Annotated in this window: 46 protein-coding genes, 1 pseudogene and 1 riboswitch (2 of these 48 running past the window's edge); of the genes and pseudogenes, 22 read left to right on the top strand and 25 right to left on the bottom strand. The window is 52.9% G+C overall.

The genetic code is table 11. The annotated features are described in order from the left end of the window. Nucleotides 1–373, bottom strand: partial view of a D-glycero-beta-D-manno-heptose 1,7-bisphosphate 7-phosphatase gene (gene gmhB, locus DQM29_RS13240; protein ID WP_111741123.1) — the 5' portion only. The gene continues 194 nt to the left of window position 1, outside the view; the window shows 373 of its 567 coding nt (coding positions 1–373); the start codon lies at nt 371–373; its stop codon lies beyond the left edge, outside the window. A 202-nt stretch (nt 374–575) separates the two neighbouring features. Here gmhB and metN point away from each other — a divergent pair, with 202 nt between their 5' ends. The 7 genes from metN to DQM29_RS18125 all read left to right on the top strand — a co-directional run bounded on the left by metN (nt 576) and on the right by DQM29_RS18125 (nt 6,698). Further along, complete coding sequence (metN, locus tag DQM29_RS13245) at nt 576–1,607, top strand: methionine ABC transporter ATP-binding protein MetN (RefSeq protein ID WP_111741124.1); 1,032 nt, start codon at nt 576–578, stop codon at nt 1,605–1,607. Next, nucleotides 1,600–2,253 carry a methionine ABC transporter permease MetI gene (locus DQM29_RS13250; protein WP_111741125.1) on the top strand — a complete coding sequence of 218 codons (654 nt, stop codon included), beginning with the start codon at nt 1,600–1,602 and terminating at the stop codon, nt 2,251–2,253. Before metN ends, DQM29_RS13250 begins: the two co-directional genes overlap by 8 nt. 61 nt (nt 2,254–2,314) lie before the next feature. After that, nucleotides 2,315–3,130 (top strand): MetQ/NlpA family lipoprotein, encoded by an 816-nt coding sequence (locus DQM29_RS13255; protein WP_111741126.1) that lies wholly within the window; start codon nt 2,315–2,317, stop codon nt 3,128–3,130. A 130-nt stretch (nt 3,131–3,260) separates the two neighbouring features. Continuing rightward, nucleotides 3,261–3,599 carry an Rcs stress response system protein RcsF gene (rcsF, locus tag DQM29_RS13260; protein WP_111741127.1) on the top strand — a complete coding sequence of 113 codons (339 nt, stop codon included), beginning with the start codon at nt 3,261–3,263 and terminating at the stop codon, nt 3,597–3,599. Then, on the top strand, nt 3,599–4,306 hold the full coding sequence (gene tsaA, locus DQM29_RS13265; protein WP_111741128.1) for a tRNA (N6-threonylcarbamoyladenosine(37)-N6)-methyltransferase TrmO: 708 nt from the start codon (nt 3,599–3,601) through the stop codon (nt 4,304–4,306). The genes rcsF and tsaA overlap by 1 nt, the downstream gene beginning before the upstream one ends. Nucleotides 4,307–4,453: 147 nt before the next feature. Continuing rightward, nucleotides 4,454–6,175 carry a proline--tRNA ligase gene (gene proS / locus DQM29_RS13270; protein WP_111741129.1) on the top strand — a complete coding sequence of 574 codons (1,722 nt, stop codon included), beginning with the start codon at nt 4,454–4,456 and terminating at the stop codon, nt 6,173–6,175. A 271-nt stretch (nt 6,176–6,446) separates the two neighbouring features. Then, a complete protein-coding gene (locus DQM29_RS18125) occupies nt 6,447–6,698 on the top strand; it encodes a hypothetical protein (protein WP_145960373.1) in 252 nt (83 codons plus the stop codon). Between the two features lie 87 nt (nt 6,699–6,785). Here DQM29_RS18125 and DQM29_RS18465 read toward each other — a convergent pair whose 3' ends face one another. From DQM29_RS18465 to DQM29_RS13300, 6 genes are all read right to left on the bottom strand, one after another. Beyond that, nucleotides 6,786–7,181: a C40 family peptidase gene (locus DQM29_RS18465; RefSeq protein WP_232054919.1), complete on the bottom strand. Its 396-nt coding sequence runs from the start codon at nt 7,179–7,181 to the stop codon at nt 6,786–6,788. Between the two features lie 594 nt (nt 7,182–7,775). Next, complete coding sequence (locus DQM29_RS13280; protein ID WP_111741131.1) at nt 7,776–9,131, bottom strand: MFS transporter; 1,356 nt, start codon at nt 9,129–9,131, stop codon at nt 7,776–7,778. 527 nt (nt 9,132–9,658) lie between these two features. Then, nucleotides 9,659–12,229, bottom strand: a complete 2,571-nt coding sequence (locus tag DQM29_RS13285) for an autotransporter outer membrane beta-barrel domain-containing protein (RefSeq protein ID WP_111741132.1) — start codon at nt 12,227–12,229, stop codon at nt 9,659–9,661. A 478-nt stretch (nt 12,230–12,707) separates the two neighbouring features. Continuing rightward, nucleotides 12,708–13,865, bottom strand: coding sequence for a glycerate kinase (locus tag DQM29_RS13290; protein ID WP_111741133.1), 1,158 nt, complete (start codon nt 13,863–13,865; stop codon nt 12,708–12,710). Between the two features lie 5 nt (nt 13,866–13,870). Continuing rightward, complete coding sequence (locus DQM29_RS13295) at nt 13,871–15,139, bottom strand: GntP family permease (RefSeq protein WP_111741134.1); 1,269 nt, start codon at nt 15,137–15,139, stop codon at nt 13,871–13,873. A gap of 121 nt (nt 15,140–15,260) precedes the next feature. Continuing rightward, nucleotides 15,261–16,397: a sugar diacid recognition domain-containing protein gene (locus DQM29_RS13300; RefSeq protein WP_111741135.1), complete on the bottom strand. Its 1,137-nt coding sequence runs from the start codon at nt 16,395–16,397 to the stop codon at nt 15,261–15,263. A gap of 422 nt (nt 16,398–16,819) precedes the next feature. On the opposite strand from DQM29_RS13300, the gene DQM29_RS13305 reads away from it, so the two are divergent. From DQM29_RS13305 to DQM29_RS13315, 3 genes are read left to right on the top strand one after another with little or no spacing between them, the layout of a single operon-like run. Beyond that, the gene (locus DQM29_RS13305) at nt 16,820–18,232 is read left to right on the top strand and encodes an MBOAT family O-acyltransferase (RefSeq protein ID WP_111741136.1); all 1,413 of its coding nucleotides are present in this window, start codon (nt 16,820–16,822) and stop codon (nt 18,230–18,232) included. Then, nucleotides 18,219–19,295 carry an SGNH/GDSL hydrolase family protein gene (locus tag DQM29_RS13310; RefSeq protein WP_111741137.1) on the top strand — a complete coding sequence of 359 codons (1,077 nt, stop codon included), beginning with the start codon at nt 18,219–18,221 and terminating at the stop codon, nt 19,293–19,295. The genes DQM29_RS13305 and DQM29_RS13310 overlap by 14 nt, the downstream gene beginning before the upstream one ends. A 13-nt stretch (nt 19,296–19,308) precedes the next feature. Continuing rightward, nucleotides 19,309–20,511 carry an SGNH/GDSL hydrolase family protein gene (locus tag DQM29_RS13315; RefSeq protein WP_111741138.1) on the top strand — a complete coding sequence of 401 codons (1,203 nt, stop codon included), beginning with the start codon at nt 19,309–19,311 and terminating at the stop codon, nt 20,509–20,511. Nucleotides 20,512–20,566: 55 nt separating this feature from the next. Here DQM29_RS13315 and DQM29_RS13320 read toward each other — a convergent pair whose 3' ends face one another. Further along, nucleotides 20,567–21,364: a protein bax gene (locus DQM29_RS13320; RefSeq protein ID WP_111741139.1), complete on the bottom strand. Its 798-nt coding sequence runs from the start codon at nt 21,362–21,364 to the stop codon at nt 20,567–20,569. Nucleotides 21,365–21,842: 478 nt separating this feature from the next. On the opposite strand from DQM29_RS13320, the pseudogene acnA reads away from it, so the two are divergent. Continuing rightward, nucleotides 21,843–24,514 (top strand): annotated as a pseudogene (acnA, locus tag DQM29_RS13325) (aconitate hydratase AcnA). Nucleotides 24,515–24,681: 167 nt separating this feature from the next. On the opposite strand, the gene DQM29_RS13330 reads toward acnA, so the two are convergent. Then, nucleotides 24,682–25,377 carry a helix-turn-helix transcriptional regulator gene (locus DQM29_RS13330; RefSeq protein ID WP_170126533.1) on the bottom strand — a complete coding sequence of 232 codons (696 nt, stop codon included), beginning with the start codon at nt 25,375–25,377 and terminating at the stop codon, nt 24,682–24,684. A 513-nt stretch (nt 25,378–25,890) separates the two neighbouring features. On the opposite strand from DQM29_RS13330, the gene DQM29_RS13335 reads away from it, so the two are divergent. From DQM29_RS13335 to DQM29_RS13355, 5 genes are all read left to right on the top strand, one after another. Beyond that, a complete protein-coding gene (locus DQM29_RS13335; protein WP_111741141.1) occupies nt 25,891–26,325 on the top strand; it encodes a DoxX family protein in 435 nt (144 codons plus the stop codon). Between the two features lie 171 nt (nt 26,326–26,496). Continuing rightward, on the top strand, nt 26,497–27,483 hold the full coding sequence (hlyD, locus tag DQM29_RS13340) for a secretion protein HlyD (RefSeq protein ID WP_111741142.1): 987 nt from the start codon (nt 26,497–26,499) through the stop codon (nt 27,481–27,483). A gap of 78 nt (nt 27,484–27,561) precedes the next feature. Beyond that, nucleotides 27,562–29,250, top strand: a complete 1,689-nt coding sequence (locus DQM29_RS13345) for an ATP-binding cassette domain-containing protein (RefSeq protein WP_111742097.1) — start codon at nt 27,562–27,564, stop codon at nt 29,248–29,250. A gap of 10 nt (nt 29,251–29,260) precedes the next feature. After that, nucleotides 29,261–30,388 carry an ABC transporter permease gene (locus DQM29_RS13350; RefSeq protein WP_415270888.1) on the top strand — a complete coding sequence of 376 codons (1,128 nt, stop codon included), beginning with the start codon at nt 29,261–29,263 and terminating at the stop codon, nt 30,386–30,388. A gap of 3 nt (nt 30,389–30,391) precedes the next feature. Next, complete coding sequence (locus tag DQM29_RS13355) at nt 30,392–31,525, top strand: ABC transporter permease (RefSeq protein WP_111741144.1); 1,134 nt, start codon at nt 30,392–30,394, stop codon at nt 31,523–31,525. Between the two features lie 19 nt (nt 31,526–31,544). On the opposite strand, the gene ftsP is transcribed toward DQM29_RS13355, so the two are convergent. From ftsP to nudF, 9 genes are all read right to left on the bottom strand, one after another. Continuing rightward, nucleotides 31,545–32,963: a cell division protein FtsP gene (ftsP, locus tag DQM29_RS13360; protein WP_111742098.1), complete on the bottom strand. Its 1,419-nt coding sequence runs from the start codon at nt 32,961–32,963 to the stop codon at nt 31,545–31,547. Between the two features lie 75 nt (nt 32,964–33,038). Next, the gene (locus DQM29_RS13365) at nt 33,039–33,785 is read right to left on the bottom strand and encodes a 1-acylglycerol-3-phosphate O-acyltransferase (RefSeq protein WP_111741145.1); all 747 of its coding nucleotides are present in this window, start codon (nt 33,783–33,785) and stop codon (nt 33,039–33,041) included. Nucleotides 33,786–33,994: 209 nt separating this feature from the next. Next, a complete protein-coding gene (parC, locus tag DQM29_RS13370) occupies nt 33,995–36,271 on the bottom strand; it encodes a DNA topoisomerase IV subunit A (RefSeq protein ID WP_111741146.1) in 2,277 nt (758 codons plus the stop codon). Between the two features lie 57 nt (nt 36,272–36,328). After that, nucleotides 36,329–38,218, bottom strand: coding sequence for a DNA topoisomerase IV subunit B (gene parE / locus DQM29_RS13375; protein ID WP_111741147.1), 1,890 nt, complete (start codon nt 38,216–38,218; stop codon nt 36,329–36,331). A 188-nt stretch (nt 38,219–38,406) separates the two neighbouring features. Beyond that, nucleotides 38,407–38,988, bottom strand: a complete 582-nt coding sequence (yqiA, locus tag DQM29_RS13380) for an esterase YqiA (RefSeq protein WP_111741148.1) — start codon at nt 38,986–38,988, stop codon at nt 38,407–38,409. Further along, the gene (gene cpdA / locus DQM29_RS13385; protein ID WP_111741149.1) at nt 38,988–39,815 is read right to left on the bottom strand and encodes a 3',5'-cyclic-AMP phosphodiesterase; all 828 of its coding nucleotides are present in this window, start codon (nt 39,813–39,815) and stop codon (nt 38,988–38,990) included. Before cpdA ends, yqiA begins: the two co-directional genes overlap by 1 nt. 82 nt (nt 39,816–39,897) lie before the next feature. Next, nucleotides 39,898–40,323, bottom strand: coding sequence for a DUF1249 family protein (locus tag DQM29_RS13390; RefSeq protein WP_111741150.1), 426 nt, complete (start codon nt 40,321–40,323; stop codon nt 39,898–39,900). A 230-nt stretch (nt 40,324–40,553) separates the two neighbouring features. Further along, nucleotides 40,554–40,892, bottom strand: a complete 339-nt coding sequence (locus DQM29_RS13395) for a hypothetical protein (RefSeq protein ID WP_111741151.1) — start codon at nt 40,890–40,892, stop codon at nt 40,554–40,556. Nucleotides 40,893–40,989: 97 nt separating this feature from the next. Further along, the gene (nudF, locus tag DQM29_RS13400) at nt 40,990–41,625 is read right to left on the bottom strand and encodes an ADP-ribose diphosphatase (RefSeq protein WP_111741152.1); all 636 of its coding nucleotides are present in this window, start codon (nt 41,623–41,625) and stop codon (nt 40,990–40,992) included. A 225-nt stretch (nt 41,626–41,850) separates the two neighbouring features. On the opposite strand from nudF, the gene tolC reads away from it, so the two are divergent. From tolC to DQM29_RS13415, 3 genes are all read left to right on the top strand, one after another. Beyond that, nucleotides 41,851–43,203, top strand: a complete 1,353-nt coding sequence (tolC, locus tag DQM29_RS13405) for an outer membrane channel protein TolC (protein ID WP_111741153.1) — start codon at nt 41,851–41,853, stop codon at nt 43,201–43,203. 329 nt (nt 43,204–43,532) lie between these two features. Continuing rightward, the gene (locus tag DQM29_RS13410; protein ID WP_111741154.1) at nt 43,533–44,195 is read left to right on the top strand and encodes a DUF1190 family protein; all 663 of its coding nucleotides are present in this window, start codon (nt 43,533–43,535) and stop codon (nt 44,193–44,195) included. Nucleotides 44,196–44,203: 8 nt separating this feature from the next. After that, on the top strand, nt 44,204–45,364 hold the full coding sequence (locus DQM29_RS13415; RefSeq protein ID WP_111741155.1) for a glutathionylspermidine synthase family protein: 1,161 nt from the start codon (nt 44,204–44,206) through the stop codon (nt 45,362–45,364). A gap of 51 nt (nt 45,365–45,415) precedes the next feature. Here the strand turns inward: DQM29_RS13415 and ygiD are convergent, their stop codons facing one another. Beyond that, the gene (ygiD, locus tag DQM29_RS13420; RefSeq protein ID WP_111741156.1) at nt 45,416–46,204 is read right to left on the bottom strand and encodes a 4,5-DOPA-extradiol-dioxygenase; all 789 of its coding nucleotides are present in this window, start codon (nt 46,202–46,204) and stop codon (nt 45,416–45,418) included. A gap of 323 nt (nt 46,205–46,527) precedes the next feature. Between ygiD and zupT the strand changes: the two genes are divergently transcribed. Continuing rightward, nucleotides 46,528–47,292 carry a zinc transporter ZupT gene (zupT, locus tag DQM29_RS13425; protein ID WP_111741157.1) on the top strand — a complete coding sequence of 255 codons (765 nt, stop codon included), beginning with the start codon at nt 46,528–46,530 and terminating at the stop codon, nt 47,290–47,292. Between the two features lie 87 nt (nt 47,293–47,379). On the opposite strand, the gene ribB is transcribed toward zupT, so the two are convergent. Continuing rightward, on the bottom strand, nt 47,380–48,033 hold the full coding sequence (ribB, locus tag DQM29_RS13430) for a 3,4-dihydroxy-2-butanone-4-phosphate synthase (protein ID WP_111741158.1): 654 nt from the start codon (nt 48,031–48,033) through the stop codon (nt 47,380–47,382). Between the two features lie 107 nt (nt 48,034–48,140). Next, a riboswitch (FMN riboswitch) is annotated at nt 48,141–48,304 on the bottom strand. Between the two features lie 191 nt (nt 48,305–48,495). Here ribB and ubiK point away from each other — a divergent pair. Beyond that, nucleotides 48,496–48,747 (top strand): ubiquinone biosynthesis accessory factor UbiK, encoded by a 252-nt coding sequence (gene ubiK / locus DQM29_RS13435; RefSeq protein ID WP_111741159.1) that lies wholly within the window; start codon nt 48,496–48,498, stop codon nt 48,745–48,747. A gap of 43 nt (nt 48,748–48,790) precedes the next feature. On the opposite strand, the gene yjeH is transcribed toward ubiK, so the two are convergent. Both yjeH and hldE read right to left on the bottom strand, forming a co-directional pair. Beyond that, the gene (gene yjeH / locus DQM29_RS13440; RefSeq protein ID WP_111741160.1) at nt 48,791–50,032 is read right to left on the bottom strand and encodes an L-methionine/branched-chain amino acid transporter; all 1,242 of its coding nucleotides are present in this window, start codon (nt 50,030–50,032) and stop codon (nt 48,791–48,793) included. 14 nt (nt 50,033–50,046) lie between these two features. Next, nucleotides 50,047–51,474 carry a bifunctional D-glycero-beta-D-manno-heptose-7-phosphate kinase/D-glycero-beta-D-manno-heptose 1-phosphate adenylyltransferase HldE gene (hldE, locus tag DQM29_RS13445; RefSeq protein WP_111741161.1) on the bottom strand — a complete coding sequence of 476 codons (1,428 nt, stop codon included), beginning with the start codon at nt 51,472–51,474 and terminating at the stop codon, nt 50,047–50,049. A gap of 219 nt (nt 51,475–51,693) precedes the next feature. Between hldE and DQM29_RS13450 the strand changes: the two genes are divergently transcribed. Further along, nucleotides 51,694–52,632 carry a Kdo(2)-lipid IV(A) acyltransferase gene (locus tag DQM29_RS13450; RefSeq protein WP_111741162.1) on the top strand — a complete coding sequence of 313 codons (939 nt, stop codon included), beginning with the start codon at nt 51,694–51,696 and terminating at the stop codon, nt 52,630–52,632. A 26-nt stretch (nt 52,633–52,658) separates the two neighbouring features. On the opposite strand, the gene DQM29_RS13455 is transcribed toward DQM29_RS13450, so the two are convergent. The 3 genes in view from DQM29_RS13455 to DQM29_RS13465 are tightly spaced (each overlapping or abutting the next) and all read right to left on the bottom strand, a layout consistent with a single transcriptional unit that may run on beyond the window. Then, nucleotides 52,659–55,862, bottom strand: a complete 3,204-nt coding sequence (locus DQM29_RS13455) for an autotransporter family protein (protein WP_111741163.1) — start codon at nt 55,860–55,862, stop codon at nt 52,659–52,661. Continuing rightward, nucleotides 55,853–56,386: an autotransporter-associated beta strand repeat-containing protein gene (locus DQM29_RS13460; protein ID WP_111741164.1), complete on the bottom strand. Its 534-nt coding sequence runs from the start codon at nt 56,384–56,386 to the stop codon at nt 55,853–55,855. Before DQM29_RS13460 ends, DQM29_RS13455 begins: the two co-directional genes overlap by 10 nt. After that, on the bottom strand, nt 56,362–57,671 hold the 3' portion of the coding sequence (locus DQM29_RS13465; RefSeq protein ID WP_111741165.1) for an autotransporter-associated beta strand repeat-containing protein. Its footprint extends 760 nt past the window's final position; the window shows 1,310 of its 2,070 coding nt (coding positions 761–2,070); the start codon falls outside the window, past its right edge; it ends in the stop codon at nt 56,362–56,364. The genes DQM29_RS13460 and DQM29_RS13465 overlap by 25 nt, the downstream gene beginning before the upstream one ends.

Raw genomic sequence — 57,671 nt, forward strand, 5'->3', positions numbered from 1 at the left:
TAAGCGCTTCTTTTGCCGACAGCAGCATTCCGGGTTCGGGCTTACGGCAGTCGCACTGCTGACGATATTCTTCAACGCTTCCCTCTGGGTGATGGGGGCAGTAATAAATACCGTCCAGCTCTACACCCCTGTCAGCCAAAGACCAGTCCATCCATTCCGTCAGGGACAAGAACTGATCTTCTGTATATAAGCCTCTGGCAATACCCGACTGGTTTGTGACAACCACCAGCGCAAATCCCATCTTTTTCAATTCAAGGCAGGCTTCAATAACGCCGTCGATAAACTGAAACCGGTCCACTTCATAGATATATCCATGATCGACATTGATGGTTCCATCCCGGTCAAGAAAGATTGCAGGAATACTATTTGCCACGGGACCCCCTCTAATGGCCTATAACTGACTGTGATAGGGCTGATTTTACCCCCAGTGTGCACTTTTCGATAGTTCTAAAATGATTTGACTTAGACGTCTAGACGCCTTAGCATCCATTTAATCACTCGGCCTAGGCCGGGTTTTCTTTATATTGTCGATCGCTTGAATCTACGGCGTTCGTAATAACAGCAGCAAACAGAAAATGATTAAACTTCATAACATTACAAAGGTTTTTCACTTAAAGGGTCGGACGATAGACGCCCTTTCCGGCGTGAGTCTACACGTTCCTGCGGGGCAAATATACGGCGTTATCGGGGAATCCGGCGCGGGTAAAAGCACGCTCATTCGCTGCGTTAACCTGCTCGAGCGACCAACCTCGGGTCAGGTCTTAGTGGATAATCAGGATTTAACCAATTTGCCTCCCAGCGAGCTAACCAAAGCGCGCCGGCAGATGGGAATGATCTTTCAGCACTTTAACCTGCTCTCTTCACGCACCGTCTTTGGTAACGTCGCCCTGCCTCTTGAGCTGGACAGCACGCCCACAGACGTTAGGAATAAGCGAGTAGAAGAGCTTCTGGCTCTGGTTGGACTTTCAGACAAGCGCGATGCCTATCCTGCAAACCTGTCAGGGGGCCAGAAGCAGCGCGTTGCTATTGCCCGCGCGCTGGCAAGCAACCCTAAAGTGCTGCTGTGTGATGAAGCCACCAGCGCGCTGGATCCGGCAACCACGCGCTCCATTCTTGAATTGCTTAAGGATATTAACCGCCGTCTGGGATTAACCATCCTGCTTATTACCCACGAAATGGATGTCGTTAAGCGCATCTGCGATCAGGTCGCAGTTATCAGCGGCGGCAAGCTTATTGAGCAGGATACGGTCAGCGCCATGTTCTCTCACCCGAAAACGCCGCTAGCACAGCAGTTTATTCAGTCAACGCTGCATTTGGACATTCCAGACGACTACTCAGAGCGCCTGAAGCCAGAGCAGCAGGAAAATACTCATCCTCTGCTTCGCCTAGAGTTCACCGGCCAGTCAGTCGATGCTCCGCTGCTGTCAGAAGTGGCTCGCCGCTATAACATTAATAACAACATTATCAGCGCCCAGATGGATTACGCCGGTGGCGTAAAGTTTGGCATTATGCTGACCGAGATCCACGGCACCAAAGAAGATACCGCTGCCGCCGTTACGTTTTTACAAGAGCACCACGTGAAAGTTGAGGTACTAGGCTATGTCTGAAGCCATGATGAAATTAATGCTGCAGGCGACCGGTGAAACGATCGTAATGACCTTTGCCTCTGGCTTTTTCGGATTTTTACTTGGCCTTCCTGCTGGCGTGCTGCTTTACGTCACTCGCCCAGGACAGATCCTTGAAAACGCCGTGCTTTACCGCAGCCTTTCCGCCGTTATCAACGTGCTGCGCTCAATTCCGTTTATTATCCTGATTGTTTGGATTATTCCTTTTACGACGCTTATCGTCGGTACTTTTATCGGCCTAAAGGCCGCTCTAGTACCGCTCAGCATCGGAGCTGCGCCGTTTATTGCCCGTATGGTAGAAAACTCGCTGTTGGAAATTCCCACTGGCCTGATTGAAGCCGCGCGCGCCATGGGCGCCACGCCGATGCAAATAATCAATAAAGTGCTGCTGCCAGAAGCCCTGCCGGGCCTAATCAACAGTGCGACAATTACGCTGATAACGCTACTCGGCTATTCCGCTATGGCGGGTGCAGTTGGCGCAGGCGGTCTGGGTCAGCTAGGCTATCAGTACGGCTACGTTCGGTATGACGGCACGGTCATGAATACCGTTTTGATCTTGCTGGTTATTTTAGTGTATATCATTCAGTTTAGTGGCGATCGTATCGTTAAAGCCGTTACCCACAAGTAGCGGTTTTAACAAGAATAAATCAGGCTGCTTGCAGCACACTGTTAACAGAGAGAGAGAAAGTATGACATTCAAATTTAAAACGTTTGCCGCTGTCGGCGCCCTTATTGGTTCTCTCGCCCTAGCGGGATGTGGTCAAGAAGATAAAAACCCCAACCACATAAAAGTCGGCGTTATCGTTGGCTCCGAGCTGAAAGTGGCTGAAGTCGCTAAGCAAGTCGCTAAAGACAAATACGGCCTAGACGTTGAGCTGGTTACCTTCAACGACTACGTACTGCCGAACGAAGCGCTGAGCAAAGGCAACATCGACGTTAACGCCTTCCAGCACAAGCCTTATCTGGATCAGCAGATGAAAGAACGCGGCTATAAGCTGACCGTTGTTGGCAATACGTTCGTTTATCCGATCGCGGCCTACTCCAAAAAAATCAAAACGATGGATGAGCTACAGGACGGCGCACAAATCGCTATTCCTAACGACCCTACCAATATGGGCCGCTCACTGCTGCTGCTGCAAAAGCAGGGTCTTCTTAAGCTGAAAGACGGCGTCGGCCTGATGCCTACGCCGCTGGACATCATTGAAAACCCAAGAAACTTCAAGATTGTCGAGCTGGAAGCCCCTCAACTACCGCGCGCGCTTGATGATAACCAAATCACTTTGGCTATCATCAATACAGCTTACTCTAGCCAGATCGGCCTGACGCCAACCAAAGACGGCATCTTCGTTGAAGATAAAGAGTCTCCTTACGTCAACATCATTGTTTCTCGTGAAGACAACAAAGACTCTGAAGCCGTGAAGAAATTCGTTCAGGCTTTCCATTCTGATGAAGTGGCTCAGGCCGCTAACGTTGAATTCAAAGGCGGCGCAATCAAGGGCTGGTAAGAAATTCCCTGACTGACGCACGTTCTCAGAATATACTAAGGCAGATTGATATATCTGCCTTTTTTATTGGCTCGCGGGCTCTGTAATATCCCGCGATGTGCAGCCTATGAATAACGAGTAAGGAAATGCTATGCGAATTCTCTCTTTCTGCCTGCTTGCCCTTCTGCTAGGAGGCTGCGCTCAGCAGACTTCACAGCAGCACGTTGAACCCGTTAAACTTTATAAAACTGAAGCGGAGCTGTCCGGCGCGCAGTTTCAGGAACTGGGGCTGGTTTCCGGCGATGCCTGCCAGTTTACCGCTCAGGACTCTCCGCCAAGCATTACTGCCGCAATGCTAGATATGCAAAAGCGCGCTGCCTATAAGGACGCCAACGCGGTGCTCCTTCACCGCTGTGAAATGATGTCCTCCGCTCCCGGCTGCTACCAAACCGCCGTTTGTGAAGGCACGGCACTGCGCGTTGCATTTTAATGGCGCCTCTGTCGCTGACGCCAATCGGCGTCATCCGCTCGCCCTATAAAGAAAAATTCGCCGTTCCTCGCCAGCCCGGGCTGGTAGAGGACGGTACCGGCGAACTGCACCTTCTGCCGCCTTACGCACAGGCCGAGGCGGTACGAGGCCTAGAGCAGTTTAGCCACATCTGGATCCTGTTTATTTTTCACCAGACAAAAGACGGTGGCTGGCGGCCAACGGTTCGCCCTCCCAGACTGGGTGGAAATGCCCGCATGGGCGTCTTTGCCACCCGTTCAACCTTCCGCCCCAATCCTATCGGAATGTCGCTGGTTGAACTTAGAGGCGTACGCCAGCAGGAAGGAAGAGTTATCCTTGAGCTTGGCAGCCTCGATCTGGTTGACGGTACGCCCGTCGTGGACATCAAGCCCTACCTTCCCTTTGCAGAAAGCCTGCCTCACGCCCACGCAGGTTTTGCTCAAGAGGCTCCACAGGCCGATATGCCAGTTCGTTTTTCACCCGACGCTCAACAGGTTCTACAGCGAGAAACCCAGCGATACCCGCATCTTGAGCGATTTATCACTCAGGTTCTGGCACAGGATCCCCGCCCGGCCTATCGTCAGAAAGATCGGGAAGCGCGGGAATTCGCCGTCCATCTGTTGGACTTCAACGTACGCTGGCGGGTTGAAAACGGTGAAACCTGCGTCGTCGCCCTTGATAAAAGATAGAAATTCCTGCATCTCTCTTTTGGCAAGCCTGCGTCGCTGATACACTAACCCCCTTTTAAAAATTGAATCGATTTCCTTCCACCACCGCTGAGTTGGTAGGTGGAAGCGGTAACCTGACGTTTATCGTTTATATGGAAGCACTACACCATGCGCACTAGTCAATACCTGCTCTCTACACTGAAAGAGACACCTGCCGACGCAGAAGTTATCAGCCACCAGCTTATGCTGCGCGCTGGGATGATCCGCAAACTGGCCTCTGGCCTGTACACCTGGCTGCCTACCGGCCTACGCGTTCTGAATAAGGTGGAAGCCATCGTTCGCGAAGAGATGAACAACGCCGGCGCCATCGAAGTTTCGATGCCGGTCGTTCAACCGGCAGATCTGTGGCAGGAGAGCGGGCGCTGGGAGCAGTATGGACCTGAGCTTCTGCGCTTTGTCGATCGCGGCGAGCGCCCTTTTGTACTTGGGCCGACTCACGAAGAGGTGATCACCGATCTGGTGCGCAATGAAATCAGCTCCTATAAGCAGCTACCGCTGAACTTTTATCAAATCCAGACCAAGTTCCGCGACGAAGTGCGCCCTCGCTTTGGCGTCATGCGCTCTCGTGAGTTCATCATGAAGGATGCCTACTCCTTCCACACCACTCAGGAATCGCTACAGGTCACCTACGACAAGATGTACGACGCCTACAGCAAGATCTTCACCCGCATGGGTCTGGACTTCCGCCCAGTGTTGGCGGATACGGGCTCTATCGGCGGTAGTTCTTCTCACGAGTTTCAGGTACTGGCCGGCAGCGGTGAAGACGACATCGTGTTTTCCACCGGCTCCGACTACGCCGCCAACATCGAGCTGGCCGAAGCGGTCGCGCCTAGCGCCCCTCGCGCCGAGCCTGCGGAAGAAATGCGCTTGGTTGATACACCGAATGCCAAAACCATCGCCGAGCTGGTTGAACAGTTCAACCTGCCGGTAGAAAAAACCGTAAAAACCCTGATCGTCCACGCGGCTGAAGAGAGCGGCCATCAGCTTATCGCTCTGCTCGTTCGCGGCGATCACGAGCTGAACGAAGTTAAAGCCCAGAACCTGCCGCAGGTGGCAAGCCCTCTGGAATTCGCCGGGGAAGAAGAGATCCGCGCAGCCATTGGCGCGGGCCCTGGTTCACTTGGCCCGGTTAATATGCCGCTACCGATTATTGTTGACCGCTCCGTCGCGGCCATGAGCGACTTTGGCGCCGGCGCTAACGTTGACGGTAAACACTACTTCGGCATCAACTGGCAGCGCGATCTGCCGCTGCCTACCGTTGCCGATATCCGCAACGTCGTCGTTGGCGACGCCAGCCCTGACGGCAAAGGCACGCTGCTTATCAAGCGCGGTATCGAAGTGGGTCACATCTTCCAACTGGGTACCAAATACTCAGAAGCGATGAAGGCTACGGTTCAGGGCGAAGACGGCCGCAACATTACTATGACCATGGGCTGTTACGGCATTGGAGTGACTCGCGTTGTCGCGGCGTCTATTGAGCAAAATCACGACGAGCGCGGCATCATTTGGCCTGACGCCATCGCACCGTTCGAAGTGGTTATCATCCCAATGAACATGCACAAGTCCTTCCGCGTGCAGGAAGTAGCAGAGTCACTGTACAACACCCTGAAAGCCAACGGTGTTGACGTTCTGCTGGACGACCGTAAAGAGCGCCCGGGCGTAATGTTCGCTGATATGGAGCTGATCGGGGTTCCTCATACTGTCGTTATCGGCGATCGCAACCTCGATAACAACGAGCTGGAATACAAGAACCGCCGCGTTGGTGAAAAGCAGATGATCAAGAGCGACGACATCGTCTCCTTCCTGCTTTCTCAGATTAAGCGAGCTTAATCACCCCTTCAGATAAAGCGCGCCTTTTTTGGCGCGCTTTTCTTTTGTCTCGACCTGCTATCTCAACGTCTATCCGACTAGTGTTCGCGCCTACGGCCCCCACTGTTAACTCCCTTTCCACACGTCTTCGCTGTTAAACCCTCGCGCCCTTACCAAGTGTAAAAATACAGAAAATCACGTTAGCTTTTCGAAAAGCGAGTTGTATTGATACTCCTGCTCGCTATGTTAGCTGCATAACACACTCTTTTATCAAAGATAAAAAGGACATCTTATGAAGCTGAAAACTCTCGCGATTGGATTCTTAAGCGCCATCATTATGGTAGGAAGCCTAAGCGGCTGCTCGTCACGGCATCATCATGACTCTCACAGAGGCCACGGTAACAGTCACGGCAAACAGATGCACAGTCAAGACAAGCGCCCGGGCTCGGGAGATAGCTCAAAGGGCTATAGCCATATGGGAAACAAGAAGCCCTCGTCAAACCAAGGGCCTTCTGGCGGGCACAGGCCAAACGGCAGACGCTAGCCCCCTCAGCGCGGCCTCAGCTAATCTTGTTCAACAGGCTGAGGTCGCTTTAATACCTCTTTTCAACACGACCAGCGAACTGCCGTATCAGCGAACCGCATCATTCAGCAGCACGCGCCGAGCGCCGATATAGCGTTCCTGCCAGTAGTCGTCGCCTAATCGACTTATCTGAATATCCTTTCCGGTACGCGGCGCCTGAATAAACTCTCCCCCGCCCAGATAAACGCCAACGTGATCGGCGTGTTCTGTCCCTCTGCCGTGCGTGTGAAAGAAGACGAGGTCTCCAGCATTCAGTTCGGTTTTCCCTACCCGCTTCGCCTTTTGGGAAGGCATGTGGTACATGCTGTTAGCCGTTCTTGGCAGCGTTGACTTCAGCTTATCCCGATAGGCATAGTTTACCAGCCCACTGCAGTCAAAGCCGGTTATTGGCGACTCGCCGCCATAGCGGTAGGGTTTTCCCAGTTGCTTCATCAGTTTGGACACAACCCCCTGCCTCACGGTCTGAAGTCGGTCTTTTGGCTGCATACTCTTCGAAGCAGATGCTAGGCTAAGCGGGGCTGCGCGCATCGTTTTTAGAGGATGAGTTTTTAGAGGATGAGCCTTTACTTGTGCCACCTTTCGCCCGTCCGTCCGCATCCCGGCATCCTTTTTACGCTTCTGGCTCCCCTTACTTTGGGCCTTGGCGGTCACTGGAGGCTTTACAAACTTCTGGTGCCCCGCCGCGCTGGCACAAGAAGAGAAAAACAGCAAAGCCATCGCAAAGCATACAGCCGCCTGCCAGAAGAGACTAAAAAAGGTGTCAGAGCGTGTTTGTAGGTAAGTCGTCATCATAAGTGAGTGTGAAGCGCTCGGTGTAAGATTAGCCAAAAGTATTCATTCTAGTTTATTCAGAAGCACTTTATTGAAAACGACTTTTTTGTAACGCAGCCCCCAATAAAAATAACAGGATATGTCAAAGCGTAACCCTACAGGTAAAAGGGCAATGCTTTGCTCAGCTACGTTGTCACCGGTAGAAAACGCCCATAAAAAAACGCCGGGCTGTTTTTCCCGGCGTTTCTCACTCAAGCAACAGTCGTGCTATTCTGCAACGACTCCCGCAGGAGAATCATCGTGCTGCTGACGCTTCGCCGTCCAACCCTTATAGGACAGCGGCAGGAACGCCACAGCAACGGCCAGTAAAGAGACGATGCCCACGTAGTAAGCCGGAGCCATAGGGCTCTGCTGAAGCCACGCGCCGGTGATCATTGGCGTCAGGCCGCCGAATACGGCATAGGCTAGGTTATAGGCAAAGGACAGCCCAGAGAAGCGGATTGCGGGTGGAAACGCCCGAACGCCGATAATAGGCGTGGTAGCAATCGCGCCGGCAAACAGCCCCATCAGGCCATAGTTAAACATCAGCTCACTTGCGGCCATCTCGGGATGCAGCGCGCTATAGAAGTGGTAGGCGCTGATAGCCAACCCGCCCCAAGACGCAGCCATACAGACGCGAGTGCCCAGCTTATCGCTGATCCAACCCCAGAAAATGCAGCCCAGCGTCAGCATCAGCGTCGCGACACAGTTAGCCTGTAGCGACACGGTACGATCGATGTGGTACATCTTCTCCACCACTACTGCTGGCGTCATCAAAATGGTAACCACCACTGCGGTGGACAGAGACCAGGTTAACACTGCGGTGATAAAGCAGGCTTCTTTATGGCTCTTCATAACGGTTTTCACCGGCATTTCTTTAGCCAGCGCGTGCTTAGCGGCCATCTCTTTAAAGATTGGTGTTTCCTGTAGGAATTTACGCAGGTACACAGAGATAAATCCAAACACGCCGCCAATCACAAAGGGAATACGCCAGGCGTAGTCGTTGATTTCAGCGCCGCTGTAAGAGCTTTGAATAATAATAGCCACAATCGAGCCCAGCAGAATACCGCCGGTAATACCTGACGTCAGCGTACCAACCCCCAAGCCGTAGCGCTGTGCAGGGGTATGCTCAGCAATAAATACCCAGGCGCCCGGCATTTCGCCACCGATGGCCGCACCTTGCAGAATGCGCATTAGCAGCAGCAGAGCCGGCGCCAGCATGCCGATGGTTTCGTAGGTCGGCAGGAGACCTATCACCAGCGTTGGCAAAGCCATCAGGAAGATGCTCAATGTGAACATACGCTTACGGCCGATCTTGTCGCCGTAGTGAGCCATAATGATCCCGCCGATGGGGCGTGCGAGATAGCCTGCGGCAAAAATACCCAGAGTTTTCATCTGAGCGATAAACTCGTTGTCGCCCGGGAAAAACAGATGGGTTAATGTGCCGGTAAAGAACACAAAAATGACGAAATCATAAAACTCTAGCGTTCCCCCTAATGAGGATAAGCCTAAGGTTTTATAATCACTCTTATTTAACGGTCGAGCCTGCGGCTGCCCCGCCTGAGTATCTGAAGACGCTGTCATTGACTTATAACCTGCCATTAAAACGATGATTGTTGTTTAAACGTTGCCTAATACACTGTCAGTTAATGCAACCGACGCCAAATGCGCCCGCGAAATAAGAAAGCGGGGCCGGAATTTATCATTCAAAAATGTTCTATCGCTGAAGTCGTTCAATCCGTTGAAACGCGGTTGGTACTACGCAGCAGTGATGAATGGATTTGTCTTTATGTTATAGCAGTATATTCGAATCTCTGTAAACCTTTTAGTTCAATATAGGGTTATCTGCTTTAGGTGTCGTCAGAAACTGAAATAAACCACTAAATAAAGCCTATTTGACACGTTTATTGTTGCTAGCAAGAGTGAGCGCCCAAGTCGTCACGCTGCTGTATAGCACTGCTTTCGCAAAAAAAATGTTAAAAACGCCCTCTGCCGCCCTGCCATCTGCCTGCTTGCTCAAAAAGGGAGCTATAGGAAAATCAGCATAAAAAAACGCCGGAGCCCTATAAAAGCGCACCGGCGTTATTGGTATGCGTTAACACGCAGGCATTTTAGAAGCTGTAGCGAATGCCTAGGTTACCCTGCATCGGATCTTCCCGATCTCCGCCCTTCGCATAGTCCACCTCGGCGAATACCGAGATTTCCTTATTGACGATCGCGCTCACGCCTACGCCGTATTTGCCCATATCACCGGAAAGATCGGTGTTAAAGGTATTACGGTCGTTGATAGTGACTTTATTATTGTCAATATACTCACGCACCCAGGCAGCCTTCACATAAGGTGTGATGGAGCTGTTCGCGCCGATGCTGAAAGTACGACCCAGATTCATCCCCAGTTCGGTAGTGAAAGAGTCCTGATCGTCGATACTGCCCTTCATGCCGTTGCTCAACTTAACGTCTTTGCCTTCAACCTGCACATAGGTCAGCTTCGCATAGGGTTCAACCCAAACGCTATAGGCCGCGTCAATGCGATAGCCAGACTCCAGCGAGCCACCCAACGCATTTTGGCTATAGTCACCGCGAATGCCCGTGCCGTTTGTCGATACCGCTTTTAGATCGTTATTAAAGTGGTTGTACTTCAGCACGCCGTCCACATACCAGCCCGCATTGCTGAAATAGGTCGCATACGCCCCAACGCTGTAGCTATCGAGGTTACTGTTACCACCGCGCGCATGTTTTACTTTCGCCGTTCCGTAGCTGCTAAAGCCCCCCAGAAGCATTTTGCCGTTTTCGCTGTTAACAATGCGGTCGACACCCACTTCAACGCCAGACTGCGTTAGCTTAAAGTCAGTATGGTCAGAGTTAATGCGGCTCTGCCCATCGGTCAGCCTTACCCACGCTCCGGCATCACCGGCGTTTTGCTCTACCATACCTTTTCTAAAACGCAGGTTTTGCAGCTCGTTGTTAAAGATCAGCGAAGGAGCAACCGCCATTGACAGCACCGCATCAGTACTTGGCGTCGTTGTTCCCGGCTTAACAGTCGGTGGCAGAGTACCGCCGGGATCTGGATTTGGATTCGGGTTTGGATCCGGATCTGGGTTTGGCGTTGAAGGTACATCTTTTGCCGCACTCAGGTACCACACTTCACTGCCGTTTTCTTCACGGTGATTCAGGCTATACATATAGGTACCGCCGTCAACGGCATTAATCGCCGTTCCGCTGAGATCCGCCAGCGCAAAGCTAGCGCCGCGGCTTTGATCGGTAATCAAATCCAGACTTCTCTGATCGGGCTGAGTAATTTCTGCACCGGAATCTGCCACGGACACTTTATGGCTACCGCTGCCATTAGTTACCAGCAGGTAGTCACCCCGGTTATTCTCAATAGACGCGTTAAACAAAAAGTGCAGGCTGCCCGACAGGCTATTCACGTCAAGGCGAGAATAAATAGCCTCTCCCGTTACGCCATCAACACCGCTAATAAATCTAACCTTACCGGTACCGCTAAGCGCACCCACGCTGGCCGTATCCGTATCGGCTGAGTTAGCAATAGCCAACAGCATGGTGTTTTCGCCGTTCAGCACCACATTTTCTGCATAGGCGCCGTTCACTCCGGCTGCCGACGTCAACTGAACCTGACCGTTATCATAAACCTGAGTTGTACCTTCCAGACGTGAACCTGTAGACAGCCAGGATTTCGCGCTATTGTGAATGGTCACATTATCGGCAAATGAATTGCTGTACACGCTTTGCTCTGCGTTATCAAACAGCTCTACGTTCGATGCTCGACCACCCTGCTGAACCTTCTGGGCGCCCGTGCCGTAGACTTTAGCGCCGTGAGCAACGCCAGCAACAGACGCAGGATCCGAGCCGCTAATATATAAATACTGAACGCCGCCGCTATTTATCGTTGTATTGTTGGCAATACCGCCGTTATATACGTACTGCAAAGCGCCGTTATTTATCACAGAGCCGTCAGACACGCCGTCGCTCGTGACGTACTGAAAACCACCGCTGTTTATTTCAGCATTTTTGGCCAAACCGTCCAGACGAACAAACTGAATACCGCCCGAATTAATCTTGGTGCCAGTCGCAATACCCTGCTGCTGAACGTATTCATAGCCGCCCTGATTAACCACACTGTTTTCACTGGTACCGCCCAAATAGACGTACAGCCGACCGCCGCTGTTTACTTCGTTACGAATAGAGCGACCGGGATCGTCGGTTCCGCCGCTGTTAGAGACGTACACCGTACCGCCGTTAAGGAAAGAATCCTGCAGCGTACCGCCGTCAAAAACGCGGATCAAGCCGCCGTTTACGTTAATATTGGTACCCAGTGCAGGTACCGTTGCGTCGTAGTCGTCCCAGGCTATATGAGGCTCTTTAGAAATATAGGCCGTTGCACCCGTGTTTACCGTTGAGTCGGTCATAAATCCAAGAACGCTTAGCACGCTACCGTCTAACATATTGAGGTTTAGCGCCTGCCCGGCATAGCCACCTTGCCCACCGTAGTTCCACGCGCCGATTTCCAAACAGCTGTTGCCATCCAGATCTCCGGAAAACGTGGCATCGCCACCAAAGGTCACATGAGGCAGATCGCCACAGATACTCTCTGCATAAACGGATTGTGGTAAAGACAGTGCGGTAAACAGCGCAATAGCGGAAAGTGAGGTTTTCAATTGCATAATAAAGATATTTCCCTATAGAACACCAGCCCTAATTAATGCGGGAAGATGGTATCACCAGAGAATAAAAAAGCAACACCTTAGTAAGGTAATAAAAAATAACTAAAAAAATTAAAAACACATAATTAACAACGCAACACCATGATAAATATGACATAAATTTTTAAGCAACACTTTTGATTTTAATTTTAACTCAATCAGCCACACCATTTAATTTGATTAAAACAAAATAATACCGCAATAAACTATTCTTTTTTTATACAAATAGGTCGCTATAAAATCTTCTGTTTTTCTAAAATTGGCGTGTTTCAACAACCTGTTTTAAAAAGCAGCAATTGGACACATTAAAAGAGTAAACTTATGTAAATTTTTTATGAGTAGAAAAAATAGAAGGGTTTTGAGCGTAGGAAAAAAGCGACCCAGACAGCCCGCGCTATCGGCGATGCTGTCCAAGCCACAGAATGAAGCAACTAAAACGCTAGGATACTGACTGTACTACACTGGATTGTGCCAATTTCCAAACGCTAGCAACGTTACGCGCCGTTACGCGCAGGTTGTACTCCGCCTCCGCCAGTGCGTCTGAAAGCGTGACAACCTGAGTAAGAATAGAAAACGCAGCGTCCAATCCCTGTCCATAAACAACCCCGTGATCCGGCAGCAGTCCCCCCGCAAGCGCAATGACCGGCTTGTCGTAGCGCTTGGCGGCTCGTGCTACGCCAATCGGCGTTTTGCCACAGACGCTCTGGCTATCGAGTCGCCCTTCCCCAGTAATCACCAGATCGGCGTCTGCCACCAAAGGCTCCAGCCCCAAAGTTTGAATCACAATATCAACACCGGGACGCAGTTGGGCATTTAATACGCCCAAGAGTGCGGCTCCCATACCTCCTGCCGCACCGGCTCCCGGTACATTCATTACGTCACGACCCGTCGCGCGCTGAATCAGCGCGCCATAGGCCGACAGCGCGCTGTCCAGCGTATCAATCATTTCCGGCGTCGCGCCTTTTTGAGGCCCGAAAATCGCCGACGCGCCGTTAGGGCCGCACAGCGGGTTGTTGACATCACAGGCTACCGTAATAGAAACATGGGCCAGTCTGGCATCAACACCGCTAAGCTCGATGGATGCCAGCGACGTCAGCGCTCCGCCGTTCAGAACCAGTTCACGGCCTGAGCCATCAAGTAATGAAACGCCTAGCGCCTGCAGCATGCCTGCACCACCGTCGTTGGTTGCACTTCCGCCAATACCTAACAGAATGTGCTCAACCCCCTGCTCTAACGCCGCCAAAATAAGCTCACCGGTGCCAAAGCTGGTAGTCGTTAACGGATTTCGTTCGCTCGGAGCAACGTGATGCAGCCCAGATGCCGAAGCCATCTCTATAATGGCAGTTTTGCCATCACCTAAAAGCCCCCAACGCGCCATCACTGGCGTACCCTGTGGCCCCATCACCTGCTGCTGAATATAGCGCCCCTGAGTGGCCTCCACCATGGACTCAACTGTTCCCTCTCCGCCGTCTGCCATCGGCAGTTTCACATACTGAGCATCAGGGTAAATTTCGCGAAACCCCTGCTCAATGGCAGTAGCCACAGCCATGGCTGACAGACTTTCCTTAAAGGAATCAGGCGCAATAACTATCTTCATATCGACTACCCCGCCAGACCAAATACGCCAAACATCAGAGTAGATACTGCCGCAATCACAAAACCAATCAGGGTTTCATAAGGCAGTAGCCCTAAGCGTTCGCGGATTTGCATATTCACACTGCCGCCGGTGGCGTGGAAAAAACTGCCGTGTGGGAGGTGATCCAGAACAGTAGCGCCCGCGTGAATCATCGCCGCGCCGGCAAGAGCTGTCACGCCTAAATCAAGCAGGGTCTGACTGAATACTCCCGCTGCAACCGCAGTACCCGCAGTCGTAGACGCTGTCGCCATAGACATAATGGCACCAGAAATCGGAGCCAGCAGGTAAGGCGGCAGCCCAGATGCCGTTAAGCCATCAATTAGCACTTCTTTCAGCGCTGAGTTGGCAATAATGCCCGCTAGAGTCCCGGTACCCAACAGCATAATGGCAACCGGAGCCATGCGTGCCAGCCCGGCCATCATGAACGTATTACTTTGGCGAATACGTCCCATCATCAGCGCGCCAACCAGGCCACCGACAGGCAGCGCGATCAGCGGGTCAATCGCTATTCCGGCAATAGGACGCAGTGCCAGCAGCAATATTGCAACTAAAGGCGCACTAATGGCAGCAAGAAAACCGGGCTGCTTTACAGAAGTGTCGTGTGAAATTACCTCTTCCGCCGTCACTTTGCTGCCTTTATTGGTTAAACGCTTGGCAAGAAAGTAAGCGATGACTAATCCAAAAAGGCCGGGAACGATACCCGCCATCATGACAGAGGTCAGAGGAACGTGGAACGCGTCCGACGCGGCAATCGCGTTTGGGTTAGGCGACATCACGTTTCCTGCCTTACCGCCGCCGATCATCGCTAGCAGAATGGCGGTTTTTGACAGATCCGCCCGTCGCGCAATAGACAGAGCAATCGGCGCAACGGTGATCACCGCAACGTCAATAAACACACCCACGGCAGTCAGGATCATGGTGGCAATCGCCAGCGCCAACAGCGCTCGCGTCTCCCCCACTTTTTTCACAACCGTCTCAGCTATCGTGTTAGCAGCGCCGGACTCAATCAGCACCCCAGCCAGAACGCCAGCAGCCAAGATCCGCAGCACAGCATTTGTGATCCCCTGTGCGCCAGTGACCATCAGTGTCACTGTTTGTACCAGATCGGCACCGCCGATAAGCCCGCCCACTAGCGCCCCGGCCATCATGCCGTACGCCGGTGAAACCTTTCGTAAGATTAAAACGATAGCCACTACCAGTGCGGCAATGGCTCCAATTGCGGATACTGTCGTCATATTTTTACACTCCCCCATAGAAAGAATGGGGGCAGTATGAAAAAGGCTCTACTGAAAAGCTTGAGCAAATTAACGAATTATCAGACAGTTTCGATAGTGGAAATTGTAGAATCAGACAGGTCTAGCGCTGAAGCTCCATGCCGACATACAGCCAGAAAAGCTGTTTCAAGTTACTGATATTTATGCCCGTTATATCCTCTACCTTCTGCAATCGATACCGAAGCGTATTCACGTGAACGTGTAGGCAAAGGGCAGTTTGAGAAAGATCACAGTTCTGTTCAAAATAGTGGCGCAGTGTTGTTTGCAGAACGCCCTTTGGATCTTGTTCGATAAGCCTCAGCCAAATTTTTGACAGCTCCTCAGCCTGCCAGCTGTCCGACAGACCGCCCAGCAGAGAGGCCAGTGCGTAATCGTCATAAAATATATACTGATTTTTTAACTTAAGTCGTCTCACCATAGCCTGCGCAGACTTGGCTGTTTGATAAGAGCGCCGTAGACCACCCTCCCCAGGGAAATAGCCGCCGACGATAATGCGGGAAAAGCCGGAAGACTCAGCGTAGTGTTTAATTCTCTGAAGCTCCACCATCTCCAGCTGAGTGTCCCATTCGTCCTGATGCAGGGCAATCGGCTTTAGAATAATCAGCTCGTTAAAGTCAGTAAAAGTCACCAGATGATCCCGTGCGCTGTAGTCAAAGTAGTCCATCAGGCTGCGCAGCGCTTCGCTATCTGGCTGCTGCAGCTCAACGATAAGCACCACTCTCGGCTGGCTCAGATTAATCCCCAAATAGGACACCATCGCGCTAAGAGAAGCCGGCGGGCGGTCTCTTAGTATCAGCTGTTGAATCAACTCCTCTCTGTAGCGCCGATCCCACTGCTTTTGCTCAAGCATCGCCGTCTGCTCGATAATCATCTCCGACGCCATTTTAACCAGCTCAGCGTAAGCGCGAACTTCATCGGGTTCACCGGTAATACCCAAAACGCCAATCAGCCGATCGCGAAAGTTAATCGGCAAATTAATACCTGGCCTAACTCCCTTAAGCCGATTGGCCGTCGCCAAGTCAATCTCCACCACACGATTTTCTGTCAGAGCCAACACCGCACCTTCATGGCGCTGATGAAGGCGAGAGGGTTCTCCAGAGGCAATAATCATCCCGAACTCGTCCATGACGTTCACTGAATAGGGAATAATACTCATGGTGCGCTGTACAATCTGGCGAGCTGTTGAATCTTTTAAATAGTTTGTTTGGATGGCATTCATCGGTCTGTCTCAATGTGGAACATCGCGCCTTGGCGTTCCCACAAGTGAATTGGCTAAAATCCAATCAATTATTAGAGAATTTATACAGAAATATCTCAGCGAAACGAACAAATAGAATGTAACCAAAGCCGCTATTTTTTGTATTTATGTACAAATTAAATTTCTCTTATTTGGTAGGTGAAATTTAAATACATTAATAATTCAATGCATTAAAAATAAAAAAGCGCCTCCATGAGGCATTTCTTCCTTCCCATCAGGGTATTATGACACTGCTCACGATTTACCACTTCACCAGTTAAAACCACGGTTCCTAATACGGACAAATGCGTGAATAGCACCAAATCACATTGCCTACAGCCCCTACATTAGAATAAATTATACAAACCCTTGGAGGGTGAAGATCGCTATCTTTGGACCGGAGAATGAACTTTTTTTCATTGGATTTTTTTTACTGCTTTTTGCTGCTTTTTTTACTGTACTGGTCTTTTCGCCCTTCAGTATTAATACAAAACGGCCTACTTCTCGTTGCTAGCTACATCATCATTGGCTCATTTTCTCTGGGTTCCGCTGGCGTTCTGCTGGTCTACAGCCTGCTGATTTACGGCCTGGCTCGGTTTGCCTACCGAACAGAAAGCAAGAAAACCGGCTATCTGCTGTTAGCGCTCTTGGTGTGCGCTTTCTTTGTCGTTTTCAAATACTATCCGTTTTTTCGAGAAAGCCTGCAGCTAAGCCTGAATCAAATCGGACTGGCAGGCAGTCTTCCCACACTGGATATTCTGGTTCCCCTAGGGCTTTCCTTCTACGCGTTTCACTCCGTCAGCTACGTTGTGTCTGTCGCGAGAAAAGAGATCGCCCCTGCGCCACTGTTCGATCTTCTGCTCTATCTCAGCTTTTTTCCAAGCGTTGTTGCAGGCCCAATCAACCGCGCGACGGTATTTTTACCGCAGATTAGGCCGCCATATTTGCGTGAACTGCGCTTTTTCAAACGCGCCATTGCCCTGATTGCTTTAGCTATCGCTAAGCTGTTCTTATGCAGCGCCTTTCTGGCGGAAAACTACGTTAATGCAGTCTTTGAGACGCCGGACAGCTACTCACCGCTGCAAACGCTGACAGCGGTCTATGCCTACGCGTGGCAGATCTACTTCAATTTTTCAGGCTATACCAACCTAGTGACCGGTATGGCGCTGCTGCTTGGCTTCTACGTGCCAAAAAACTTTGACGCCCCGTATCTGTCCCTCAACCTGCAAGAGTTTTGGAAGCGCTGGCATATCAGTCTGTCGACCTTTATTCGGGACTATGTCTATATCCCACTGGGGGGCAACCGCCACGGCTTTCTGCGCAAAAATGCCAACCTGATGGCGGCAATGGTACTTTCCGGCATCTGGCACGGCGCGGGTGTTAACTTTATTATTTGGGGCGCGCTGCACGGCCTTGGTCTAGTGATTCTCAACGGCGCGAAAGAGCTAAAGCTGTTTTCAGCACTTCCGTCTGGCCCCGCCGTCCGCTTTTTTGCGCGCCTGCTGACGTTTCACTACGTCTGCTTCGCCTGGATTTTCTTCAGAGCGAACGATCTGGATACCGCAGTAGCTGTTCTGCACAACCTGTCTAACCTGTCTCTCTCCGCCTTTGTGTATGGCGCTGGGGCTGGCACTGTCTGGCTGTTTTTACTGTTTTATACTCTTTACCCCCTGTGGGCTCGCTTTAGAACGGCACTGTCGAATGCCGCGAACGCGCTCCCTTGGTACACCTATCCTGTACCGCTGGTGGTCTTCTTAACGCTGATTTTTATTTTTGCCCCTGCTGGAATTCCGGGATTTATCTATGCCAACTTCTAACAGCAGCAGCCCAACGCTGCTGAGGGTTTATCAAGTTCTCTACATTCTACTGCTCACAGCCCTTGGACTCGTGTGGCTAAACCAGCGCTCGCTATCGCTCTACTGGCAGCAGCAGTTTCACCAACAGAGCCCGTGGGCCAACGTGGACAATCCGCTGTGGTTGGCAGGTGGCCGTTTTGTCCCTGCACTAGAGGCAGGCAAAGAGGCTTTCGTCGCCTCGCTGAACGCTGAGAAAGAGGCCTCCGTGGAATTTATTCCGGCATTAGATATGTCTACTTTGATGCCGCCGTCCCTAAACTGGCAGGGTGTACGCCGTCTGGCGCATCCCCATACCAGTGAAAGCGCCCCTGTTCCGGAGCGTTCAACAGCCGACAAAACACCTGCACATCCGGAAGCCACTATCGTTCTGACCTCTCAGGGGAAAGTGCTGTTCGCCGGCGACTCCATGATGCAGGGTGTGGCACCACACATGATGAAAACGTTGTCCAAAGAGTTTGGCATCAAAAGCATCAATCTCAGTAAACAGAGTACCGGCCTTGCCTACCCCGGCTTCTTTAACTGGCCCAAAACTATTGAAGAAACGCTGGAAAAGGAAGGCAACGTTGAGCTGCTAGTGGTTTTCCTTGGCCCCAACGACCCATGGGATATGCCGCCGGCCAAGAATGCCCGTTTCCTGAAGTTCAAAAGCCCAGAATGGGAAACGCTCTATCGCACCCGCATTGCCGCTATACTGGAAAGCGCACAGCGCCACCACAGCCACGTGATCTGGGTAGGTCCGCCAAATATGCGTAAACCTGCGCTGTCAGATGGGATAAACTATCTAAATATGCTCTACCATTCCGAGGTTACCGCCGCCCAGCAGATGTATATTTCAGCCAACGAGATCTTTGGCTATCAGGGTGTCGACTATTCAGACTATCTGGAAGATGGCGATAAAAAAATAAAGCTCAGAACCGATGATGGCACTCACTTCACCCCAACAGGGCAGAGAATGATCGCACAGCGTATACTCTCTGTAATCAGCGTTGCTGCACCACCCAGCTTGGAACCAACGCCTAACTGATGAAGAAAACGTAATGAATGCACGACAATTAAAGATACTTTTGCCCGCCGCCAGCCTGCTCTGCGCGCTTTCTCTGGTTTCTTGCCATACAACGCAAGAGGGAGACACCCAGACGAAAAAGAAAACCGACGGCATCCACTACGGGCAGTTGACCAACTACGGTGAAAAACGCATAGCGAATCTTGCCAATCGGCTAACTAACGCCCGCAGTCAGAGCGTTCATATCGTTCAGTTAGGGGATTCCCATACGGCCGCTGACTTCTTTAGCGGTCAGCTTCGGGCTCGGCTACAGCAGCGCTTCGGCGACGGCGGCCCCGGCTTTGTTAGTCCTCTGGCGGTTCCCGGCCAGCGCCACGGTTTAGTCGGCTTCAATCAAGAGAAAAAGGCCTGGCAGCTCTATACCAGCCGAAAAGACGCGCGGGGAGACTTCCCCATCGGAGGCCTGATTGCCAGCCCAGATGCCGAACAGGCGCACGTAACCCTGCGACTCTATAGCAAAGATACCTCTCCCTATCTGGTCAGCGCACTGTACCGCGCCAGCGGTGATACGAGCCTTGCCTTTGGCGGCCGCACTCTTTCTCTTACCGACACTCACGGGCAGTGGACATTTTCCCCAACCACACAGCTGACGTTCCCAACGGAAATCGCTGCATCTCGTCAGGGAAATCTGGCGCTGGGCGGTTGGCTCATTCAGGCACCACAGCCTGGCGTAATGCTAACGCCTCTTGGTATTAACGGCGCGACGTTGACCATGGTCGACAAGTGGCAGCCGCAGTGGATAGACACTCTGGTCGAACTAAAGCCTGATATGGTTATTTTGGCCTACGGCACTAACGAAGCGTTCAACGACACGCTGGATCTCGCTCAGTACCAGTCGCAGCTAGAACAGAAAATTTCGACTATACGTCAGGCGCTACCCAACGCAGCCGTTTTACTGGTTGGCCCTTCTGACAGCATCAAAAACCGTAAAGGTGAAAGCTGTCAAGACATGCAGCCGACACGCCTTAGCGGCGTGATTGAAGCCCAAAAAGCGGCGGCGCAGTCACAGCGCGCACTGTTTTGGGACTGGCGAGCCTTCATGGGCGGCGAATGCGCCGTGACGCGCTGGGCTGACGCTGGAGATGCCCGCCCCGACGGAGTACACCTGTCGCAAAACGGCTATAAGAGAAGCGCTGACGGGCTGTTTGAACAACTGATGGATCTTCTTGGCCGCTAACGACAGGCACAAAAAAGCCGGTAAAAAACTTACCGGCTTTTTTATTCGCTACCCGTCAGGATTCATCCCGGAGGGCTGCAGTATCAACGTCGTTCTGCGCCTGAATAATCAGATGTTCGTTGTTGTCTAACACCCGCTGAAGGAACCGACTGTAGGACGCCCCTCGTTCAGAGTAGCGGCCCAGCTTATTGACCAAGTGATCGGCAGTTACCGTATCCCCCTGGTTTCTCAGCTCAGCCCGAGACTCACGCAGCTTGTTGTAGGCACCGTGACTGTTCATATTCAGCATATAGGCACGCACCGAATCATCCACTGAGCCGTAAGAGGAGTACCCCTTAACGCTGCCTGTGTCACCGCAGCTTTTACTGCCGCAGCGCATACCAAATAGATTATTGTTAACCTGAGCCAGTTTGGATGTACCCCAACCGGACTCTGCTGCTGCCTGCGCCACCACGAGGTGAGTCGGCAGCGTATCAACGCGCTTCAGCAGTTCACCCCATCTCACCTTCTTGGGATCGGAGACACACTGCATACGATAGTTTGAACAAATCTGCTGCAAACGAGCGATATCTTTCACGCTCCATGTCTGCGACAGACGCTTTCTTAGCAGCCATTCTCGATCCTGACGAATGAGTGCGTTTTGTTTGTCTATAATAGGAACTACGGCGTTTAAAAAGGCCTTCTTCCGTTGAGTGCCCGAAGGGTATTTTCTCAAGTCGGGTAGGCTTTCCAGCTTATCATTGAGAGAATACTCTTGATGGCTCATCGTGCCTGTTGATGCCCAGGCGCTCGATAATCCCATGCTCAAAATGAGCACTGCCGATCCTATTATTTTAAAAACGAGTGAAGTCATACTACTCCTGCAGGTTTTAAAATAATTCAGATTCTTCGCGGTCAGATCCTCAATGATGCCCGACTAAATTGAAAGCTGCAAGATGTAACAAAAAACAACTATCTTATAGATACGCTGACAATCAGCAGAAAGCTCAATGATAACTAATGTTTTTAGCTTAAAATGCTAACTCTCCCTGTGTAGTCGATTTTGAGAGAAAAACAAGCGTGGGATATAGGATCCCACCGATCTTTCCTTTATCCCATGTAGCAGCAATTGCAGTTATAGAAAAAGCCTTATTTAGCCTGCTAACCCACTATTAGCAGGGCTGCCTCTTTTCTTACGCCCTATATCCCCTGCGTTTATGCGCTCTTTTTCACAAAATAAAAATGTTAAAAATATGTTATTTATTTTTTATGATATCTTTAATAACAGAGTCAGACGCTTATATATTCTGCCGCTGACCCCGTCAGCGCACTCAGCAAATCTTGGAGGAATCATGTCAGTCGATTTACGCCAAAAGTATGAAGATGTTCTCACAGTCAACGGGCAAACCTTTAGCTACTCTAGCCTGCCAAAGGCTACCACCACGCTGGGAGACGTTCAGCGACTGCCTAAGTCGTTAAAGATCTTGCTAGAAAACCTACTTCGCTTTTTAGACAATGACACGGTCAAAGACGCCGACTTAAAGGCTATCGCACAGTGGCTACAGCACGGCCATGCCGATCGTGAAATCGCCTATCGTCCAGCCCGCGTGCTAATGCAGGACTTCACGGGAGTACCGGCCATTGTCGATTTAGCCGCCATGCGCGAGGCAGTGCTGCGTCTGGGTGGCGATCCTTCCAGCGTAAACCCGCTTTCTCCTGTTGATCTGGTCATCGACCACTCCGTCACTGTGGACGACTATGCAAACGCATCAGCTTTTTCCACTAACGTAGAGCTGGAAATGCAGCGCAACCGTGAACGCTATGCCTTTCTGCGCTGGGGGCAAAACGCCTTTAGCCGCTTTCGAGTCGTGCCGCCGGGAACCGGTATCTGCCATCAGGTCAATCTGGAATATTTAGGGCAGACCGTTTGGCAGGAGACAAAAAACGGCAAAGTTTGGGTCTACCCAGATACGCTGGTCGGCACTGATTCCCACACCACCATGATCAACGGTCTGGGCATTCTCGGCTGGGGCGTGGGCGGTATTGAAGCCGAGGCCGCTATGCTTGGCCAGCCAGTCTCTATGCTGATACCCGACGTAGTAGGCGTTAAGCTTACGGGCAAACTCCGCGAAGGCATTACCGCAACCGATTTGGTGCTAACCGTGACGCAAATGCTGCGTAAGCACGGCGTTGTCGGCAAGTTTGTTGAGTTTTACGGTGACGGGCTAGCTCAGCTACCGCTGGCTGACCGAGCCACTATCGGTAACATGTCGCCAGAGTTTGGCGCCACCTGCGGTTTTTTCCCCGTCGATGAGGAAACGCTACGCTACATGCGTCTTACCGGTCGGGATGAACAGCAGATTGCGCTGGTAGAAGCCTACAGTAAAGCGCAGGGCCTGTGGCGCAATCCCGGTGATGAACCGGTATTCACCAGCACGCTATCTCTCGACTTATCCAGCGTAGAAACCAGCCTAGCAGGCCCAAAACGGCCACAGGATCGCGTGCTGCTGGCGAAAGTCCATCAGGCGTTTGCTGACTATCAGGCGCTTGACCTTACCTCACACGCCGCACGTCAGGAACAAATTCCTGTCACCATAGAAGGGGAAACCTATCCACTGCATCAGGGCGCAGTAGCCATTGCTGCCATTACTTCCTGCACCAACACGTCGAACCCCGGCGTAATGCTGGCAGCCGGACTGCTAGCGAAAAAGGCGGTAGAAAAAGGGCTTGTACGCCAACCCTGGGTGAAAACCTCTCTGGCTCCCGGTTCAAAGGTCGTAACGGACTATCTCAATGCCGCAGGCCTGACCCCCTACCTCGAGCGCCTTGGGTTTAATCTGGTCGGCTACGGCTGTACCACCTGTATTGGTAACTCTGGGCCACTGCTGCCGCAAATCGAAGAGGCAATTCGGCAGGGAGACCTGACGGTAGGCGCGGTACTGTCCGGTAACCGAAATTTCGAAGGACGGATCCATCCGCTGATCAAAACAAACTGGCTCGCCTCACCGCCGCTGGTAGTCGCCTACGCACTGGCCGGTAACATGAGCGTGGATCTGACGCAAGATCCCCTAGGCCACGATAAAAACGGCAACGCCGTTTATCTGCGCGATATCTGGCCGTCAACTCAGGAAATTGCTCAGGCTGTAGAGGGGGTCAACGCCGGAATGTATCTTAAAGAATATGCCGAAGTGTTTAGCGGTGACAGCGAGTGGCAAAGCATTGCCGTTGAGTCATCGCTAACCTACGGATGGCAGCAGGACTCCACCTATATCCGCCAACCGCCCTTTTTTACAACGATGCGAAAAGCCCCGACGCGGTCGAAGACATTCACAGCGCGCGGATCTTGGTTCTCTTAGGGGACTCCGTCACCACCGACCACATATCTCCCGCTGGCAGCATCAAGGCTGATAGCCCTGCCGGACGCTATCTCAGCGAGCGCGGCATAAGCCGGCAGGACTTTAACTCTTACGGCTCAAGGCGCGGCAACCATGAAGTTATGATGCGAGGCACCTTCGCCAACGTCCGCATTCGCAATGAAATGGTGCCAGGCATTGAAGGCGGCTTTACTCGGCATATCCCTTCGCAGGAGGTCTTGCCCATTTATGACGCTGCGATGCGCTATCAGCAAGAGGGAGTCCCTCTCGCTGCGGTAGTCGGCAAAGAGTACGGTTCAGGTTCAAGTCGAGACTGGGCGGCTAAAGGCCCTATGCTGCTTGGCGTTCGCGTTGTTATTGCTGAATCTTTTGAGCGCATTCACCGCTCTAACCTCATCGGTATGGGTATTCTCCCGCTGGAATTTCCCCACGGCGTCAGCCGAAGCACGCTAATGCTGCGCGGTGATGAAACGATTACTGTCACTCAATTGAATGCGCTAACGCCCGGACAGACTGTACCTGTGACGTTTACCCGCGCCAGCGGTGAGCATATAGAAATAGAAACGCGCTGTCGTATCGATACCGGAAATGAGCTGACCTATTACCAAAACGGCGGCATCTTGCACTACGTCATTCGCAAAATGCTGTAAGCAAAGCTCTCTTTACGCCCCATCTTGACCGAAAAAAAGAATGGGGCGTAGCAGGCTTTATCTAAAAAATGGGAATAATTAATTTAAAAACAGAATATTACATTATTTTTTCAATGAAAATTACTTGATAAGATCGAGGCTTTTGACGCTCAAGAGAACCCCATTATCTAATTAAACAGGTTTAGCTCTATCGCCTTCTTGATCGCGTGTTTTGCATTAGAGACGTTCAGCTTATTAACGATATTCTTCATGTGAAACTTAATGGTTCTCTCACGAATACCGAGAATAATCGCTGACTCAATATAGGTTTTTCCCAAACAAACCCACTTTAATATTTCCAGCTCGCGAGGCGATAATAGAACATCATCTCTCCCCTCAATCTCTTCATCATTTATATAGCGAATGACTTTATCATGAGTATTAATAAGCAGAAGCTGTAACTCAGCCTGGTAATTTTTAATATTTTCGTAAAAATTCTGATTTCCGGCGTTATTATAAAAGCTCAGTAACGCTATTCGATTACTTGCATCGTGAACAGTAAACGTAAAACCGTCAAACAAACGATGTCGCTGCCGCAGTTCTGACAGCCCGTCAAACGGGGAGTCCCGCTTTTTCAATTCAAGCTCTCGCCAGGAAAAGGGAACTATCGTTTGCTTTGCGTGCAGAATAACTGGGTCAGTAAGGTAATATTCTGATTCAATATACTCGTCCATCCACTCTCGCGGGTAGTTAGAAATAACAGCCGTTGCTTTTCCGCTGTATTTTGAAAACAAAAAATAGCAGTACCCACTCAAACCAAAATGAGGCAACCGCTTTTCCAAAAATGAACGAATACTCTTATCCCTTTTTAAAGGCTTTATCATTACACCGTCCCATTGCTTCCCTCTATGCCTTTTTATTCCTATAGCATAATCCGATATTGCCATCGGCGAAACTGTCATAATTACCAATAATGAAAATAGAATTGAAGGATAAAAATCTACCCTTTAGTTAAATTCAGATAAAAAAATGACAATAACGACATGTTTATGCGCTATTATTCTAGCGACTGTGTATAACCCGCTGAATACAGACAATAACATCAAATAAATACTCTCGCACTATTGGAATTATTCGCCTAACATCGATCTAAAAATCCAAAAACACGATCTAAAATAATTTTTTATTCCAATTAGGCGTCAAGGTGAAAATACTTATTTCTTATCGTAAATAAACTCTTTTAACTTCTTATCCCTGACGTTAAAGTGGCGCACTCTATGCCCCTGTGCATTCCGGTGGGATACCAGAATTCTGCTATATTTATTGACAGTTACGATAATCGGCGCGGAAAAAGCGGCCTCTTTTAGACTTGCGCGCCATGACAAAAGGAAAACGCTATGGTTACCAGGCTTAATCGGTTTTTTACTCAATTAACAGATCACCAAGACGGCGGAAAGCTGCTGTTGCGGCTCATGGTTGCAGGGCTGATGCTGTTTCACGGCATTGCTAAAGCGCAAAACGGCGTCGGCTGGATAGGCGACTCGCTGGTCAGCATGGGTTTTCCCTATTTCATCGCCTACGGTGCCTATATTGGTGAAATCATCGCTCCTGTCCTGATTATTTTGGGCATACTCACTCGTCCTGCGGCGCTGGTCATGGCCGTCAATATGATCGTAGCCATTTTAATGGTGGGAGCTTCCAGCAAGTTTTTTACCCTGACAAAAGTCGGCGCTTGGGGCCTGGAAACGGAGGTGTTCTTCATTGTCGGCGCACTGATTATCATGCTGTTAGGGAGCGGTAAATACTCCGTCGTCTCTGCGGACTATCGCTAGCGTTCAAAAGCAGGCGGCTCTGATTCACACAGAGCCGCTAAAACGCGTTGGACAGCACCCCGCCTTTTCAGTGCCTGCTATGCCAGCGTTGACAAAAAAATCAATACGTTCCGCCTGTAGGTTTATGCTACTGTCAACACATGTGGTTACCGCAATGGGGAACGATAGTCTATGAAGAAAAAACCCTTTTTCCTTCTGCTCGCGGTCATCGTGTGCGCGGCGGGCGCCTATCTCGGCTGGCAGTACTACGTCGATGGCAATCGCCAGTCTCTCACACTCTACGGCAACGTAGACATTCGAACCGTTAACCTCAACTTCCGCGTCGGCGGGCGGCTTGCCGAACTTCGCGTTGATGAGGGAGATAGCGTCAACGTGGGTGACGTGCTGGGAAGGCTGGATGACGCCCCTTACCGCATTGCCGTTGCTCAGGCTAAAGCTAACGCAGAGGCGCTGAAAGCCAGGCTAGCACTGATGCAGGAAGGCTATCGTGCAGAAGAAATTGCTCAGGCCAAGGCCGCCGTTGCCCAGAGTCAGTCTAGCTATCAGTACGCAGAAAGCTTCTACCGTCGCCAGCAGGGTCTCTGGCAAAGCCGCTCTATTTCCGCTAACGCGCTGGACGACGCGCGCAGCGCCCGAGAGCAGGCTTACGCAACGCTTCAGTCAGCCAAAGAAAAGCTGATCCAGTTTGAAACAGGAAATCGTCCTCAGGAAATTGCAGAAGCCAGCGCTAACTATGAGCAAGCAAAGGCCGCGCTGGAAAAAGCGCAGCTCGATCTGTCTGATACCGTGCTGGTTGCCCCTTCAGCCGGGACCATTCTAACGCGCGCCATTGAACCCGGCAGCATGATTGCCGCGAGCACTCCCGTTTTCAGCGTTTCACTAACCCAGCCGGTTTGGATCAGAGCCTATGTCAGTGAAGTCAATTTAGCCAAGGCGGTTCCCGGCACTGAAATCAGCATCTATACCGACGCTCGCCCAGATAAGCCGTATCGCGGCACGATTGGCTTTGTCTCGCCCAATGCGGAATTCACGCCCAAAAGCGTTGAAACGCCAGAGCTGCGTACCGATCTGGTCTATCGCCTGAGGATCATCGTTACCGATCCCGACGACGGACTGCGTCAGGGAATGCCGGTCACTCTGCGGTTTCCTTCCCGCTAAGGCTTTCTCGTGACGGACAGCGCAATCGAACGGGAGCACTACATTGAGCTTGTTGGCGTTGAAAAACGCTTTCCCGGTATGTCTCAACCCGCGATCGCTAGTCTGACGACCCGTATAGAGAGCGGTGCCGTCATGGGGCTAGTCGGCCCAGACGGCGCAGGGAAAACAACGCTTATACGTATGCTTGCCGGCCTGCTTACGCCGGATGAAGGCTCCCTTCGCGTAGTAGGCCTCGACCCCATTAAGGATGACAAAGCGCTGCGCGCCGTATTGGGCTACATGCCGCAAAAGTTCGGGCTGTATGAAGACTTAACGGTGATGGAAAACCTCACGCTCTATGCCTCACTACGCGGCGTCGAGGGAGAAGAGCGACGAACCACGTTTGAAAAGCTGCTGTCCTTTACCGATCTGGCGCGGTTTACAGACCGTCCGGCGGGCAAGCTATCCGGGGGAATGAAGCAAAAGCTGGGGCTGGCCTGCACGCTTCTCGGCCAGCCAAAAGTTCTTCTGCTCGACGAGCCCGGCGTTGGCGTCGATCCTATCTCTCGGCGTGAGCTATGGAAAATGGTACATACCCTCGCCAGTGAGGGCATGCTTATCCTCTGGAGCACCTCCTATCTCGATGAAGCCGAACAGTGTCGCAGCGTGCTGTTGATGAACGAAGGCCGGCTTATCTTTAACGGGCCGCCCGGCGAGTTAACCCAGAGAATGGCGGGGCGCAGCGTGCTTATTGCCGCCACGCAGGGCACCAACCGCAGACTGCTGCAAAAAGCGCTGACTCTGCCACAGGTGACTGACGGCGTGATTCAGGGGAAATCCGTTCGCCTTATTCTACGCAAAGGGGAAGACCACTCTCGCCTCCCTGAGATACTACAGCAGCCTTCAGCGCAGGTTGTTGAGGCAGAGCCGCGCTTTGAGGACGCGTTTATCGACCTGCTTGGCGGTAATCCCGCCAGCGAGTCAGCACTCAGCCGGATCATGGAGCGGGTCGAGGGAAAGCCGGAAGATGTCGTTATAGAAGCAATATCTTTGACGAAAAAATTCGGCAGTTTTGCCGCTACTGACAACGTCAGCTTTCAGGTTAAACGTGGTGAAATCTTTGGCCTTCTTGGCCCAAACGGCGCCGGTAAGTCCACCACCTTTAAAATGATGTGCGGACTGCTGACGCCCACAGCGGGCAAAGCGCTGGTGCTGGATCTCGATCTGAAAACCAGCTCGGGAAAAGCGCGCCAACGGCTGGGCTACATGGCGCAGAAATTCTCCCTCTATGGCAACCTGACGGTTGAACAGAACCTGAAGTTCTTCTCCGGCGCCTACGGCCTTTACGGCAAGCCTCAGCGTAAAAAGATGGACGACATGATTGAAGCCTTCAGCTTTACGCCAATCCTGAATCAGGAGCCCAATGCCCTCCCTCTCGGCTTCAAGCAGCGGCTGGCGCTTTCCTGCGCCCTGATGCACGAGCCGGACATCCTGTTTCTTGATGAACCCACTTCCGGCGTCGACCCTCTGACCCGTCGAGAATTCTGGCTGCATATTAACGGCATGGTGGAAAAAGGCGTTACCGTGATGGTAACCACTCACTTTATGGATGAAGCGGAATACTGCGACCGCATCGGGCTAGTATACCGAGGCAAGATTATAGCAGCGGGCTCTCCAGATGAGCTCAAGCAGCAGGCGGCAAGCGATGAGTCGCCGAACCCCACGATGGAGCAGGCGTTTATCTCTCTGGTGCTCGGCTATGACGACGAGGAGGCTACGCGTGGCTAATCCTCTATACATGTCATTTTCTCCACGCAGACTACTGGCACTGTGTCAAAAAGAGACTTACCAAATCCTGCGCGATCCCAGCAGCGGGCTTATTGCCTTTGTTATTCCTCTGATGCTGCTGTTTATTTTCGGCTACGGCATTAACCTTGATTCCAGCAGGCTAAAAATAGGCATTCTGATGGAACAGCAGACGCCGGAAGCACGCCATTTAGTAGACGCGTTTGTAGGTTCCCCTTACATCGCTCCAACTATCGATACTGACAAAGGCAGGCTGATCCACAAACTACAGGCGGGTGAAATCCGCGGGCTTATCGTGATTCCCGTTGATTTTTCTCAACGCCAGCTTAGCGGCCAGAGCAATACACAGGTTCAAGTGATTACCGACGGCAGCGAACCCAATACCGCCAACTTCGCGCAGGGATATGCCGAGGGTGTGTGGCAAATCTGGCAGCGAAATCAGCTACAGGACAGCGCCCAAAGCCCTCCGTCCAGTCTAATAGACGTTCAGCTGCGCTACTGGTTTAACCCTTCGGCTATTAGCAGAAACTTTATTATTCCCGGTGCAATTACCATTATTATGACGGTGATCGGCGCAATTCTGACCTCGTTAGTGATTGCTCGCGAATGGGAACGCGGCACGATGGAGGCCCTGCTCTCGACACAGGTCACCCGCGCAGAGCTGCTGCTGTCCAAGCTTATCCCTTACTATTTTCTCGGCATTGCCGCTATGGCGCTGTGCGTAGTCGTCGCCGTTTTTATTATGGACGTTCCGTACCGCGGCTCGCTGTGGGTGCTGTTCGGAATGAGCAGTCTGTTTCTCGCCAGTACATTAGGCATGGGCCTGCTGATTTCAACCCTGACGCGAAACCAGTTCAACGCGGCCATGGTGGCGCTCAACGCTGCATTTTTACCGGCCATTATGCTGTCAGGCTTTATCTTTGAAATCGACAGCATGCCGAAGGTGGTGCAAGCGGTCACTTACGTGATCCCTGCCCGCTACTTCGTCAGCACGCTACAAACGCTGTTTCTGGCCGGGAACATTGCGCCAATACTGATCGTTAACCTGCTGTTTATGGCAGTGTCGGCCATTTTCTTTATCGGGCTAACGGCGATAAAAACCAGGCGGAGGCTCGACTAAACAATGAAAAGCTCGACGCTGACCACACTGCATCGCCTATTGGCTCTGATCCTGAAAGAGCTACAGTCGCTACTGCGCGACAGGCAAACGCGCTTTATCCTGATTATGCCGGTGCTGATGCAGGTGATCCTGTTTCCCTTCGCCGCCACTCTGGAAGTCACCAACGCCACTATTGCCGTCTACAGTGAAGACGCGGGTAAAGCCTCCATTGAGCTGACCCAGCGCTTTGCCAAGGCGAAGGCGTTCAGCAACGTGCTGCTGCTTAACGGCGCTCAGGAAATCGCCCCCACGATTGACCAGCAAAAGGCGCTACTGCTGGTGCGCTTCCCTACTGACTTTTCCCGCAGGCTGGCAGCAGGGGATGGGACATCATTACAGATTATTCTCGACGGCAGGCGCTCGAACAGCGCCCAGATCGCCGCCAACTACGTGCAGCAAATCGTCGGCCAGTATCAGCAGGAAATTGCCCCAACCCCGACTGTTCAAGGGCAAGGACAAAGCGGTCTGGTTATCCGCAACTGGTATAACCCGAATCTGGACTATAAGTGGTTCGTTGTGCCATCGCTTATCGCCATGATTGTGACTATCGGCGTGCTGATTGTGACGTCGCTGTCGGTAGCGCGAGAGAGGGAACAGGGGACGCTGGAACAGCTGCTGGTTTCGCCGCTGGCAACCTGGCAGATTTTTATCGGTAAGGCGGTACCGGCAATGATTATCGCCATCTTTCAGGCTTCGATAGTACTGGCTATCGGCATCTTTTTTTACCAGATCCCCTTTGCCGGCTCGCTAATGCTGTTTTACGGTGCAATGCTGGTTTACACCCTGTCGCTGGTAGGCTTTGGCCTGCTGATTTCGTCTCTTTGCGCCACTCAGCAGCAGGCGTTTATCGGCGTGTTCGTGTTTATGATGCCCGCAATTCTGCTATCAGGCTACGTTTCCCCAGTGGAAAACATGCCGGTGTGGCTACAGGATTTAACCTGGATTAATCCTATTCGCCACTTTACCGACATCACTAAACAGATTTACCTTAAAGATGCGGATTTCTCTATTATCTGGGGCAGTCTGTGGCCGCTGCTGGTGATAACCATCACCACCGGCAGTCTGGCCTACAGGATGTTTAGGAGAAATATTGCCTGATCTAGTCGGTCAGCATCTATCAGGCAGACTCCTTCACCCACAGCTGCCCTACGCTGCCCCGGTCCGCCATTTCCAGATTGTGGCTGTAGTACAGGAACGGGAAGTGTTCAGAAGAAGGCTGGCTAAAACGAACCAAAAGTTCGACTTTTCCATCGACCCAGACAGTGTCCTTCCAGCCGCTGTCTTCAATCGGCGGCGCGGCGCCGTTAACTGCGCTGACAAAGAACTGTGCACCCTGCACGTGGAAAGGCTGCGCCATCTCGGCGTTGACAATCCAGCGTTCCCAAGTGCCCTGTAAGGACTCCGTATCGATGCGCATCGGATCCCAGAGAGGGCCGTTGATGCCGGGGATAGCGTCCCCTAAAACGAACTCACGGGAACGAACAATGCTGCCGTCGAGGCGATCGACACCCTTCAGGCTAGTAGGAAGAGGCTGGGTGGAAAGCGCCATCAGGCCGGTTGGGCGTAGCGTCAGCACCAGTGCGGAATTAAGCAAGCTCGAAGGCTCAAAGAAGCTGCGCAGGCGATCGACAACGCCAGCAGAAGCGCCGGCGGTAATCGACACTTCATCCCCTTTAGAGACGTCTATCAGCACTTCACGGCGCTCGCCCGGCGCTAGGTTAATCTGCGCTACGGCAATCGGCGCAGGCAGCAGCCCACCGTCGTTGGCGACTAAATGAAACGGGCTGCCGTTACTTAAAGACAGAGTATATCGGCGAGAGTTAGAGGCGTTCAGCAAGCGAAGGCGAACCCAGCCGCGCCCAACCTCAACGTAAGGCCCCTGCGCGCCATTAGTCAGCAGCGTATCGCCAAGAAAGCCAGTATCTCCCGCTGGCGTGTATTCCGGCTGACCGAAGGAGTCGAGGCGCTTGTCCTGAATAATAATGGGAAAGTCGTCCACACCGTAGCGGTTAGGGATCGTTAGGCCTCGGCTGATGTCGTCTTCAACGATCCACATGCCCGCCAGGCCGTTATAAATATGGGGTGCCATTTTGTTCGGGGTAATCGCATGGTACCAGCAGGTTGCCGCCTTTTGGCGAATAGGCACAATGGGTGACCAGTCAACGCCTGGAGACATCATCCGAGCACCGTTACCCGCTAAAACGCCCGGAGTTTGTAGCCCACTGATGGTCACCGCAACCGGCTCGCTCAGTCGATTGCTGTAAACCAGTTTGACGTCATCGCCGTTGCGAACGCGAACCGTAGGCCCAAGATACCTGCCGTTAAATCCCCAAACGGGGGCTTTCGTCTCGGATCCAAACTGCCAGTGAGTGCGCTGCATGGACAAATACAGCGGCTGACCCCGGCGGATCTCCATTAAAGGGGGAACCGGCAGCGACGGCTGAGGAACAGCTGCCAGCGACGTACCTGTCGGCAGCACGCCAACGCCTAGCGTCACGCCCGCGGCCTGTAGCAGGCGGCGGCGACTCATCGGCAAAAAGTTCTTTTTTAGTTCAGCATCCATCAAAGCAGACCTTTAGCTATAGCGTTCTATCAGAGCATTATCCAGCAATCAGTGACCGCGCTTCGCGTCCTGCGCTTCCATTTCGGCCACTTCTTGGTTGAGTTCGTCGATCTTCACCGCCATAACGTCGTGGCAGTACTGGGCAAGCTCGCGAACCCGATCTTTGTCATACTTGCTGGTATCAATCGGCGCCAGCATTTCTACGATCACTCGGCCGTTATTCCAGCGGTTTAAATCAATTTTCTTATCCGTGTTGGACACGCAAATAGGCACCACCGGCACGCCTGCCGCGATCGCCGCGTGAAAAGCACCGGTCTTAAACGGCAGCAGTCCGCGCCCGCGGCTGCGGGTGCCTTCAGGGAACATCCAGATTGAAATGTCGCGCTTTTTCATCTGGTCAACAACTTGGTAGATAGTGCCGCGGGACTTGGTCTTGTTATTGCGGTCAATCAGGATATTGCCCGTCAGCCAGTAAAACGGCCCAAAAAACGGGATCCACAGCAGGCTCTTTTTACCTACAGTCACGGTTCTCATCTGAACCGCCTTCGCCGTCGTCACCATGTCATAGTTATTTTGGTGATTAGCGATATAGACACAGTTGCCGATATTTTCTATTCCCGGATAAATGCGTGTTTCCACTTTCAGGCCAAATACCGGCGCAAGTCTGCCAAACAGACGACCAAACGTGTAGGAGTGACGAGGATGTCGAGGGCTGAAAAGGCAGTAGAGCGACCCCAGCAGGCACAGCAGTATACAAAACGGAATCACTATCAGGGCGCGCAGAATTAAAAGCATATGAACCTCTTTCATTTATAGTCGCTAAGTATACCGACTTATAAAGAAAACGCACCGCTTCCCTAGCCCGTGAAACGGCAGAAACGGTATCCAAACCGATAAAAAAACACGCGGATATTTTACGCTAATCCGCACGCTGCGATGAGGCCTATTATAAAAAACAGGCCGTTTCCTCATCAAGAAACGGCCCGCTGTTTTTCTCACCGACGTTACGGTGCTGGAGTGGCTTCCACCGATGGCGGAACCGGCGTATCAACGTCAATACTGTCAATTCGCTGTAGGCCGCGCGGCAGAAGCGTCCCTTTACGGCCGCGTTCAGCGCGGAACTTCTGCAAGTCTTCCGGGCGTAGCAGCAGCTTGCGCTTACCGACGTGTAGCGTCACTGAAGAAGACGGTGACAAAATCATCAGATAGGCAATGCGGTCTTCACCACTGGCAGCCTGCGCCGCAGGGATCGAGACGATCTTATTGCCTTTGCCTTTAGACAGCTGCGGCAGATCTCCTACCGGGAACAGCAGCATTCTGCCCGCCGCCGTAATGGACAGCAGCAGATCGTCGTCGCCGTTGACTTCCATCGGCTCCAGCACTTTGGCGTTGTCCGGTAAGGTAATCATCGCTTTGCCGTTGCGGTTGCGCGCGACAAGATCTTCAAAGGTACAGATAAAGCCGTAGCCCGCGTCGGACGCCATCAGGATTTTCCTGTCGTCAGCGGCCATCAGCACGCGATCAATGCCCGCGCCCGGCGGCAGCTGTAGCTTACCGGTCAACGGCTCGCCCTGACTGCGCGCCGACGGCAGCGTCAGCGGATCGAGGGCGTAGCTGCGCCCCGTGGAGTCAAGGAACACCACTGGCTGGTTGCTTTTACCTCGCGCAGCTGCCTTAAAGGCGTCACCGGCGCGGTAGCTCAGGCCTGAAGGCTCGATGTCATGGCCTTTGGCGCAGCGCACCCAGCCCATATCAGACAGCACGACGGTCACAGGCTCAGACGGTACGAACTCGTGCTCGCTCATCGCTTTTGCTTCTGCTCGCGCGACGATGGGCGAACGGCGATCGTCGCCGTAGGCTTGAGCATCGGCTAGGATCTCTTTCTTAATCAGCGTGCCCATCTTGCGGTCGGAGGCCAGCAGCGCCTGAAGGCTGTCGCGCTCTTTCGCCAGCTCGTCCTGCTCGCCGCGGATCTTCATCTCTTCAAGCTTGGCCAAGTGGCGCAGCTTCAGCTCGAGGATCGCTTCGGCCTGCGTGTCAGTAATGCCGAAACGCTGCATCAGGGCGGGTTTGGGTTCATCTTCGGTACGGATGATTTCGATAACTTCATCGATATTCAGGAAAGCCACCAGCAGGCCTTCAAGAATATGCAGACGCTTCAACACGCGCTCTAAGCGGTACTGCAAGCGACGAGTCACCGTGTCGCGACGAAATACCAGCCACTCTTTCAGGATTTCAATCAGCCCTTTCACCGCTGGGCGACCGTCCAGCCCCAGCATGTTCAGGTTAATGCGGTAGCTTTTTTCCAGATCGGTGGTGGCAAACAGGTGGTTCATCACCTGCTCCAAATCGACACGGTTAGAGCGAGGCACCAGTACCAGACGCGTCGGGTTCTCGTGGTCGGATTCGTCGCGCAGGTCGTCAATCATCGGCAGCTTTTTCGCCCGCATCTGACTGGCAATTTGCTCCATCACGCGCGCGCCGGAGGTCTGATGCGGCAGTGCGGTAATCACGATTTCGCCGTCTTCTTTCTTCCATACCGCGCGCATGCGCACCGAGCCTTTACCTGTCTGGTAAATGCGCTTGATTTCGTCAGACGGTGTAATAATTTCCGCTTCAGTCGGATAGTCAGGCCCTTTGACTTCACCCATCACCTCGTCAAGAGTGGCATTTGGGTTATCCAGCAGCATGACCGCGGCATTAGCCACTTCGCGCACGTTGTGAGGCGGAATGTCGGTCGCCATCCCCACGGCAATACCAGTGGTACCGTTCAGCAAAATATTCGGCAGGCGGGCGGGCAGCGTTTTCGGCTCAAGGAGTGTGCCGTCAAAGTTTGGCGTGAAGTCAACGGTTCCCTGCCCCAGCTCGCTGAGCAAAATCTCCGCGTACTTGGACAGACGAGATTCAGTGTAACGCATAGCCGCAAAGGACTTGGGATCGTCCGGCGCACCCCAGTTACCCTGACCGTCCACCAGCGGATAGCGGTAAGAGAACGGCTGCGCCATCAGCACCATGGCTTCATAACAGGCGCTGTCGCCGTGCGGATGGTATTTACCCAGCACGTCACCCACGGTGCGCGCTGATTTCTTAAACTTCGCCTGAGCGTTAAGGCCCAGTTCGGACATGGCGTAAACGATGCGGCGCTGTACCGGCTTCAGGCCGTCACCGATAAACGGCAGCGCCCGATCCATAATGACGTACATCGAATAGTTAAGGTACGCATTCTCGGTAAACTGATGAAGCGGCTGCTGTTCTACGCCGTCGTGAGTAATATCACTCATAGTATGACTTTTCCTTGCTCGCCAAAGCGGCCCATATGGCTAACTTTCGCGTTCAAATTAAACCTCGATCTCCACCAGATCGCCCTTCTCCTGCAGCCAGTTGCGGCGATCTTCCGAGCGCTTTTTGGCCAGCAGCATGTCCATCAGCGCCATGGTGGCGTCGCTGTCTTCCAGCGTTAACTGCACCAGACGGCGAGTATTTGGATCCATGGTGGTTTCGCGCAGTTGAAGTGGGTTCATTTCGCCCAGCCCCTTAAAGCGCTGCACATTGGGCTTACCCTTTTTACGCTTGAGCTGCTCCAGAATGCCGGCCTTTTCTTCTTCGTCTAGCGCATAGTAAACCTCTTTGCCGAGGTCAATGCGGTAGAGCGGCGGCATGGCGACGTAAACGTGCCCCTCTTCCACCATTTTGCGGAAGTGGCGTACAAACAGTGCGCAGATAAGGGTTGCAATATGCAGACCGTCGGAGTCCGCATCCGCCAGGATACACACTTTGCCGTAGCGCAGCTGGCTGAGGTCATCGCTGTCGGGGTCAATACCGATGGCAACGGAAATATCGTGGATTTCCTGTGAGGCCAATACCTCGTCGGAAGAAACTTCCCAGGTATTCAGGATCTTACCCTTGAGCGGCATGATCGCCTGAAACTCGCGGCTGCGCGCCTGCTTGGCAGAACCGCCCGCCGAGTCACCCTCGACCAGAAATAGCTCGGTGACACTCAAGTCTTGCGACGAGCAGTCTGCCAGCTTGCCGGGCAGTGCCGGCCCGCTGACCAGCTTCTTGCGCACCACTTTTCTGGCGGCGCGCATGCGCTGCTGGGCGCTGGAAATCGCCAGCTCCGCCAGTTGCTCGGCGGCCTGTACGTTCTGGTTCAGCCACAGGCTGAAAGCGTCTTTAATAATGCCGGAAACGAACGCGGCGCTCTGGCGAGAAGAGAGGCGCTCTTTGGTTTGCCCAGCAAACTGCGGATCCTGCATCTTCAGCGACAGCACGTAGGCGCAGCGGTCCCAGATGTCTTCCGCGCTCAGCTTCACGCCGCGCGGCAGCAGGTTGCGAAACTCGCAGAACTCGCGCATGGCGTCCAGCAGCCCCTGGCGCAGGCCGTTAACGTGAGTACCGCCCTGCGTCGTTGGGATCAGGTTGACGTAGCTTTCGTTCAGGGTTTCACCCCCTTCCGGCAGCCACAGCAGCGCCCAGTCGATAGCTTCAACATCACCGGAGAACGCACCGACAAACGGCGCTTCCGGCAGGGTCACCAGCCCGTTGACTGCTTCCATCAGGTAGTCAATCAGGCCGTCCTGATAGCACCAGCGCTGTTCGGTCTGATTGACCTTGTCGACAAAAACGATTTCTACGCCGGGGCAAAGCACCGCTTTGGCTTTCAGCACGTGTACTAGGCGAGAGACTGAGAAGCGCGGATTGTCAAAGAAGCTAGCGTCAGGCCAAAAGTGCACGCTAGTGCCAGTGTTGCGACGCCCGCAGGTACCGATCACTGTTAAATCCTGCACCTTATCGCCGTTTTCAAAGGCGATGCTGTATACCTGCGCATCGCGGCGCACGGTGACTTCAACGCGCTTTGACAGGGCGTTAACGACGGAAATGCCCACGCCGTGTAGGCCACCCGAAAACTGATAGTTTTTGTTAGAAAACTTTCCCCCAGCGTGCAGGCGACACATAATAAGTTCAATCGCCGTCACGCCCTCTTCGGGGTGAATATCGACCGGCATCCCGCGGCCGTCGTCAATCACTTCCAGTGACTGATCTTCGTGCAGGATAACCTCTATTTTGCTCGCGTGACCGGCCAGCGCTTCATCCACGCTGTTGTCGATAACCTCTTGCCCAAGATGGTTAGGGCGGTCAGTTTCTGTGTACATGCCGGGTCGACGACGTACTGGTTCTAGTCCGCTGAGCACCTCAATGGAGTCAGCGTTATAACTGGATTGGCTCATGATTTGGCTTTCTGGAATCTAAATTCATTCCTCACCTTTCGCACTGCAGAGTACCTGTAAAGTAGCCGCAGTGGGGAAAGCGAGAAGTATTGGATCTAAAAAACGATCGCGGCGCGCTTATCCCTTTCAGTATAGATAAGCGGCACACACCGGTGAGTTTTCCCTGATTGACCGGCCGAAGGTGACTATTAAGCCGCACTAAGCCCCAAGAAATCAACAATCGCAGGAAAATAGTGTTCAAAACCGACAAAGCTATGGTTCCCTCCAGACTCCACGGTTTGGCGACAGTGTGTGTAATAGGTCACAGCCTGGCTGTAGTCAAGCACTTCATCGCCGGTTTGCTGCAATAGCCACAGCAGATCTGGCGCTTCCAGCGGCTCAATCTGCATCACTTTAAGATCGTAAACGTGGCGAGACTCTATCACATATTGCTGGCCGGTGTAGGGATTCTCGTTGCTGCCGATGTATTCCTGTATCCACTCAAAGGGTTTCACCGCCGGGTTAACCACCACCGCAGGGATCATAAAGCACTGAGAGAGCCAGGTCGCATAGTAGCCACCCAAAGAGGAACCGACGATGCCCAGCGGCTCTCCTACCCTATCTAATACAATCTCCTCCAGCACAGCGGCGGCGTCTGACGGGAAAGGAGGAATAACGGGCGTCAACATCTCGATATGAGGGTGATGCTCAGCCAGCCACTGCTTAAAACTCGTCGCCTTGGCCGACTGGGGGGAACTATTGAAGCCGTGTATATAAAGCAGCGTCGTCATCAATAACCGTCCGAGTCCATATCAGGGAGGAATGCATCACTTTGCAAACGGCAGACTGTGGTTTCAACCGTGCCGTCCGCGTAAAGGTCAAGATAGCGCCAGCCCGGCGCAAGGTTATCTATAGTAAAGTTAGTACAGTGAGGCTTAAACTGCACGCAGGTTGAGGGCGTCGCCAGAACGCGGCGACCATTCCAATCCAAAGAAAGATCCTGATGAATGTGACCACACAGCAGCGTTTTTGCCTGTGGATGCCTATCGAGCACCTCAGACAGCATGTGCGCATTGCGCAGGCTGTGCTGATCGAGCCAAGTACATCCAGAAGGTAAAGGATGATGGTGCAGCAAAATCAGCGCGTGACGAGAGGCGTACTGAGTCAGCGAGCGATCGAGCCAGTTGAGCTGATAGTCGCTAAGCTCACCGTGAGGAACGCCCAGCACTTGGCTGTCTAATAAGATAACAAGCCAGTCTTCACCCAACAGCGCCAGCTTAGACGGTAAAAGCCCCGCCAGCTCCATGGCATCAACCATCGCAGGCTGGAAATCGTGGTTCCCCGGCAGCCATATGCACGGCGCAGGAAGTCTTGAAATTCCGGCAGTAAAGCGTTGATAAGCGGCAAAGCTGCGATCCTGCGCGAGGTCACCGGTTGCGACGATCAAATCATAGTCGCACTCCCGCCCGGTAATCTCATCGAGGACAGCGTGAAAGCTTTGCAGCGTATTCACGCCTAAAAGCGTTTCATCCGCGCCGGAAAACAGGTGGGTATCAGTAATCTGTAATACTCTCACTTTGGACCCACTCGCCAAAGGGAGTTGAAAAAGGCTTTCCAAGAGGTTTCCTTCAGAAATATTTACACCCTCAGAGCGTCAATCATCTTGAAGCACAGTGGGTATAGGTGAGTAAACTCCTGCTCTATGTGTTTAGCAAACGGCAACGGGCAGCGCTTAGACAAAAACGCAGCCAGTCCGCCAAAAATTGATTAATTTGGTGTTTTTCATCGCGCTGGTGCAAATTTTTATTGGGATAATCATAACTTGCTTTAAAGCGAAAGATCTGTTGACTGGAACACACTTCTGCAACGAGCGCATCGTGATAAAGCCGAACGTTTAAACTCGGCATACTCCAGTAGCTGACCTTTGGCTGAACCTGCTTAATGGTAACCAGCGAAGTGTAACGCGTGGATTCCAGCGTCTCAATGCTGTAGACGGTATTATCAACCTGTAGCTCAACGCGACTGCCTATTTTTTCATCACGAGGAATCAAACGCCGCAACTGCGCGTAGTTAACCTCGGTCAGGCGCATCATGGAAAGAAAATCTGGGGTATATCGCTTCTTCATATGGCTCAGGCAGGACGTCAGACGCTCCTCATTATCTTGATTAACGTTGACAGGGCACTCTACTCAGCATTAACCAAACACATTCACTCAATAAGCTGTCATTATGAAGGAAACGCCAGTGAGAAATAAAGAAACGGCGAGAGAAAAAACCGTCTTAATGAAAAATGTCGGGCATCAATAGCCCGACAAAATATCCACGAAAACATAAGGGGAAATTGAAAAAGCGCTATTTAAGCGTGTGCGTAGTTCACTTCACAATAAAAGCCTTTCATATCGCTACCGCCGGAAATAAGCCGGTAGCTAATAATGCGGTCGTTCGCTCTGCGTGAGTAAAAGGTAAAATAGGCGTACTGCATGACGCTGACAAAGGTCATAAAGTGCTCTTTGATTTCGTGCAGTTCGGAACCCTTTAGTGAAACCTCGACCACATACTTATTGTCAATGACTTCATAGCTAAACTCCGACACTGCGTCGTCCTGATGAAAAAAATCATAGATAGAGGCGTCAATCCAAGGGTCAGTAATCAGCTCGATGCTGCTAACGATATTTTCAATAATTCGGTTTGTCATCGCGCACCTCCGGTCATCATTGATTTTATATTAGCAGCCTTTAGCGGTTTTACAGGCGGCGCCGACAAAATTATCCGGCCTCGCTAATAAAGCGCTATCAAGCAGTTAGCCACTCTTTTTGCAGCTTAAGGTAGTTAAGCTGTAGCCACTGAATGGCGATCACGGTTGCCGCGTTGTCAATAACGCCCTCCTCCACCCACTGATAGGCCTGACTGCGGCTTACCACATGAACCTTGATGTCCTCATTTTCCTCCGCCAGCCCGTGAATACCCTTCGCCTTCGACGCGTCCACCTCCCCTGCAATAATGGAAAGCCGCTCGGAAGTGCCGCCGGGGCTCGCCAAATAGCTCAGAACAGGCTGACAGCGCCCGACTTCAATGCCCGCTTCCTCCAGCGCCTCACGGCGCACCACCTGTTCGACGTCTTCGCCCGGCTCTATCATTCCGGCGATGGCTTCCAACAGCCACGGTGTTTCACTGGTTTCCATCGCGGCAATGCGGATTTGCTCAATCAAGACCACCTCATCTCGGCGAGCATCGTAAGCCAGCAGAACGCCGGCGTGGCCTCGCTCAAAAATTTCACGCGTCACCTCTTCGCTCATAGAGCCATCAAAGCGGCGGTGGCGAAAACGGTATTCCACTAGCGAAAAGAAGCCGCGATAAAGCGGTTTCTGTGCAATAATTTCTACGTCGCGGTTATTCAGCGTTACGGGTGTTTTTTTATATAGCGTCATCAAGCTTCTCTTTGCTGAGTTAAATTTCACAACCGACGCTATTTGATGGCCTACCTGCGGCAACTTCAACAGGTAAATGCAAAAAACGCGTAATTTTTCTGTAAATAATACCGTTATGGCACATAAAGCTACCTTTATTATCACGAATACTCTGGTAGAATTTGCGTCTATATTTATGTCACAGTCAGACAACACAACACGAATGCTGTACAACAAGGATCGCCCATGAAAAAACTGCTTCCTTTGATTATTGGCCTTAGCCTAGGAGGCTTCAGTGCACTGGGGCACGCTGACGATCTCATGCAGGTCTACCAGCAGGCTAAAAGCAACAACCCCGATTTGCGCAAAGTAGAATCCAATCGCGATGCAGCATACGAAAAAATCAGTGAATCCCGCGGAGCCCTGCTGCCTCAGCTAGGCCTTAACGCCGGATATAACATCAACCGCGGCTATCGCGACAACAGCGGTAACAAAACCGACGTTACCAGCGGGACGCTGCAGTTAAGCCAGACCATTTTTGATATGTCTCTCTGGCGCCAGCTGAACATCACTGAGAAAGAAGCCGGCGTTCAGGACGTATCCTATCAGGCTCAGCAGCAAACGCTGATTTTAGATACTGCTACCGCTTACTTTAACGTGCTGCGCGGTTTGGACATTCTGTTAACTACTGAAGCGCAAAAAGACGCTCTGTACCGTCAATTAGATCAGGCGCGCCAACGCTTTAATGTCGGCCTTGTCGCTATTACTGACGTCCAGAACGCTCAGGCGCAATATGACCAAACGCTGGCCGATGAAGTTGCTGCCCGCAATAATCTAGAAAACTATCTGGAAGTGCTGCGTCAAATTTCCGGCATGTTCTATCCTGAGCTGAGCGCACTGGATACCCAACGCTTTAGCACCAAACGCCCAAATGACGTCAACAGCCTGCTGAAAGAGGCAGAAAGCCGCAACCTTAACCTGTTGACTGCGCGTCTGGCACAGGACGTTGCCCGCGAGCAAATTCGCCTACAGCAAACGGGTCACATGCCAACAGTGTCGTTAACGGCCTCTACTGGCGTCTCAAATAACGACTACCGCGGTTCAAGAACCGTGGGCACTAACGACAGCATCAACGGCAACACTACTGCGGGTATTACTCTGAGCTTCCCGCTGTTTAGCGGCGGCCAAACCAGTTCTCGCGTCAAGCAGGCGCAGTACAGCTACGTTGGCGCCAGCGAAGCGCTGGAAAGCGCCCACCGTTCAATGATTCAGATCGTGCGCTCGTCCTACAATAACGTGTCCGCTTCTATCAGCTCGGTCAACGCCTATAAGCAAACGGTCGTTTCAGCCGAAAGCTCTCTGGAAGCCACTCAGGCCGGTTATGACGTAGGCACTCGCACCATCGTTGACGTGCTGAACGCTACCACCACGCTGTATAACGCGAAGCAGCAGTTGGCTAACGCGCGCTATGACTATCTGATTAACCAGCTCAACATCAAATACGCGCTGGGTACGCTCAACGAAAACGATCTGGCAACGCTCAACCGCACTCTGGGCAAGCCAACGACGACGATCCCAACGATTAAAACACACAATTAATCGTTCGTTTCATAACGATAGAAATCCCTGCTTTTTGCGGGGATTTTTTTATCTTTTTTCTAAAGCGAGAATTTACGCACACTTTGTCTTTTTCACTGCGGGAAAAACGGTAAAAAAGGACATCTTTGCTTTAAATCGTCGGCTATTTCGCCTATTCTACGGGGGCTTAATTAAAGGGAATTTTCCTGCCTTGTCTGTGGTTCCCGACTGCTAAAACGGCATATTTGGCGCATTGTCTTTAGGCTCATCGCCTTGAGCACATTATAAAGCCGTGCCGGGACCAAGAAATGCAGTCATCAAACTTCGCATTTACTACTAGGACTGAAATCATGAAGCGCACCAAACACATTAACCGTGACTCTTTTCGTAAAGCATCCCCAATCTATCGCGTTGCGCCCGTTGCGCTAGCGGTAAGTGCCGTATTTATGCTGTCAGGCTGTGAGCAGGCTGACGAAAGCGTTTCTCTGTTTAAAAATGCGGAAGAGTGCCAGCAAGTTAACCCGTCTATGGCGGAACAGTGCACCACCGCCTACAACGCAGCACAGGCTGAAGCAGTGAAAACAGCGCCTAAGTATGCTTCCAGAGCAGACTGCGTAGCGGAATTTGGCGAATCTCAGTGTGTAGAAACGCCGGCACAGGCGGGCATGTCCTCCAGCCAGTCTTCTCACAGCACCTGGATGCCTCTGATGGCAGGCTACATGATGGGTCGCATGATGAGCGGCAGCTACGCTCAGTCACCGCTGTTTACCTCCAATTCACCAAACAGCCCGGCTCGCGGCAAGTTTGTTGACGCCAGCGGCAAGAGCTTTGGTAACGCCACCACTGGCAGAACCATGAAAGTAGACAAAAGCGCTCTGGCGCCTAAGCCTGCTACCACGACTACTGTAACCCGCGGCGGCTTTGGTGAAAGCGTAGCCAAGCAGAACGCAGCGGCTCGCAGCAGCGCCAGCAGCAGCTCCCGTTCAGGCGGCAGCCGCTCTTACGGCGGTTAAGGGCCAGCATGATTCGTCAATCAATCAGCGAGCGCCCAAACTGGCGCGAAGTAGCCACCGAGTTTGGCTTTAATTTTCACACCATGTACGGCGAACCGTACTGGTGTGAAGACGCCTACTATCAGTTTACGCTGGCGCAGGTAGAAGAGCTGGAAAACGCAACCGCCGAGATACACGAGATGTGCCTTCAGGTGGTCGAGAAAGTGGTCGACAGCGAAGAGCTGTTAACCCGTTTCAGCATTCCAAAGCACTGCTGGGAATTCGTGCGAAGCTCTTGGAAAACCCAGCAGCCGTCGCTCTACTCCCGTCTCGATCTGGCCTATGACGGAAAGAGCCCGGCCAAACTGTTGGAAAACAATGCCGACACGCCGACGTCTCTGTACGAAACCGCTTTCTTTCAGTGGATGTGGCTGGAAGATCAAATCGCTGCGGGCAAACTGCCCCAGGGTGCTGACCAGTTCAACAGCCTGCAGGACAAACTGATAGAGCGCTTCGCGGAGCTGAAATCCCGCCACGGCTTTAACCTGCTGCATTTTGCCTGCTGTGAAGATACCGAAGAAGATCGCGGCACCGTCCAGTACCTTCAGGACTGCGCTAACGAAGCCGGACTGCCTAACGAGTTTCTTTATATTGAAGAGATTGGCCTTGGCGAAAAGGGGCAGTTTACCGACACCCAAGATCAGGTTATCGGTAACCTGTTTAAGCTGTACCCGTGGGAATTCATGTTTAGAGAAATGTTTTCAACCAAGCTGACTGACGCCGGTGTGCGCTGGCTGGAGCCTGCATGGAAGAGCATTATCTCTAACAAGGCTCTGCTGCCGATGCTGTGGAAAATGTTCCCTAACCATCCTAACCTGCTGCCTTCCTACTTCAGCGATGAGCCGCATCCTGAGCTTTCCCACTACGTGGTTAAGCCGCTGTTTTCTCGCGAAGGCGCAAACATTCGCATCGTAGAAAACGGCAAAGACGTTTGCAGCGTGGATGGCCCGTACGGTGAAGAAGGCTTTATCATTCAGCAGTTCCATCAGCTACCGCGCTTTAACGACAGCTACATGCTGATCGGCAGCTGGCTGGTTAATGATGAACCCTGCGGGATGGGGATCAGAGAAGACCGCAGCCTGATCACTCAGGATCTTTCTCGCTACTACCCGCATATTATTTTGGACTAGTCCAAAAAGAAAAGCCTCAATACGCCCTGAACTCTCAGGGCGTATTTGTTTTTAGGCCTCGCCAATCTGCACTGACAGCATGCTAATCGACGCCATATCGATACCATCCAGCGGTACACTTGTTGTCTCACCTTCTCGACGTGAACCCAGCACGTACAGCAGCGGCAAGAAGTGATCCGGCGTCGGGTTTGACATGGCGGCATCCGGATGCTGCATAAAGTTGACCAAAGGATGAGGCTCGCCCTTTTCCATCAGCTGGCTGCGAACAAAGTCGTTAAACCGCACCGCCCAGTCATAGGGCTCGCTTTCCCCCTGCCACTTTACCGCTCTCAGGTTGTGCACTACGTTGCCGCTGGCGACAATCATTACCCCTTCGCGCCGCAGCTCGGCCAGCTTTTGGCCCCGCTGATAGTGATAAAGAGGAGGCTGTGTACCATCAACGCTCAGCTGCACAACGGGAATATCAGCATCGGGATACATTTTGATCAGTACGCCCCACGCGCCGTGGTCCAGACCCCATTCGCTTTTGTCCATCGTCACCGGCGTAGGAGACAGCAGTTGAGCGACCCTCTCTGCCAGCGCGGGCGAACCAGAGGCCGGATACTGAGTATCAAACAGTGCCTGAGGGAATCCGCCAAAGTCATGGATAGTCTTTGGTTTCTCCATGGCGGTTACCGCCGTGCCGCGGGTATACCAGTGGGCAGAAATCGCCAGTATGGCCTTAGGCCTGGGCAAATGTTCACCCAGTTGACGCCAGGCCAGAGTATACTCATTATCTTCCAGAACGTTCATCGGGCTGCCGTGTCCCAGAAACAGAGCCGGCATAAAATTAGTGTTCATTGCGTCACCTCTGTCAGCGTTTACATCGTTCTTAACAATCCGTAAAGGCGCGTTCCCAATCAGCTTTTTGGTTGCACTGCGGGAGATAATCGACTTTACTCAGTAGGGTAAAGCGAACTCGTTCGATATGTGTTCGCCTGATGAGGCCATTATTATCCTATGCCGCTTATTTTGATAGACGATAACTACGACACATTCAGTCAAAAAAATTGAACAACAATGCTATACAGCGCCTATTAAATAAATCGATCTCAACATGTTTGTTTTTTTCTCCCGCTCTGCTAGATTATTGAATGATAATTATTATCATTTAAGGATGTGATATGTCAGTTCCGTTGATACTTACCCTACTTGCCGGAGGCTCAACCTTTATCGGCGCCTTTTTGGGGATCGTCGGCCAAAAGCCGTCTAACCGCCTGCTGGCCTTTGCGCTTGGCTTTGCCGCCGGGATCATGTTGCTCATTTCGCTAATGGAAATGCTGCCCGCTTCTCTGGGAACGCCGGGGATGTCGCCAGTGCTTGGCTACAGCATGTTTATCTTTGGCCTATTAGGGTACTTTTTGCTGGATCGACTGCTGCCGCATCAGCACGCACACGATCTGATGCCCGGGCAAAAGCCATCCCGCAGCCTGAAGCGCACCGCTATCCTGCTTACGCTGGGCATCAGTCTGCATAACTTCCCTGAAGGGATCGCCACCTTTGTCACCGCCAGCACCAACTGGGAGCTGGGACTCGGTATCGCTATGGCAGTCGCTATTCACAATATTCCCGAAGGATTGGCTGTTGCTGGCCCTGTCTATGCGGCAACCGGTTCAAAATCCACTGCGCTGCTGTGGGCTGGGCTGTCCGGCGTAGCGGAAATCGTCGGTGGCCTGTTCGCTTTCTTTCTGCTTGGGCCTAACGTTTCGCCAGTCATTATGGCGTCGGTGATGTCTGCCGTTGCGGGCATTATGGTGGCACTGTCTGTAGATGAACTGATGCCTTTGGCCAAAGAAATCGACCCTAACAACAATCCCAGCTACGGCATCCTGTGCGGTATGTCAGTAATGGGCATCAGCCTGATGCTGCTGCAGATGTGGACGGTGTAGTGACAGGCGCAGCTAAGTGATATGAAGCTACGCCAGAAAATAAAAAAGCCGCTTTGCGGCTTTTTTCATCATGCCCGTTAAGACTGACTAGCTGGCCTTTTTCGCGTTCTGCGCAATGTACTCAACCAGATCTTCAATCGTGACTACCGGCATGTCGTGCTGCTTGGCGAATTCAACCACCTGCGGTGCGTTAGCCATGCTGCCGTCGTCATTGGTTAGCTCACAGAGCACGCCTGCAGGCTTAAAGCCAGCCAGCGTCACCAGATCGATAGTCGCTTCAGTATGTCCGCGACGCGTCAGTACACCACCCGTACGGGCACACAGCGGGAACATGTGACCCGGGCTGTGCAGGCTGGCAGCCGTTGCGCCGTCAGCAATGGCAGCCTTGATAGTGGTTACACGGTCTTTCGCGGAAACGCCTGTAGAAACGCCTTCGGCAGCTTCGATGCTGATCGTGAACGCAGTCTGATAGCGGCTAGAGTTAGCGGGTACCATCATCGGCAGCTCTAGACGATCGCGGGTCGCTTCGTCAATACAGAGACAAACAATGCCGCTGCCGTGGCGAATGGTCAGCGCCATTTGCTCAACGGTCATGGTTTCGGCGGCAAAAATCATGTCGCCTTCGTTTTCACGACTCTCATCATCAAGCACCATCACGCCGCGACCTTGACGCAGCGCAGCCAGCGCGGATTCAACGCGCTCAACAGGAGTACCAAATTCTGATAGTAGGGTCTGATTCATGGTAAAAAATAACCTCTTTTAAATTGTGGATTACCAGAATCAGGGCAGCTTAGGAAGTCGGCGTATAGCCGAAATAACGAGAGGCAAGCGAACGCTTGACCCGTTATCGTTACCCTCTCCCATCCGGACTTTAACCGTCGGCCCCGGAATTACACCGGATCTGCTGACCTTAAGTTTGAATTTGTCAAACCCAAGCGCTCGCGGGCTTCCATATGGCTACGCCTTATGGTTTACCGCCGGTGGGGACTTTCACCCCGCCCTGAGAATAAGCGGCTCTACTATAACGCTAATTTCAGGCGTGAGCAACGTTTGCGAAAACGCAGACACTGGGCGTGTAAATGGGTATACTCACAGGCGGCTATTTGCGCTGACGCGCCTATCGCCGCCGTTGAACGCTCTCCGCCAAAGGGAGAAAAGAGACGCCATCAAGCAATGGCCATCAACCAATGAAAGGGTAGCCCGATGATCGATCCGCAGAAAATTGAACAGATTGCCAAACAAATTCACGAGTCTATGCCAAAGGGCATCCGCGAGCTGGGCGATGAAGTTGAAAAGAAAATCCGCCAGGGGCTACAAAACCAGTTGGCCAAGCTGGACGTGGTGAGCCGCGAAGAGTTCGACATTCAGACTCAGGTTCTGCTGAAAACCCGCGAGAAGCTGACCGCCTTAGAAAAGCGCCTCGCCGAGCTGGAAGCAAAAAGCCGCGGAGAGTAACCGGCTTTTTCAGGCGCTTAGTATCAACTAAGCGCCCTCACCTTTAGGCTTTCTTTCCCTTCGGCAGCACCAGCCAAAGCGCAGCAAACACGGCAATCGCGTAGAGAACCTTCCAGCCAATCATCACTAAAAGCAGCAGGCAAAGCACACTACCAAAGATAGACATCAGTCTGGCTCGCCCTTTCAGCAGTCGACACCCTGACAGCATACACAGTAGATAGATAAAGACAAAAATGCCGTTTGCATAGACAATCAGCGCGTCCAGCGGCAGCGCTAGCCAATAGGCTAACAGGGAAGAAATCAGACAGCAGATTAGCACCAGCGTCAGAGCATTTAGTGGAGAATGAGAGCGAGAAAGCTGCGCCAGCCAAGCCTTCGGACGATGCTCGTAGCTTTGTGACCACACTAGGCGCGCGAAGCTTTGGGTGTAAATATTCAGGCTGGCAAAGCAGGCCAGATAGCCAATAATGCAGGCGATCCACAGTCCGTTACTGCCAAACAGCTTCACCACAATGGAGGGCAGCGAAGCCGCTGCGGCCATCTCCCCACCAAAAGCGCCGAAAGCCAGCACCGCAACGGTACATCCCCAGTACACGGCTCCAGCCAACAGTAGGCCAATCAACAGCGCGCGGGGAAAGTCTCTTTCAGGGTGGCGAAACTCCGCCGCCAAATGAGCGAATGCCTCAAGCCCAACAAAGCACCAGAACATCACCGCCAGCGCGTTAAACATCGTACCGCCGGATATCGACGACACCGCAGGCCAAGGAACGGTAGTCGGAGTAATACCGCCTCGCCACCAAATAGCAATAACCATCGCGACAATCAGAACGGCAATCACCACCTGAACGTTGGCGCTGGAGCCGGCGCTGCGCATACCAAGAAGCCAGACGATCAGCAGCGTGGCAATTTGCACCATAAGTAGACCAGTGCCGTCAAAACCAAACGCCGCCTGCCAGAAGCCAGACGCTATTTGCAGCGCAGCGGGAAGCCCAACGGGAATGACCGAAAGAAAAAGCCACCCGGTTACCTTCGCCATATGGGGGCCAAACGCCAGACTGACAAAGTGCGCTGCCCCGCCGGCATTGGGGAAATGGCGCCCCAGCTCAGCGAACGCAATCGCGATAGGGAACACCAGTGCGATCAGTATCGGCCACGCCCACAGGCTGTCGCCGCCGGCAACCTGAGCCGCCAGCGCCGGTACGGCAAATACGCCAGTGCCCAAAAGTGACGTCGAGAGTAGCCCGATGCCCTGAACCAGCCCCAGTTCCTGCTTTAACTCGCTCATGCTGTGCGGTACGTTTAGCCGCGCTCCCTAATGGTTTTAATAATATTGCTGGTGGAGCAGCCGTCTTCGAAGTTCAGCACCCGAACATCGCCGCCCGCCGCCCAAACCTCTTCACTTCCGGCAATGTCCTCCGGCTTGTAGTCGCCGCCTTTCACCAGCAGGTCGGGAAGAACGTCAGCGATTAGGCGCTGCGGCGTGTCCTCTTCAAAAGAGACCACCCAGTCAACGGACTCCAGCGCCGACAGCACAATCATGCGCTGCGCCAGCGGGTTTACCGGCCGCGTTTCGCCTTTCAGACGGCGGGTAGAAGCATCGCTGTTTACCGCAACAATCAGACGATCTCCTAGCTTGCGCGCGTTAGCCAAGTAGGAAACGTGCCCAGCGTGCAGAATGTCAAAACAGCCGTTAGTCATCACCACTTTTTCACCGCGACGACGAGCGTGGGCGACAGCCTGCTTCAGTTGCGCTTCGTCCATGACGCCAAAGCCGGTATCGGCTCGGCCGCGAATAGCGTTTTCCAGCTCAATGGGGGAAACGGTCGACGTCCCCAGTTTACCGACCACGACGCCAGCCGCCGCGTTTGCCATAAAGCAGGCTTCTTCCATCGAAAGACCGGACGCCATACTGGCGGCCAGTACGCCAATCACGGTATCTCCCGCGCCCGTAACGTCATACACTTCCTGAGCCTGAGTCGGCAGATGGAACGGATCTTTACCCGGCTGCAGCAGCGTCATGCCGTTTTCTGAACGAGTAACCAGAAGCGCGCTGAACTCAAACCGCTCGATCAGCGCCATGCCGCGCACGACCAGCTCTTCTTCCGTTTTACAGTGCCCTACGACTGCCTCAAACTCGGACAGATTCGGTGTCAGCAGCGTTGCGCCTCGATAGCGCTCAAAGTCCGAGCCTTTAGGGTCAATCAGCACCGGCACGCCCGCTTTGCGCCCTAGAGCAATCAAGGACTGGACGCAGTTAAGCGCGCCTTTGGCATAGTCAGACAGCACCAAAGCACCCAACTGCGGCAGCGCCTGCTGGACGCGATCGAGCATCGGCTGCGGGTCGACGTTTTCAAAGCCTTCTTCAAAATCTAAGCGAAGCAGCTGCTGGTTGCGGGAAAGCACTCTCAGCTTGGTAATGGTTGGGCAGGATGGCACAGTCACAAAATCACAGCGCACGTTCACTTCGTCCAAACGCGTATTCAGCACTCTGGCCGCTTCGTCCATACCGGTAAGCCCGACCAGTCGGGAACCGCCCCCCAGAGAGGCAATGTTCATCGCAACGTTGGCAGCGCCACCGGGGCGATCTTCTACCGTATTGACTTTCACCACTGGCACTGGCGCTTCCGGCGATATGCGGCTAGTTGGCCCGTGCCAATAGCGATCGAGCATAACGTCGCCCACCACCATAACGCTAGCGCGGCTAAAATCGGGTAACATGACTTTCATCCCAAACTCCCAAAACGAGGACTGCGTGAATGGCGGAAGTTTATCATAACCACAGCGCGCTGCGATTCTTTCATGGTGTCTTTCACACAGGATCGCTATGCATTACCGACCCGCTAGCCCACTTGCTGCAGGATTAGCGTAGGAATTCGCTCAGTGGAAATAGGCATTAGATAAAAATATCGTTACACTAACGATATTATTTTTTAATAAAATTTCGTCATGGCAAAGAATCACGTTCATCCACACTTTACCCACGACCTCCTGCATCCACGGTATTGGACGCTGTGGCTGGGCATTGGTGCGCTGTACGCCATTACGCTATTGCCCTATCCGACCATTAACTGGCTGGGTCGAAAAGTGGGGCATCTGGCCAAGCGCCTGATGAAGCGCAGAAGAGTTATTTCCCGGCGCAATCTCGAACTTTGCTTTCCCGACGCCAGCGTTGAGCAAAGGGAGGAGTGGCTGGTCAAAAACTTCGAGTCTACCGGTATGGCGCTGTTTGAAACCGGTATGGCTTGGTTTTGGCCTAACTGGCGCATTGAGCGCTGGTGTAAAGTGCAGGGCCTTGACTACCTGCTGAACGCCGCAAAAGAAAAGCGCGGCGGCATTGTTATCGGCATCCATTTCCTTACCCTTGAGCTTGGCGCTCGGATCGTCGGCCTTTACACGCCGGGCGTCGGCGTCTATCGCCCTCACGACAATCGACTGATGGACTGGCTGCAAACCTGGGGCAGGCTGCGTTCCAACAAGTACATGCTCGACCGTCGAGACATTAAAGGCATGATCCGCTCTCTCAAGCAGGGAGAGCTGCTGTGGTATGCGCCGGATCACGACTACGGCAGGCGCAACAGCGTCTTCGCGCCGTTTTTCGCCGTTGAGAAAGCCGCTACCACTATCGGCACCAGCATTTTGGTTCGCTCCGCCAGACCACAGCTGATCCCCTTTACGCCAATGAGAAACAGAGACAACGGCGGCTACACCGTGGTTGTCAACGCACCGCTGGAAGGCTTCCCAATTGACGACGAACAGGCAGCCGCCACCTTTATGAATCGGGCGATTGAAAAACAGATCATGCTTGCGCCGGAACAGTACATGTGGCTTCACCGTCGGTTTAAAACCCGTCCAGAAGGCGAGCCGTCGCTGTATCAGTGCCGCTGAGGTATCGTCCCCCTGTACGATCTCTCCTAAAAACGATATTTTACCGCCAGAGCCACTGAGGTATCGCTGTATCCGTCATCACCCAGACGCTGGCCAATATTTCCCCAAACGTCCCATCGTGCATTCAATGCCCCTCTGACGCCGAGCCTCAGCTCTCCTACATTGCGTTCTCCCTGCTGGCGAACTTCTACACCGTCAAGCGTGACGGCTGTCGGCCTGCGGTTGTAAATCCAGTTAGCCTCTGCATAGGAAGTGAACCGCGCAGCATCTGCCTCGCCTCGACCGCGAAAGGAAAGCTCGACGCCAACGCGGGTTTGCAGTGCGCTGTTATTGCTGCTTTTAACCCAGGTACCACCCTCTTCCCGATGGTCGTCGGCCTTGATTCCGCTCCAGATCGCCTGCAGCTGTGGCGTTATCGCTAATTCGCCTGAAGCGCTTTCAGCGACAGCTTGACGATAGCCGGACTCCATTGAGGCACTGTAGCCATTAAGACGATACTGCTCATCGGACAGAGACTCACCGCTGACACTGGCCTTAAACCGGCTGTACTGCAGCCAGCCGTCAACATAGGCTCCGTCTTTCTCAACCGCATTCTGTCGCCAAGTGCCGTAGAACCCGGCGGAATAGCCGTTAAGGCTGCCCTTGGCATCATAGCCGCTCACGGCAGACCCCGTGCTGCTGGCAGCGTGACCGTAGCCCGCCATCAGGCCACCGGAAAAGCGCCCTTTATCGCCAGTCGGAAAGGCAAAAAGCTCATTACCGCCTTGAACCACATAGCGGTTAGTCTGTGTATGAAGCTGCCCTGAATCATCGCGAACTCGCGTATGGCCGCCCACCTGCCGTAGCCACATGCCGCCATTCTTTTCTCCCGTATCCCGCTCGGACAGGCGAAGAGCAAACAGCGCATTTGCAGCCGCGGCATTAGCCGCATAAATTCCCCCCTCAGGCCTAACCACGACATCTTGCTGATGAAACGTCGAACGTAGATACCAGTTGCCGTCGGCCTGAGTCGGCGTGCCCTGATAAAGAAAATAGTCATAGGCTCCCGCCACTGGGCGATTGGCGAGTGTGAAAACGCCGTCCGATTTGCCCGCCACTGACACAATTTGAATGCCGTTGACCGTTTGCCCGCCTTTACCACCGGAGTTATTCACCACTACCGACGTGCTGCCGCTGCTGTTTCCTGAAATCACCAGTTTGTCTGTCGCGGAGTTATCCCCTGCCAGCGCAGTACTCAATACTAGCGAACCGCCGTTACCTACATAGTTGCCCTTGACGATCAGGCGACTGTCGGGATTGACGCTCGCCATCAGCATCCGTCCGGCGTTATTCAAGTCGCCACCAACGGTAAAGCTACCGGTTTGCCGGTCGGCAAAGCCGGAAAGCGCATCCGCCACCGCAAGCGTACCTCGGTTGTTAACGCTGCCGTTTACCTGCCCGTAGCCGCCGAGCGTCGCGTCGCTCTCCACGTTGACCCGACGGCTGTCTAATGTGGTTTGAGGATGGCTGTCATCACCCACGATAAGCTGACCTTCGCTCACCGTCGTGTCTCCCCGGTAGGACTGGCTTTGATTAAACGTCAGCGAGCCAGCCCCTCTTTTATTGACTGCCCCCTCACCGCTGATAGCCTGATAAAACTGCACGTCATCGGCGCGGTTGAAGGTGAGCTGCCCCTGATTAACCACGTTTCCCGCCACGCTGCCGCTGTTACCGCCCGCGCCCAATTGCAGCTCGCCGCGCTGAATAGTCGTATCGCCGCTATAGGTATGATCGCCGGTAAAGATCAGCCGGCTGCTTCCCGCCTGTGTCACCTGGCCTCTGCCGCTAACTACGCCGCCATAGACCAAATCGTCACTGCGATCGAACACCAGCATCGCATCGTTAACGATATGCCCAACAACGCTACCCTTCGTGCCGCCGTTACCGAGCTGCAACACGCCTTCGGCAATGGTTGTTATTCCGGCAAAATGACTATCTCCACTCAGGATCAGCGTGCCGTCACCGGTTTTTCTCAACCCGCCTAGCCCGCTAATTTGCCCGGAAAACAGCGTCGTGCCGCCAGCGTTGTGCTGGGTCAGTTCGCTCTGCCCAAGGACAATCCGCCCTGCGCCGCTTAGCTGACGGACTAGCTGGTCAGCATCCCCCGTTACCAGCGCAGCCCCTTCGTCAATCCGAACGCCTCCGCTGGCGGCAATGGCGTTCTCGGCCTCCAGCTGTAAAATACCGCCCTGAATCAGAGTGCCGCCGGTGTACTGATTTTGTTTTGACAGCAGCAGCGTCCCTAGGCCGGCCTTGGTCAGCGATTTACCGTCCCATTCCGCTGCGTCATTAGCTGCAACGTCCAACAGCATCACGCCCAGATCGAAAAACTCTCGCTGACCGCTTAGCGTAAAGGTACCGTGTGCGTTTTCCGGCGTGCTGGTGTAGCCGTCGTACCACGTCAATGCCAGACCGATGTTATAGTTTTGCTGCTGTAAATCGACGTTGCTAGTAAAAGTGATGTAGTCCACAGGAGAGGTCGCACCTCCCATACTGATCGTCGAAAAGTCACCAGAAATATGCCCCGGTGAGGAAGTACCAATCACGTGAAATGTCGCCCTTCCCATATTAACCGGATCGCTGAGTGAGGACGAAGGGAGTGAAAAACCGCTTAGCGTAAAAGAAGACTCGCTGCCTAACACCGCCCTATCAGCACTAATAATCGGCTGAGAAACGCCGTTACTGCCGTCCGCGATGATGTTTAAGCTACCGTCCATGTTGAACTGACCGCCAACGTCCAGCCGGGCGAGTCCTTTTATTGCCATCGTTGCGTCGCTTTGGGTAGTGGCATCACCTATTACGGAGAAATTCCCCTGCTGAGCAAACGCTAGCTCTCCCTCATTGATCGCTAGGCTACCGACGGACGATCCTTCACCGGTCAATATGCCGACAGAACTTCCGTTCTGCTCCAGCACCCCGCTGCCGGAAAGGGTATTACGCATCACGCTGGGTTCAATAAAGTTAAGAGACAGCGTTGCGTTATTAGTGACGGTTCCATTCCCTAGCGCTTTACCGCTTCCGAGCTCAAGGATGCCGCCGTTGATAAGCGTTCCACCGCTGTAGTCGCTGCTGCCGGACAGCCTCAGCGTTTGAGCCCCCTCTTTAATCAAACGCCCCTGACCTGAAATTGCCCCTGCAAACAGCCCATCTGAATGGTTGGTCAGCGTTAGATCGGCAGCCCCTAAAGCCACCCGTCCGCTTCCGTCAGATTGCCGATTTTTTGAGAAAAGCCGTTCAGGTTGAGTGTGCCGCCTTCTCCCACAAATACGTCCGTCCCCTCAAGAGCGCCGCCAAAGGCGTTTTCCACACCGGTTTCCAGCGTCCCCTGCTGAATCAGCGTTGGGCCGCTGTAGGTGTTCACTCGAGACAGCAGCAGCGTCCCTTTACCCGCTTTAGTTAAGGTTTTTCCGTCCCAGTCGCTGGCAAAGACGCCGCTGCGATCCCCCAGTGAGATGTCGACGTTAAAACGATCGTTAACTCCCGCCAGAGTAAACGCGCCGTTGCCGCGTTGCTCATCGGCAAGCCATGTTAGTTCAAAGCCAACGTTATAGTCCTGCCCGCTGGCGCTCTTGCCGCCATACAGTAAAACGTAGTCAACGCTGCTGCTCGCGCCTCCTAGGCTGACGGAAGAGAAGTCGCCGCTAATACCCCCCGGCGTCGACGTATGAATTAGAGTGTACTGAGTTGACGTCAGCGCGCTGGCGCTGTTTGGCACATTCGGCCCAGCCCGGTGACGTTTAGCGCACCGCTTAGGCTGGCGCTGCCGACGCTGATTAACGGATCGGCACTGCCCAACGCCAGATTTAGCGTCGAATCGGCTTGTTGAGTGAAAACGCCGTTTACCCGCAGTGAAGCGCTGTCAGACAGGTGAGTCACCGCGCCAGAAGCGGTCGTGTAGTTGCCAAGAGCTGTAAACATGCCGCTTTGCGACAGCGCCAGCTCGCCCGCCGACACGTTCACGTTCTGCACGCTAGAACCGGTTGCCGCCAGCGACAGTGAGCCCGTTCCTTCCTTGGTGAATGTTCCGCTGCCGCTCAAAGTCCCTGTCAAAGTATTGTCAGACGCCGTTGTGATGGTGCCCCCTTGGCTACCCATCACCACATTGTGGTTCAGACTAAAAGCATTTAGCAGCGACAGCGTCGCGTTGGCATGGTTGAGCGTCACATCACCGGAGTCGCTTCCGAGGCTTTCACTGCGGCCTATCGCCAGTGTCCCTGCGTTAATCAAAGTGCCGCCGCTGTAGGTATTGATGCCTGTCAGGGTAATGGTGCCATCGCCGGTTTTCTCCAGCGAATAGCCGTGGCCACCGTCGCCGATGGCGCCGCTGATGCTTCCCTTATAGTCGGAAAAAACCGCCGTTACCCGCGCGTCATCCAGTAAGGTCACAGGGCCGCTGACCTCTGCATTACTGTCGAGGCGCAGCGCTCCCAGTCGCCCAAAGCCGGGGTCGTCCCATCCCTGCCCTTTAATAAACAGCGGGCTGCTGAACTTCGCCGCACTGCCAAACCACAGCGTGCTGTTGTTCTCAACGACAATGTGCGACAGCGGCGTAGGATTGGACGATGCAATACGCAAACGAACGTTGTTGCCAAGCACGATATTGCCGGTAAATTGGTTATTGTTATTGCTGAATGAATAGTAAGACTGACCGGACACCCCTGTGCCCTTAAACAGCAGAATGCCGTTTCCCGTAAGGGTATTGCTAAGATCCAACGCGCCGTCAGAGCGAAAAACGGACAGTATACCGTCAAGATGAACGTGAGACTGCTGCAAGTCCCCGCGCGTTCCACCGTTACCTATCTGAAGCTCCGCTCCGCTGGCAATCTCGGTTGTGCCGCCATTAGCGTTAAGGTTACCCGCCAGTATCAGTTTTCCATCTTCAATGGACAGAGAAGGCGAACTTCCCTGCACCATAGCGATATCGCCAAGAAGCGCCCAAGTTTGCCCGCTCATGGTTAGTGAGGAAAACCCGCTAATATTGCTGTTCAGTATGCCAGCGC

The sequence above is a fragment of the Leminorella richardii genome, assembly GCF_900478135.1.
GTDB classification, from domain to species: Bacteria; Pseudomonadota; Gammaproteobacteria; order Enterobacterales; family Enterobacteriaceae; genus Leminorella; species Leminorella richardii.

Excerpts from the sequence above, each read along its gene's own strand:
- DQM29_RS13365 (WP_111741145.1), bottom strand. The coding sequence starts at position 33,785 with ATGCTTTTAATTCTGCGCGCCCTGATAGTGATTCCGTTTTGTATACTG.
- hldE (WP_111741161.1), bottom strand. The coding sequence starts at position 51,474 with ATGAAAGTCATGTTACCCGATTTTAGCCGCGCTAGCGTTATGGTGGTG.
- nudF (WP_111741152.1), bottom strand. The coding sequence starts at position 41,625 with ATGACGCTATATAAAAAAACACCCGTAACGCTGAATAACCGCGACGTA.
- parE (WP_111741147.1), bottom strand. The coding sequence starts at position 38,218 with ATGAGCCAATCCAGTTATAACGCTGACTCCATTGAGGTGCTCAGCGGA.
- DQM29_RS13345 (WP_111742097.1), top strand. The coding sequence starts at position 27,562 with ATGTCTCAACCCGCGATCGCTAGTCTGACGACCCGTATAGAGAGCGGT.
- ygiD (WP_111741156.1), bottom strand. The coding sequence starts at position 46,204 with ATGAACACTAATTTTATGCCGGCTCTGTTTCTGGGACACGGCAGCCCG.
- parC (WP_111741146.1), bottom strand. The coding sequence starts at position 36,271 with ATGAGTGATATTACTCACGACGGCGTAGAACAGCAGCCGCTTCATCAG.
- yqiA (WP_111741148.1), bottom strand. The coding sequence starts at position 38,988 with ATGACGACGCTGCTTTATATACACGGCTTCAATAGTTCCCCCCAGTCG.
- DQM29_RS13320 (WP_111741139.1), bottom strand. The coding sequence starts at position 21,364 with ATGACTTCACTCGTTTTTAAAATAATAGGATCGGCAGTGCTCATTTTG.
- DQM29_RS13305 (WP_111741136.1), top strand. The coding sequence starts at position 16,820 with ATGAACTTTTTTTCATTGGATTTTTTTTACTGCTTTTTGCTGCTTTTT.
- hlyD (WP_111741142.1), top strand. The coding sequence starts at position 26,497 with ATGAAGAAAAAACCCTTTTTCCTTCTGCTCGCGGTCATCGTGTGCGCG.
- DQM29_RS13395 (WP_111741151.1), bottom strand. The coding sequence starts at position 40,892 with ATGACAAACCGAATTATTGAAAATATCGTTAGCAGCATCGAGCTGATT.
- DQM29_RS13255 (WP_111741126.1), top strand. The coding sequence starts at position 2,315 with ATGACATTCAAATTTAAAACGTTTGCCGCTGTCGGCGCCCTTATTGGT.
- DQM29_RS13315 (WP_111741138.1), top strand. The coding sequence starts at position 19,309 with ATGAATGCACGACAATTAAAGATACTTTTGCCCGCCGCCAGCCTGCTC.
- DQM29_RS13280 (WP_111741131.1), bottom strand. The coding sequence starts at position 9,131 with ATGACAGCGTCTTCAGATACTCAGGCGGGGCAGCCGCAGGCTCGACCG.
- metN (WP_111741124.1), top strand. The coding sequence starts at position 576 with ATGATTAAACTTCATAACATTACAAAGGTTTTTCACTTAAAGGGTCGG.
- rcsF (WP_111741127.1), top strand. The coding sequence starts at position 3,261 with ATGCGAATTCTCTCTTTCTGCCTGCTTGCCCTTCTGCTAGGAGGCTGC.
- DQM29_RS13410 (WP_111741154.1), top strand. The coding sequence starts at position 43,533 with ATGAAGCGCACCAAACACATTAACCGTGACTCTTTTCGTAAAGCATCC.
- DQM29_RS13330 (WP_170126533.1), bottom strand. The coding sequence starts at position 25,377 with ATGATAAAGCCTTTAAAAAGGGATAAGAGTATTCGTTCATTTTTGGAA.
- ubiK (WP_111741159.1), top strand. The coding sequence starts at position 48,496 with ATGATCGATCCGCAGAAAATTGAACAGATTGCCAAACAAATTCACGAG.
- DQM29_RS13250 (WP_111741125.1), top strand. The coding sequence starts at position 1,600 with ATGTCTGAAGCCATGATGAAATTAATGCTGCAGGCGACCGGTGAAACG.
- DQM29_RS13285 (WP_111741132.1), bottom strand. The coding sequence starts at position 12,229 with ATGCAATTGAAAACCTCACTTTCCGCTATTGCGCTGTTTACCGCACTG.
- ribB (WP_111741158.1), bottom strand. The coding sequence starts at position 48,033 with ATGAATCAGACCCTACTATCAGAATTTGGTACTCCTGTTGAGCGCGTT.
- DQM29_RS13390 (WP_111741150.1), bottom strand. The coding sequence starts at position 40,323 with ATGAAGAAGCGATATACCCCAGATTTTCTTTCCATGATGCGCCTGACC.
- proS (WP_111741129.1), top strand. The coding sequence starts at position 4,454 with ATGCGCACTAGTCAATACCTGCTCTCTACACTGAAAGAGACACCTGCC.
- DQM29_RS13290 (WP_111741133.1), bottom strand. The coding sequence starts at position 13,865 with ATGAAGATAGTTATTGCGCCTGATTCCTTTAAGGAAAGTCTGTCAGCC.
- tolC (WP_111741153.1), top strand. The coding sequence starts at position 41,851 with ATGAAAAAACTGCTTCCTTTGATTATTGGCCTTAGCCTAGGAGGCTTC.
- DQM29_RS13355 (WP_111741144.1), top strand. The coding sequence starts at position 30,392 with ATGAAAAGCTCGACGCTGACCACACTGCATCGCCTATTGGCTCTGATC.
- tsaA (WP_111741128.1), top strand. The coding sequence starts at position 3,599 with ATGGCGCCTCTGTCGCTGACGCCAATCGGCGTCATCCGCTCGCCCTAT.
- DQM29_RS13300 (WP_111741135.1), bottom strand. The coding sequence starts at position 16,397 with ATGAATGCCATCCAAACAAACTATTTAAAAGATTCAACAGCTCGCCAG.
- DQM29_RS13450 (WP_111741162.1), top strand. The coding sequence starts at position 51,694 with ATGGCAAAGAATCACGTTCATCCACACTTTACCCACGACCTCCTGCAT.
- DQM29_RS13335 (WP_111741141.1), top strand. The coding sequence starts at position 25,891 with ATGGTTACCAGGCTTAATCGGTTTTTTACTCAATTAACAGATCACCAA.
- DQM29_RS18125 (WP_145960373.1), top strand. The coding sequence starts at position 6,447 with ATGAAGCTGAAAACTCTCGCGATTGGATTCTTAAGCGCCATCATTATG.
- zupT (WP_111741157.1), top strand. The coding sequence starts at position 46,528 with ATGTCAGTTCCGTTGATACTTACCCTACTTGCCGGAGGCTCAACCTTT.
- DQM29_RS13295 (WP_111741134.1), bottom strand. The coding sequence starts at position 15,139 with ATGACGACAGTATCCGCAATTGGAGCCATTGCCGCACTGGTAGTGGCT.
- DQM29_RS13415 (WP_111741155.1), top strand. The coding sequence starts at position 44,204 with ATGATTCGTCAATCAATCAGCGAGCGCCCAAACTGGCGCGAAGTAGCC.
- yjeH (WP_111741160.1), bottom strand. The coding sequence starts at position 50,032 with ATGAGCGAGTTAAAGCAGGAACTGGGGCTGGTTCAGGGCATCGGGCTA.
- DQM29_RS13350 (WP_415270888.1), top strand. The coding sequence starts at position 29,261 with ATGTCATTTTCTCCACGCAGACTACTGGCACTGTGTCAAAAAGAGACT.
- DQM29_RS13310 (WP_111741137.1), top strand. The coding sequence starts at position 18,219 with ATGCCAACTTCTAACAGCAGCAGCCCAACGCTGCTGAGGGTTTATCAA.